Origin of the sequence: Streptomyces sp. Y1, from assembly GCF_041053115.1 — a bacterium.
Lineage (GTDB): Bacteria > Actinomycetota > Actinomycetes > Streptomycetales > Streptomycetaceae > Kitasatospora > Kitasatospora rubellomurina.
The window spans coordinates 6,751,342-6,809,012 of the sequence record NZ_CP163445.1; the positions used below are offsets into that span (position 1 = coordinate 6,751,342).

The 57,671-nt window shown below is 76.4% G+C and carries 25 protein-coding genes, 1 tRNA gene and 2 pseudogenes (2 of these 28 only partly in view); 12 read left to right on the forward strand and 16 right to left on the reverse strand.

Annotated features, from left to right (window positions below; genetic code table 11):
* The 7 genes and pseudogenes from AB2U05_RS29600 to AB2U05_RS29630 form a co-directional block, all read right to left on the reverse strand.
* On the reverse strand, window positions 1-2,027 hold the 5' end (the start) of the coding sequence (locus tag AB2U05_RS29600) for a type I polyketide synthase (protein ID WP_369184750.1). The gene continues 4,978 nt to the left of window position 1, outside the view; only the first 2,027 of its 7,005 coding nucleotides appear in the window; its start codon is at window positions 2,025-2,027; its stop codon lies beyond the left edge, outside the window.
* Between the two features lie 52 nt (window positions 2,028-2,079).
* Window positions 2,080-7,635 (reverse strand): SDR family NAD(P)-dependent oxidoreductase, encoded by a 5,556-nt coding sequence (locus AB2U05_RS29605; RefSeq protein WP_369184751.1) that lies wholly within the window; start codon window positions 7,633-7,635, stop codon window positions 2,080-2,082.
* Window positions 7,636-7,652: 17 nt separating this feature from the next.
* Window positions 7,653-14,135: pseudogene (locus tag AB2U05_RS29610) on the reverse strand (type I polyketide synthase); the annotation flags it as partial.
* A gap of 76 nt (window positions 14,136-14,211) precedes the next feature.
* On the reverse strand, window positions 14,212-19,425 hold the full coding sequence (locus tag AB2U05_RS29615) for an SDR family NAD(P)-dependent oxidoreductase (RefSeq protein WP_369184752.1): 5,214 nt from the start codon (window positions 19,423-19,425) through the stop codon (window positions 14,212-14,214).
* 68 nt (window positions 19,426-19,493) lie between these two features.
* Window positions 19,494-29,597, reverse strand: coding sequence for a type I polyketide synthase (locus AB2U05_RS29620; RefSeq protein WP_369184753.1), 10,104 nt, complete (start codon window positions 29,595-29,597; stop codon window positions 19,494-19,496).
* Window positions 29,598-29,655: 58 nt separating this feature from the next.
* Window positions 29,656-37,419, reverse strand: coding sequence for an SDR family NAD(P)-dependent oxidoreductase (locus tag AB2U05_RS29625; protein ID WP_369184754.1), 7,764 nt, complete (start codon window positions 37,417-37,419; stop codon window positions 29,656-29,658).
* 408 nt (window positions 37,420-37,827) lie between these two features.
* A complete protein-coding gene (locus AB2U05_RS29630) occupies window positions 37,828-38,619 on the reverse strand; it encodes an AfsR/SARP family transcriptional regulator (RefSeq protein ID WP_045710668.1) in 792 nt (263 codons plus the stop codon).
* Between the two features lie 689 nt (window positions 38,620-39,308).
* Between AB2U05_RS29630 and AB2U05_RS29635 the strand changes: the two genes are divergently transcribed.
* Together AB2U05_RS29635 and AB2U05_RS29640 are read left to right on the forward strand one after the other, a co-directional pair.
* Window positions 39,309-39,382 (forward strand) — tRNA-Met (locus AB2U05_RS29635).
* 103 nt (window positions 39,383-39,485) lie between these two features.
* Window positions 39,486-40,019 (forward strand): hypothetical protein, encoded by a 534-nt coding sequence (locus AB2U05_RS29640; RefSeq protein WP_045702836.1) that lies wholly within the window; start codon window positions 39,486-39,488, stop codon window positions 40,017-40,019.
* Between the two features lie 31 nt (window positions 40,020-40,050).
* Here AB2U05_RS29640 and AB2U05_RS29645 read toward each other — a convergent pair whose 3' ends face one another.
* Window positions 40,051-41,103, reverse strand: coding sequence for a winged helix-turn-helix domain-containing protein (locus AB2U05_RS29645; protein ID WP_052707667.1), 1,053 nt, complete (start codon window positions 41,101-41,103; stop codon window positions 40,051-40,053).
* Window positions 41,104-41,259: 156 nt separating this feature from the next.
* Here AB2U05_RS29645 and AB2U05_RS29650 point away from each other — a divergent pair, with 156 nt between their 5' ends.
* Both AB2U05_RS29650 and AB2U05_RS29655 read left to right on the forward strand, forming a co-directional pair.
* Entirely contained in the window at window positions 41,260-41,796 is a 537-nt protein-coding gene (locus tag AB2U05_RS29650; protein WP_052706679.1) for a hypothetical protein, read from the forward strand.
* Between the two features lie 72 nt (window positions 41,797-41,868).
* Window positions 41,869-42,666 carry a hypothetical protein gene (locus tag AB2U05_RS29655; protein WP_369184755.1) on the forward strand — a complete coding sequence of 266 codons (798 nt, stop codon included), beginning with the start codon at window positions 41,869-41,871 and terminating at the stop codon, window positions 42,664-42,666.
* Window positions 42,667-42,691: 25 nt separating this feature from the next.
* On the opposite strand, the gene AB2U05_RS29660 is transcribed toward AB2U05_RS29655, so the two are convergent.
* A complete protein-coding gene (locus tag AB2U05_RS29660) occupies window positions 42,692-44,077 on the reverse strand; it encodes an aspartate aminotransferase family protein (RefSeq protein ID WP_369184756.1) in 1,386 nt (461 codons plus the stop codon).
* A 76-nt stretch (window positions 44,078-44,153) separates the two neighbouring features.
* Here AB2U05_RS29660 and AB2U05_RS29665 point away from each other — a divergent pair.
* A pseudogene (locus AB2U05_RS29665) lies at window positions 44,154-44,261 on the forward strand (hypothetical protein); the annotation flags it as partial.
* A gap of 131 nt (window positions 44,262-44,392) precedes the next feature.
* Here AB2U05_RS29665 and fxlM read toward each other — a convergent pair.
* A complete protein-coding gene (gene fxlM, locus AB2U05_RS29670; RefSeq protein WP_369184757.1) occupies window positions 44,393-45,631 on the reverse strand; it encodes a methyltransferase, FxLD system in 1,239 nt (412 codons plus the stop codon).
* Between the two features lie 142 nt (window positions 45,632-45,773).
* On the opposite strand from fxlM, the gene AB2U05_RS29675 reads away from it, so the two are divergent.
* A complete protein-coding gene (locus tag AB2U05_RS29675) occupies window positions 45,774-46,265 on the forward strand; it encodes a DUF2975 domain-containing protein (RefSeq protein WP_369184758.1) in 492 nt (163 codons plus the stop codon).
* On the forward strand, window positions 46,265-46,486 hold the full coding sequence (locus tag AB2U05_RS29680) for a helix-turn-helix domain-containing protein (protein ID WP_369184759.1): 222 nt from the start codon (window positions 46,265-46,267) through the stop codon (window positions 46,484-46,486). Before AB2U05_RS29675 ends, AB2U05_RS29680 begins: the two co-directional genes overlap by 1 nt.
* A gap of 68 nt (window positions 46,487-46,554) precedes the next feature.
* Here the strand turns inward: AB2U05_RS29680 and AB2U05_RS29685 are convergent, their stop codons facing one another.
* Window positions 46,555-46,893 (reverse strand): transcriptional regulator, encoded by a 339-nt coding sequence (locus AB2U05_RS29685; RefSeq protein ID WP_045710675.1) that lies wholly within the window; start codon window positions 46,891-46,893, stop codon window positions 46,555-46,557.
* The gene (locus AB2U05_RS29690; protein ID WP_369184760.1) at window positions 46,890-47,558 is read right to left on the reverse strand and encodes a hypothetical protein; all 669 of its coding nucleotides are present in this window, start codon (window positions 47,556-47,558) and stop codon (window positions 46,890-46,892) included. Before AB2U05_RS29690 ends, AB2U05_RS29685 begins: the two co-directional genes overlap by 4 nt.
* Before the next feature lie 150 nt (window positions 47,559-47,708).
* Here AB2U05_RS29690 and AB2U05_RS29695 point away from each other — a divergent pair, with 150 nt between their 5' ends.
* Complete coding sequence (locus tag AB2U05_RS29695) at window positions 47,709-48,746, forward strand: LD-carboxypeptidase (protein WP_369184761.1); 1,038 nt, start codon at window positions 47,709-47,711, stop codon at window positions 48,744-48,746.
* Here the strand turns inward: AB2U05_RS29695 and AB2U05_RS29700 are convergent.
* The 3 genes from AB2U05_RS29700 to AB2U05_RS29710 form a co-directional block, all read right to left on the reverse strand.
* Window positions 48,722-51,181 (reverse strand): phosphocholine-specific phospholipase C, encoded by a 2,460-nt coding sequence (locus tag AB2U05_RS29700; RefSeq protein WP_369184762.1) that lies wholly within the window; start codon window positions 51,179-51,181, stop codon window positions 48,722-48,724. The genes AB2U05_RS29695 and AB2U05_RS29700 overlap by 25 nt on opposite strands.
* A gap of 235 nt (window positions 51,182-51,416) precedes the next feature.
* Window positions 51,417-52,103: a phosphonatase-like hydrolase gene (locus AB2U05_RS29705; RefSeq protein WP_045702821.1), complete on the reverse strand. Its 687-nt coding sequence runs from the start codon at window positions 52,101-52,103 to the stop codon at window positions 51,417-51,419.
* Between the two features lie 4 nt (window positions 52,104-52,107).
* On the reverse strand, window positions 52,108-52,893 hold the full coding sequence (locus AB2U05_RS29710) for a GntR family transcriptional regulator (RefSeq protein WP_369184763.1): 786 nt from the start codon (window positions 52,891-52,893) through the stop codon (window positions 52,108-52,110).
* A 163-nt stretch (window positions 52,894-53,056) separates the two neighbouring features.
* Here AB2U05_RS29710 and AB2U05_RS29715 point away from each other — a divergent pair, with 163 nt between their 5' ends.
* Complete coding sequence (locus AB2U05_RS29715; RefSeq protein ID WP_369184764.1) at window positions 53,057-54,247, forward strand: TIGR03364 family FAD-dependent oxidoreductase; 1,191 nt, start codon at window positions 53,057-53,059, stop codon at window positions 54,245-54,247.
* Window positions 54,248-54,341: 94 nt separating this feature from the next.
* Here the strand turns inward: AB2U05_RS29715 and AB2U05_RS29720 are convergent, their stop codons facing one another.
* Window positions 54,342-55,247, reverse strand: coding sequence for a hypothetical protein (locus tag AB2U05_RS29720; RefSeq protein WP_045702817.1), 906 nt, complete (start codon window positions 55,245-55,247; stop codon window positions 54,342-54,344).
* 140 nt (window positions 55,248-55,387) lie between these two features.
* On the opposite strand from AB2U05_RS29720, the gene AB2U05_RS29725 reads away from it, so the two are divergent.
* From AB2U05_RS29725 to AB2U05_RS29735, 3 genes are all read left to right on the forward strand, one after another.
* The gene (locus AB2U05_RS29725; protein ID WP_369184765.1) at window positions 55,388-55,987 is read left to right on the forward strand and encodes a Pvc16 family protein; all 600 of its coding nucleotides are present in this window, start codon (window positions 55,388-55,390) and stop codon (window positions 55,985-55,987) included.
* Window positions 55,984-56,847: a hypothetical protein gene (locus AB2U05_RS29730; RefSeq protein ID WP_369184766.1), complete on the forward strand. Its 864-nt coding sequence runs from the start codon at window positions 55,984-55,986 to the stop codon at window positions 56,845-56,847. Before AB2U05_RS29725 ends, AB2U05_RS29730 begins: the two co-directional genes overlap by 4 nt.
* Window positions 56,848-56,919: 72 nt before the next feature.
* Window positions 56,920-57,671: the 5' portion of a phage tail sheath family protein gene (locus AB2U05_RS29735; RefSeq protein WP_369184767.1), read on the forward strand. Its footprint extends 1,141 nt past the window's final position; only the first 752 of its 1,893 coding nucleotides appear in the window; its start codon is at window positions 56,920-56,922; the stop codon falls past the right edge of the window.

A 57,671-nucleotide genomic window follows, 5' to 3' on the forward strand; every position in this document is an offset into this window, starting at 1 on the left:
GCGACGCGGGCGCCGTCCTCCAGGGACAGGGCCCCGGCGACGGTGGCGGCGGCGATCTCGCCCTGCGAGTGGCCGATGACGGCGGCCGGTTCGATGCCGAGCGAGCGCCACAGGGCGGCCAGCGAGACCATCATGGCGAACAGGGCGGGCTGGACGACGTCGACCCGGGTCAGGTCGCCGCCGCCGCGCAGGACGTCGGTGAGGTTCCAGTCCACGTGCGGGGCCAGCGCGGCCTCGCAGGCGGCGATCGAGGCGGCGAACACCTCGGAGGTGTCCAGGAGTTCGGCGCCCATGCCGAGCCACTGCGAGCCCTGGCCCGGGAAGACGAACACCGGGCGCTCGAACACCCCGGCGCCGGTGACGAGTTCGGGCGCGCCGGCGCCCTCGGCGAGCGCGGCGAGGCCGGTCAGCAGCTCCTCGCGGGTCTGCCCCAGCACGACGGCGCGCTGCTCCAGTGCGGCCCGGCCGGTGAGCAGGGTGCGGCCGACCGCGCGCAGGTCGGCGTCGGGGTGCGCCCGCAGGTAGGCCGACAGCTGCCCGGCCCGCGCCCGCAGGGCGCGCTCGCTGTGCGCGGAGAGCACCCACGGCACCACGGCGGACGGCGAGTCGACGTCCTCCACGGCCGGTTCGGGAGCCGGGGCCTGCTCCAGCACGACGTGCGCGTTGGTGCCGCTCGCGCCGAAGGCCGACACCGCCGCCCGGCGCGGCCGCCCGTCCACCTCGGGCCACGCCCGCTGCTCGGTGAGCAGCTCGACCGCGCCCGCCGACCAGTCGACGTGCGGCGTCGGCTCGTCCACGTGCAGGGTGCGCGGCAGCACCCCGTGCCGCAGCGCCATCACCGTCTTGATCACCCCGGCGACGCCGGCGGCGGCCTGGGTGTGGCCGATGTTGGACTTCACCGAGCCGAGGTACAGCGGCCGTTCGGCCGGCCGGTCCTGGCCGTAGGTGGCCAGCAGGGCCTGCGCCTCGATCGGGTCGCCCAGCGTGGTGCCCGTGCCGTGCGCCTCGACGGCGTCGACGTCGCCCGCCGCCAGCCGGGCGTTGTCCAGCGCCTGCCAGATGACCCGCTGCTGGGCGGGGCCGTTGGGCGCGGTCAGCCCGTTGCTGGCGCCGTCCTGGTTGACGGCCGAGCCGCGCACCACCGCCAGCACCGGGTGGCCCAGGCGTTCCGCGTCCGAGAGCCGTTCCAGCAGCAGCACGCCGACGCCCTCGCCCCAGCCGGTGCCGTCCGCGGCGGCGGCGAAGGCCTTGCAGCGGCCGTCCGGGGACAGGCCGCGCTGGCGGCTGAACTCGACGAACATGCCGGGGGAGGCCATCACCGCCGCGCCGCCCGCCACCGCCGCGGCGCACTCGCCCCGGCGCAGCGACTGGACGGCCAGGTGCAGCGAGACCAGTGAGGAGGAGCAGGCCGTGTCGACGGTCAGCGCCGGGCCCTCCAGGCCGAAGGTGTAGGACAGCCGGCCGGAGATGACGCTGGCCGCGCCGCCCGCCAGCAGGTACCCCTCCAGGCTCTCGGTGGCGCGCTGGGCGAGCGCCGCGTAGTCCTGCTGGCCGGTGCCCATGAACACGCCGGTGCGCGAGCCGCGCAGGGTGGCCGGGTCGATGCCGGCCCGCTCGAAGGACTCCCAGGTGGCCTCCAGCAGCAGGCGCTGCTGCGGGTCCATGGCCAGGGCCTCGCGCGGGCCGATGCCGAAGAAGCCGGCGTCGAAGCGGTCGGCGGCGTCCAGGAAGCCGCCCTCGCGGGCGTAGGTGTGCCCGATCCGGTCCGGGTCCGGGTCGTACAGGCCCTCGACGTCCCAGCCGCGGTCGGCGGGGAAGCCGGTGACCGCGTCGGTGCCGTCCGCGACCAGCCGCCACAGGGCCTCGGGGGAGTCGACGCCGCCGGGGTACCGGCAGGCCATGCCGACGATCGCGATCGGCTCGCCCTCGACGGACTCCCGCTCCTGGAGACGCCGGCGCGTCTCCTGCAGATCGGCGGTCACCCGCTTGAGGAAGTAGCGGAGCTTTTCCTCGGTCTCGTTCGCCACGGTGGCGCAACCCCTTCAGGAGGACTGGACGGTGGGACAGGCGGACGGCTGGTCAGGAGATGCCGAGCTCCTTGGAGATGAAGTCGAACATCTCGTCGTCGTCGGCCGACTCCAACTCCAGTTCGGGCTCCGGTCGTTGGCCCTCCCCGGCGGGGCGCTGGTCGCTCCAGCGGGCGGCCAGGGCGCGCAGCCGGGCGCCGATCCGGGCCCGGTCGGGGTGGTCGGCGGCGAGCGCGGCGAGGGCCGCGTCCAGGCGGTCGAGGTCGTCCAGCACCGGGGCGGCGGCGGGTGCGCCCTCGCGGGGGAGCGCGCCGTCCAGGTAACGGGCCAGCTCGGCCGCCGTCGGGTAGTCGAAGACCAGCGTGGCGGGCAGCCGCAGGCCGCTGGCGGCGGTCAGCCGGTTGCGCAGCTCGACGGCGGTCAGAGAGTCGAAGCCGAGGTCGGTGAAGGTGCGGTCGGCGCCGACCGCGGCCGTGTCGGCGTGGCCGAGCACCACCGCGATCTGGGCCCGGACCAGGTCGAGCAGGGCGCGTTCGCGCTCCGGCCCGTCCAGCCCGGCGAGCCGGCGCCACAGGTCGTCGGCCGCGCCGGTCTCCCGGGTGCGGGCGGGGCCGGCCAGGCCGTGCAGCAGCGGCGGCAGGTCGGGGCCGGCGGCGCGCAGGGCCGCCGCGTCGAGCCGCACCGGCAGCAGGACGGGCTCGGCGCCGGTCAGCGCCGCGTCGAACAGCGCCAGGCCGTCCGCCTCGGTGAGCGGGCGGACGCCGGCGCGCCGCATCCGGCCCAGCGTCGCCTCGTCGAGCGCCCCGGCCATGCCGTCGCGCTGCTCCCACGGGCCCCAGGCCAGCGAGAGCGCGGGCCGGCCCTGGGCGGCGCGGTGCCGGGCCAGGGCGTCCAGGAAGGCGTTGGCCGCCGAGTAGGCGCCCTGGCCGGCGCCGCCGAGGGTGGCCGTCGCCGAGGAGAACAGCACGAAGGCGGCGTCGCTGCCCCCGGTCAGTTCGTGCAGGTGCCAGGCGGCGTCGGCCTTCGGGCGCAGCGCGGCGTCGAAGTGCGCGGCGTCGAGGGCGGCGAGGGCGCCGTCCGCCGTCACGCCGGCGGCGTGCACGACGGCGGTCAGCGGGTGCGCGGCGGGGACGGCGGCCAGCACCTCGGCCAGGGCGGCGCGGTCGCCCGCGTCGCAGGCCGTGACGGTCACCTCGGTGCCGAGCGCGGCGAGTTCGGCGCGCAGTTCCTCGGCGCCGGGGGCGGCCGGGCCCTGACGGCCGAGCAGCAGCAGGTGGCGCGCGCCGTGCTCGGTGACCAGGTGGCGGGCGAGCAGCACGCCGAGCGCGCCGGTGCCGCCGGTGACCAGGACGGTCCCCTCGGGGTCGAGGGCGAGGGGCGCGGCGGGCACGGCGGGACGGGCCCGGACCAGCCGGGGCGTCAGCACGGCCCCGGCCCGCTGGGCGAGCTGCGGCTCCTCGGTGACGGCCGCCGTCTGCAGGGCGGCCGCCGGGTCGGCGCCGGCCGGGTCGAGGTCGAGCAGCACGAACCGGCCCGGGTGCTCGGCCTGGGCGGCCCGCACCAGGCCCCACAGCGGCGCCTGGGCGAGGTTCGGCACGTCCTGGTCGGCGCCGGCGGCGACCGCGCCCCGGGTCAGCACGACCAGGCGGGAGGCGGCGAACCGCTCGTCCTCGGCCCAGGCCGCCAGGGCGGCGGCGGTGCGGTGCAGCGCGGCGCGCACGGCGCCGGGCAGGTCGCCGTCCGAGAGCCGAGAAGGCTCCTCGGGCAGCAGGAAGACGGTGTCGGGCGCCTCGGCGGCGGTGAGCGCGGCCAGGTCCGGGTAGCGCGCGGGGGCGATGTCCGCGCCCAACGCGCCGTCACCGAGGACGGCCCAGCGGCCGACGCCGCCGGTGGCCGGCTCGGCCGGCGTCCAGTCGACCCGGAACAGCGCGTCGCCGACGCCGGCCCGGGAGGCCGCCCGCAGCTGCTCGACCGAGACCGGCCGGGCCCGCAGCGAGGCCACCGCGACGACCGGCGCCCCGGTCTCGTCGGCCACCTGCAGCGACATCGCGTCCGGACCGGCGGGGGCCAGGCGCACCCGCAGCGCGGTCGCGCCGGCCCGGTGCAGGCGCACGCCGTTCCAGGCGAACGGCAGCAGCACCCGCTCGCCGGTGGTGCCGACCAGGCCGGTGTGCAGCGCCGCGTCCAGCACCGCCGGGTGCACGCCGTAGCCGGCGTCCCGGGCCTGTTCGGGTGCCGTGACCTCGCCGAACAGCTCCTCGCCGCGCCGCCACATCGCCCGCAGGCCCTGGAACGACGGGCCGTAGGCGAAGCCGGCGCGGGCGACGGCCTCGTAGAAGTCGTCGACGGACACCTGCTCGGCGCCCTCGGGCGGCCAGACGCCGTCCGCCCGCCACTCGGGCCCGGCGGCCTCGCCGGTGCCGAGGACGCCGCCGGCGTGCCGGGTCCACGGCTGCGGTTCGGCGTCGTCCAGGGTGTCGGGGGCGTCCGGCCGGGAGTAGACGGCGATCGGCCGGCGGCCGGTGCCGTCGTCGGGGCCGACCACCAGCTGCACCTGGCGGGCGTCGTCGCCGGTGAGGACCAGCGGCGCCTCCTGGTCCAGCTCCTCGACGGCCGCGCAGCCGGTCAGCCGGGCGGCGTGCAGCGCCAGGTCCAGGTAGGCGGTGCCGGGCACCACGACGGTGTCCAGCACGACGTGGTCGGCCAGCCAGCGGTGCGAGCGGACGGACAGCCGCCCGGTGAGGATCAGCCCCCCGCCCTCGGCCGGGGTGACGGCCGCGCCGAGCAGCGGGTGCCCGGCCGCCGCGACGCCCAGGCCGGCGGGCTCGGCCGCGGCGGCGTGGGCGGCGTCCAGCCAGTAGCGCTCGCCCTGGAACGGGTACGTCGGCAGGTCGACCCGGCGCCCGGCCGGGCCGCCGAGGACGGCCGACCAGTCCACCGGGACGCCGCGCGCGTGCGCCCCGGCGAGGGCGGCCAGCGCGGTCTCCGGCTCCGGGCGGCCCCTGCGCAGCAGCGGCAGGGCGGCGATCGCCGCGGCCCGCTCGCCGGCGCCGTTCTGCGTCAGCGCGGACAGCACGCCGTCCGGGCCCAGCTCCAGGAAGGTGGTGACGCCCTGGCCGAGCAGGTGGCGCACCCCGTCGTGGAAGCGCACCGCCTCCCGGACGTGGCGCACCCAGTACTCGGGCGTGCGGATCTCGGCGCCGTCCACCGGCCGGCCGGTCAGGTCGGAGACCAGCGGGATCAGCGGCTCGCGCAGGGTCAGGCCGGCCAGCACCTCGCGGAACCGGTCGAGCATGCCCGCCATCCGCGGGGAGTGGAAGGCGTGGCTGACGGTCAGCCGCTTGGTGCGCCGGCCCTCGGCGCGCAGCCGCTCGGCCAGCTCGGTGACCGCCGCCTCCTCGCCGGAGACCACCACGGCCCGCGGGCCGTTGACGGCGGCGATGCTCGCCAGCGCCTCCTTGCCGACGAGCAGCGCGGCGACCTCCGCCTCCTCCGCCTCGATCGCCACCATGGCGCCGCCGGCGGGCAGTTCCTGCATCAGCCGGCCGCGCGCGGCGACCGCCGTGACGGCGTCCTCCAGCGAGAACACCCCGGCGACGTGCGCGGCGGCCAGCTCGCCGATGGAGTGGCCGAGCAGGAAGTCGGGCGTCAGGCCCCAGGACTCGACCAGCCGGTACAGCGCCACCTCCAGCGCGAACAGCGCGGCCTGGGTGAACGCCGTCTCGTCCAGCTTTCCCTGCAGCGCGTCGTCCTCGGCGAGCAGCGCCTCGCGCACCGGCAGGCCGGTGCGCTCCGCGAGCAGGGCGCAGACCTTGTCCAGTTCGGCCGCGAACACCGGGAAGCGGGCGTGCAGTTCACGGCCGGCGCCGGCCCGCTGGGAGCCCTGGCCGGTGAACAGGAGGGCGAGCTTGCCGGGGCGGGTGGCGTCGGCGCGGACCAGCTGCGGGGTGGCCGCGCCGGTGCGCAGCGCGTCCAGGCCGGCCAGCAGGGCGGCGCGGTCGGCGCCGAGCAGCACGGCCCGGTGGTCGAGGTCCGCCCGGGCGGTGACGAGCGTGCGGGCGACGTCCGCCGGCTGCCAGTCGGGGTGGGCGGCGACGGCGGCGGCGAGCCGGTCGGCCTGGGCGGTCAGCGCCTGCGGGGTGCGGGCGGACAGCAGCCACGGGGTGACGGCGGGCGCCTCCAGCGCCTCCAGCGCCTCCAGCGGCTCCGGCGGCTCCTCGGCGGCGGGGGCCTGCTCCAGGATCACGTGGGCGTTGGTGCCGCTGATCCCGAACGAGGACACCGCGGCCCGCCGGGGCCGGTCGACGGCCGGCCAGGCCCGCCGCTCGGTGGTCAGCTCGACGGCGCCGCGCGACCAGTCGACCTGCGGGGTCGGCTCGTCCACGTGCAGCGTCGCGGGCAGCTCGCCGTGCCGCATCGCCAGCACCATCTTGATCACCCCGGCGACGCCGGCGGCGAGCTGGGTGTGGCCGATGTTGGACTTCACCGAGCCCAGCTGCAGCGGCCGTTCGGCCGGCCGCTCCTTCCCGTACGTGGCCAGCAGCGCCTGCGCCTCGATCGGGTCGCCGAGCCGGGTGCCGGTGCCGTGCGCCTCGACGGCGTCGACCTGGTCGGCCGTCAGCCGGGCGTCGGCCAGCGCCTGCCGGATCACCCGCTGCTGGGCCGGACCGCTGGGCGCGGTGAGGCCGTTGCTCGCGCCGTCCTGGTTGACCGCCGAGCCGCGCACCACCGCGAGCACCGGGTGCCCGTTGGCCCGCGCGTCCGACAGCTTCTCGACCAGCAGCACACCGACGCCCTCGCCCCACGCGGTGCCGTCCGCCGCCCCCGCGAAGGCCTTGATCCGGCCGTCCGGGGCGAGGCCGCGCTGGCGGCTGAACTCGATGAACATGTGCGGCGCCGCCATCACGGCCGCGCCGCCGACCAGCGCCATCGTGCACTCGCCGTCGCGCAGCGCCCGGCCCGCCAGGTGCAGGGCCACCAGCGAGGAGGAGCAGGCGGTGTCCACGGTGACCGCCGGGCCCTCCAGACCGAAGGCGTACGAGAGCCGCCCGGAGGCGACGCTGACGGTCGTCCCGGTCAGCAGGTAGCCCTCGGCGCCCTCGGCGGTGTGCGGCCCGGCGGCGTAGCCGAGCGGCGACGCCCCGACGAACACGCCCGTCCGGCTGCCGCGCACCGAGGACGGGTCGATGCCGGCCCGCTCGAACGCCTCCCAGGACGTCTCCAGCAGCAGCCGCTGCTGCGGGTCCATCGCCACCGCCTCGCGCGGGCTGATCCCGAAGAACGCGGCGTCGAAGCGCTCCGCGCCCCGCACGAAGCAGCCGTGCTTCACGTAGCTCCTGCCCGCGGCGTCCGGGTCCGGGTCGTACAACTCCTCGGTGTCCCAGCCGCGTTCGGCGGGGAAGCCGCCGACCGCGTCACGGCCCTCGGCCAGCAGCCGCCAGAAGTCCTCCGGGGAGCGGACGTCCCCGGGGAAGCGGCAGGCCATGCCGACGATCGCGATCGGCTCGTGCCGGGCCTCGGTCAGCCGGCGGTTCTGCTGCTCCAGCCGCTTGGTCTCCTTGACCGAGGCCCGCAGCGCCTCCAGCACCTTGTCCTGTGATGCAGCCATCGTTGGTCTCCGCGCTCTCAGAAGTCGGTGGTGCTGAGGTCGTCGTCGTGGTCGCCGGTGCCGAGCGCCAGGCCGATCAGGTCGTCGGCGTCCATGTCGTCGATCTCGGCCAGCTCGTCCGCCTCGGCCCGGGCCTCGGTACCCGGTGCCGCCGGGCCGTCCGGTCCCGGGCCGCCGGCCAGCGCCAGCAGCGCGTCCAGCAGTCCGGCCGCGCGCAGCCGGGCCGGCGGGATGGTGGCCAGCAGCCGGGCCACCTCGGCGTCCGCCGCCGGGTCGCCGTCCGCCGACTCGGCCCCGGCGGGCGCGAGTTCGTCGAGCAGGAACCGGCCCAGCGCCTCCGGCGTCGGGTGGTCGAAGACCAGCGTGGCGGGCAGCCGCAGCCCGGTGGCCGCGCCCAGCCGGTTGCGCAGCTCGACGGCCGTCAGCGAGTCGAAGCCGAGCTGCTTGAACGCCTGGGCGGGCTGGATCGCGTCGTCCGTGGCGTGGCCGAGCACGACGGCGGCGTGGCCGCGCACCAGGTCCAGCAGCACCCGCGCCCGGCCGGCCTCGGGCAGCCCGGCCAGCCGGCCGGCCAGCGCCGAGCGCCCGCCGTCGCCGCCGGCCGCCGCCGCCGTCCGCCGGGCGGTGCCGCCGACCAGCTGCTTCAGCAGCGGCGGCACCGGGCCGGCGGCGAACGCGGCGCGGGCCGCCGGGACGTCGAGCTTCATCGCCACCAGCTGCGCCTGGTCGGCGCGCAGCGCGGCGCTGAACAGGGCCAGGCCCTCGGTGTCGCCGAGCGGGCTGATCCCGGAGCGGCGCATCCGGGTCAGGTCGGCCGCGTCCAGGTGGCCGGTCATCGCGCTGGCCTGCTCCCACAGGCCCCAGGCGACGGCGAGGCCGCTCGCGCCCTCGGCCCGGCGGCGCTGGGCGAGCGCGTCGAGGAAGGCGTTGGCGGCCGCGTAGTTGCCCTGGCCGGGGCCGCCGAGCACGGCGGCGGAGGAGGAGAACAGGACGAAGGCGGCGAGGTCGGCGTCCCGGGTCAGCTCGTGCAGGTGCCAGGCGGCGTCCACCTTCGGGCGCAGCACGTTCTCCAGCTGGGCGGGGGTGAGCGAGGCGATCACCGCGTCGTCCAGCACGCCGGCCGCGTGCACCACGCCGGTCAGCGGGTGCGCGGCGGGGACGGCGGCCAGCACCTCGGCGAGCGCGGCGCGGTCGGCGGTGTCGCAGGCGGCGATGGTCACCTCGGCGCCGAGCGCGGCGAGTTCGGCGCGCAGCTCCTCGGCGCCGGCGGCGGCCGGGCCGCGCCGGCCGAGCAGCAGCAGGTGGCGCACGCCGTGCTCGGCGACGAGGTGGCGGGCGACCAGGCCGCCCAGCACGCCGGTGCCGCCGGTGATCAGCACGGTGCCGTCCGGGTCCAGCGCGGTCGGCATGGTGAGCACCACCTTGCCGGTGTGCCTGGCCTGGCTCATGAACCGGAACGCGTCCAGCGCGCGCCGCACGTCCCAGGTGGCGGCGGGCAGCGGCCGCAGCACGCCGCTCTCGAACAGCGGCATCAGTTCGCGGGTCATCCGGCCGATCCGCTCGTAGCCGGCCTCGATCAGGTCGAACCACAGGTAGCTGGTGCCGGGGTGGTCGGCGGCGACCTGCTCCGCGTCGCGGATGTCGGTCTTGCCCATCTCGACGAACCGGCCGCCCTCGGGCAGCAGCCGCAGCGAGGCGTCGACGAACTCGTTGGCGAGCGAGTTCAGCACCACGTCCACGCCCCGGCCGCCGGTGGCCTCGCGGACCCGCTGCTCGAAGTCGAGGCTGCGGGAGGAGGCGATCCGGTCCTCGGGGACACCGAGGGCGCGCAGGGTCTCCCACTTGGCGGGGCTGGCCGTGGTGTACACCTCGGCGCCCAGGTGGCGGGCGAGCTGGGTGGCGGCCATGCCGACGCCGCCGGTGGCCGAGTGGATCAGCACCGACTCGCCGGGGGACAGGTGGGCGAGGTCGACCAGGCCGTAGTAGGCGGTGAGGAAGGCGATCGGCACGGTGGCGCCGTCGGTGAAGCTCCAGCCGGCGGGCAGCGGGACGAGCAGCCGGTGGTCGACCACGGCGACCGGGCCGAACGAGCCGGGCACCATGCCCATCACCCGGTCGCCGGGGGCGAAGCCGGTGACGTCCGGGGCGACGTCCAGCACCAGGCCGGCGGCCTCGCCGCCCATCACGTCCTGGTTGACCATGCCGAGGCCGAGCAGCACGTCGCGGAAGTTCATGCCCGCGGCGCGGACGGCGATGCGCACCTGGCCGGGGGCGAGCGGCGCGCCGGCGTCGGGGTGGGGCAGCAGGGCGATGTTCTCCAGGGTGCCCTTGCCGGTGGTGTCCAGCCGCCAGTGCTCGGCGTCGGCCGGCGGCTGCAGCAGCCGCTCGGTGCCCGCCCGGACCAGCCGGGGGGCGAGCAACCGGCCGCCGCGCAGGGCCAGTTGGTCCTCCTCGGTGGCGAGCGCGGCGGCCACCGCGGCCCGCGAGGCGGGGTGGCCGTCCAGGTCGAGCAGGACGAACCGGCCCGGGTGCTCGGTCTGGGCGGAGCGCAGCAGCCCCCACAGCGGGGCCTGGACGAGGTCGCGCACGGCCTCGCCCTCGGCGGCGCCGACCGCGCCCCGGGTGAGCAGCACCAGGCGGGCGGCGGCGAACCGCTCGTCGGCCAGCCACTGCTGCAGGAGCGTCAGGAGGCGCTCGGTCGCGGCCCGGACGGCCGCCGGGGCGGGCTGCTCCGGGTCGGTGACGGCGGCCGGCACCAGGACGGCGTCCGGGACGGTCGCGCCGCGGTCGACGGCCTCGGCCAGCGCGGCCAGGTCCGGGTGGGCGGGGAGCGCGAGGGACGCGTCCTCGCCGAGCAGCACCAGGGTGGCGGCCGGGGCCGCCGCGGGGGCCGGCAGCTCGGCCCACTCCACCGCCAGCAGCGGGTCCGCGTCCTCGGCGCGGGCGGCCCGCAGCTGCTCCTCGGCGACCGGGCGGCTGAGCAGCGACGCCACCCGGGCCACCGGGGCGCCGGCGCCGTCGGCGACCCGCAGCGAGACGCCCTCCGCGCCCTCCGGGGCCAGGCGCACCCGCAGCGCGGTCGCGCCGGTGGCGTGCAGGGTCACCCGGTCCCAGGAGAACGGCAGCCGGACCTGGCCGGGCCCGGCGGCCGCGGCCGCGTGCAGGGCGGCGTCCAGCAGGGCCGGGTGCAGGCCGAACCGGGCGGCGTCCTCGTGGAGTTCGCGCGGCAGCCGGACCTCGGCGAACAGCTCCTCGCCGCGCTTCCAGAGCGCGGTCAGGCCCTGGAACGCGGGGCCGTAGCCGAGGCCGTCCTCGGCGAGGCGGGGGTACAGGCCCTCGACGTCCACCGGCTGCGCGCCGGCCGGCGGCCAGGCGGCGAGGTCCCAGTCGGGCCGCTCGGCGCCGGCGGCCAGCAGGCCGGTCGCGTGCCTGGTCCAGGGCCGCTCGGCGTCGGGCCGGGAGTGGACGGTGAGCGGGCGCCGCCCGGTGTCGTCCGGGGCGCCGACGCGCAGCTGCAGCTGGACGGAGCCGTCCTCGGGCAGCAGCAGCGGCGCCTGGAGGGTGAGTTCGTCGAGGACGTCGCAGCCGGCCTGGTCGCCGGCGTGGACGGCGAGTTCGACCAGCGCGGTGCCGGGCAGCAGGACGGTGCCCCAGACGGCGTGGTCGGCCAGCCACGGGTGGGTGGCCACCGACAGCAGGCCGGTGAGGACGAGCTCGTCGCCGTCCGGCAGCGGCAGCAGCGCGGTGAGCAGCGGGTGCCCGGTGGCGGTGAGGCCGGCGGCCCGGGGGTCGGCGCCGGTGGCGGGCGCGTCGAGCCAGTACCGCTCGCGCTGGAAGGCGTAGGTCGGCAGGTCGACGGTGCGGCCGGCGGGGCCGAGGCCCGGCCAGCGGACGGCGGCGCCCTGCACGTGGGCCTCGGCGAGCGAGGTGAGCAGGCGGCGCGGGCCGCCCTCGCCGCGGCGCAGGGTGCCGACGACGGCGGCGGTGCGGTCGGCGCTGTCGGCGGTGTCCTGGACGGCGGCGGTGAGCACCGGGTGCGGGCTGGCCTCGACGAAGGCCTGGTGGCCGGCGGCGAGCGCGGCCAGGGTGGCGTCGGTGAAGCGGACGGTCTGCCGCAGGTTGGTGTACCAGTAGGCGGCGCCCAGTTCGGTGGTGTCGATCAACTCGCCGGTGACGGTGGAGAAGAAGGGGACGTCGGCGGCCTTCGGGGTGATCCCGGCGAGGGCTTCGGCGAGGCGGGTCTCGATGGCTTCGACGTGCGGGGAGTGCGAGGCGTAGTCGACGTCGATGCGGCGGGCGCGGATCTCCGACTGCTCGCAGTGGGCGAGGAGTTCGTCGAGGGCGTCGCCGTCCCCGGCGACCACCGTGCTGGCGGGGCCGTTGACGGCGGCGACGGAGAGCCGGCCGTTCCAGCGGGCCAGCAGCTCCTCGGCGCGGTCGCGGGGCAGCGGGAGCGAGGCCATGCCGCCCTGTCCGGCGATGGCCAGGATCGCCTGGCTGCGCAGGGCGGCGACGCGGGCGCCGTCCTCCAGGGACAGGGCTCCGGCGACGGTGGCGGCGGCGATCTCGCCCTGGGAGTGGCCGATGACGGCGGCCGGTTCGACGCCGAGCGAGCGCCACAGTTCGGCGAGGGAGACCATCATGGCGAACAGGGCGGGCTGGACGACGTCGACCCGGGTCAGGTCGCCGCCGCCGCGCAGGACGTCGGTGAGCGACCAGTCGACGTGCGGCTTCAGCGCGGCCTCGCAGGCGGCGATGGAGGCGGCGAACTCCTCGGAGGTGTCCAGGAGTTCGGCGCCCATGCCGAGCCACTGCGAGCCCTGGCCGGGGAACACGAACACCGGCCGGTCGAAGCCGCCGGCGCCGGTGACCAGGCCCGGCGCGGCGTCGCCCTCGGCGAGCGCGGCCAGGCCGCCCAGCAGCTCCTCGCGGCTGCCGCCGACCACCACCGCGCGCTGCTCGAAACCGGTCCGCTGCCCGACCAGCGCGGCGGCCACCTCGGCCGGCCGCCACTCGGGGTGGGCGTCGACGGCGGCGTGCAGCAGCCCGGCCTGGGCGCGCAGCGCGTCGGCGGTACGGCCGGAGACCACCCAGGGCAGCACGTCGGCCGACTCCTGCGGCTCCGGCGCCTCCTCCTCGGCTGGCGCCTCCTCCAGGATCACGTGCGCGTTGGTGCCGCTGACCCCGAAGGAGGACACGGCGGACCGGCGCGGGCGGCCGGTCTCCGGCCAGGGCTGCTCCTCGGTGAGCAGCTCGACCGCGCCCGCCGACCAGTCGACGTGCGGCGTCGGCTCGTCCACGTGCAGGGTGCGCGGCAGCAGGCCGTGCCGCATCGCGAGCACCATCTTGATCACGCCGCCGACCCCGGCCGCGGCCTGGGTGTGCCCCAGGTTGGACTTCAACGAGCCCAGCCACAGCGGCCGTTCGGCCGGCCGCTGCTGCCCGTAGGTGGCCAGCAGGGCCTGCGCCTCGATCGGGTCGCCGAGCTTGGTGCCCGTCCCGTGCGCCTCGACGGCGTCGACCAGGTCGGGGGAGAGGCCGGCGTCGTCCAGCGCGGCCCGGATCACCCGCTGCTGGGACGGCCCGTTGGGCGCGGAGAGGCTGCTGCTCGCGCCGTCCTGGTTGACGGCGGAGCCGCGCAGCACGGCGAGGACGCGGTGCCCGAGGCGGCGGGCGTCGGACAGCCGCTCCACCAGCAGCATGCCCACCCCCTCGCCCCAGGCGGTGCCGTCCGCGGCGGCCGCGAAGGACTTGCAGCGCCCGTCCCGGGCCAGGCCGCCCTGGCGGCTGAACTCGACGAAGGTGTCGGGCGTGGCCATCACCGTGACGCCGCCGGCCAGCGCCATGGTGCAGTCGCCGCGCCGGACGGCCTGGGCGGCCAGGTGCAGCGCCACCAGGGAGGAGGAGCAGGCGGTGTCCACGGTGACCGCCGGGCCCTCCAGGCCGAGCACGTAGGCGATCCGGCCGGAGGCGACGCTGCCGGAGGTGCCGGCGCCGAGGAAGCCCGCGACGGACTCGTCCACCGAGGCCAGCCGGCTGCCGTAGTCGTGGTACATCAGGCCCGCGTACACGCCGACCTTGGCGCCGCGCATCGAGGACGGGTCGATGCCGGCCCGCTCGAAGGCCTCCCAGGAGGTCTCCAGCAGCAGCCGCTGCTGCGGGTCCATGGCCAGGGCCTCGCGCGGGCTGATGTCGAAGAAGGCCGGGTCGAAGGCGTCCGCGCCCTCCAGGAACGAGCCCTCGCACACGTACGAGGTGCCCGGGCGCGCGCCGTCCGGGTCGTAGAACTCCTCGACGCGCCAACCGCGTTCGGCCGGCGGGGTGCCGATCGGGTGCCGGCCCTCGACGGCCAGCTCCCACAGCTCCTCCGGCGTGCGGACGCCGCCCGGGAAGCGGCAGCTCATCCCGACGATGGCGATCGGGTCGCGCTCGGCCGCCTCCAGCTCGGCCACCCGGCGGCGTGCCTCGCCCAGTTCGGCGGCAGCCCACCGGAGGTGCTCGCGAAGCTTGTCTTCATTTGCCACTGTGAGCCTGCTCCTATAGCCGGTGCGGGGATGACCTGGGGAGTGCGCGCCGTCAGCCGGCGCGCAACTGGTCGAGCACGTCGAAGAGCTCGTCGTCGGTCGCGGTGTCGAGATCGGGTCGTTCGGTGCGGGTGTCGGCGTCGGCACCGTCGCGGGCGTCGCCGTCCCGGCGGGAGAGGAGGTCCCTCAGCCGGTGGGTGATCGCCTGCCGGGCCTGGAGGTTGGCGTCGAAGGAGGCCAGGAAGGCCTCCAGCCGGTCCAGTTCGGCCAGGACGGGGCCGACCTCGACGGCCTCCTCGGTGCCGAACTCGGCGCAGAGGTGGTCCGCCAGGGCCTGGGCGGTCGGGTAGTCGAAGATCAGGGTGCTCGGCAGGCTGAGCCCGGTGGCGTCGCTCAGCCGGTCCTGCAGTTCGAGGTTGGCGAGGGAGTCGAATCCCAGGTCGACGAAGCCCTGACCGGGGTCGATGTCCTCGGGCGTCGCCTCGACCAGGACCACGGCCGCGTGGGTGCGGACCAGGTCGAGCAGGGCCCGCCGGCGGTCGGCCTCCGGCATCGCCCGCAGGCGCTGCGCGAAGCCCGTCGCCGGGTCGGTGGCCGTGGCCTCCGGCGCCTCTGACACCGCGGACACCTCGGACGGCTTCGGTGCCGTGGCCGCCTTCGGAGCCTCGGACGGTGCCGCCGGAGCCGCCAACTCCCGCAGCAGCGCCGGGATCCGCTCCCGGTCGGCCCGCTCCCGCAGCTGCGCGAGGTCGAACCGGACGGGGACCAGCACCGGCGAGTCGATCTTACGGGCCCGGTCGAAAAGATCAAGGGCCTCGGCGGTGCCGAGTGCGCCGACGCCGTCCCGGGCCAACCTGGCCGCCGTGACGCCGTCCAGACGGCCCGTCAGCTCGCTGCGTTCGGCCCACAGGCCCCAGGCCAGCGCGAGGGCGGGCAGGCCCTCGGCGCGGCGCCGCAGCGCGAGCGCGTCCAGGAAGGCGTTGGCGGCCGCGTAGTTGGCCTGGCCGGCGGTGCCGAAGGCGCCCGAGGCGGAGGAGAACAGCACGAACGCGGCCAGGTCGAGGTCCCGGGTGAGCTCGTGCAGGTGCCAGGCGGCATCCACCTTCGGCCGCAGCACGGCGGCCAGCCGCTCGGGCGTCAGCGCGGCCAGCAGGCCGTCGTCGGTCACCCCGGCCGCGTGCACCACCGCCGTCAGCGGGTGGTTCAAGCCGGAGATCAACGCGGCCAGTTGGTCGCGGTCGGCGACGTCGCAGGCGGCCAGCGTCACCTCGGCGCCGAGCGCGGTCAGTTCGGCCGCCAGCTCGGCCGCGCCGGGCGTGCGGTCGCCGCGCCGGCCGGTGAGCACCAGGTGGCGGACGCCGTGCTCGGCGACCAGGTGGCGGGCGAGCAGGCCGCCGAGGGTGCCGGTGCCGCCGGTGATCAGGACGGTGCCGTCCGGGTCGAACCCGGCCCCGCCGGTCGCGGGGGCGGTGCCGGCGGTCAACCGGGGTGCCAGCAGCCGCTGGTGGCGGATCGCCAGCTGCGGCTCGTTGGCGACGGCCAGGGCGGCGGCCAGCGTCTCGGCGGACGGTGTGGCGTCGGTGTCCAGCAGGCCGAACCGGCCCGGGTGTTCGGACTGGGCGGTGCGCAGCAGCCCCCAGACGGCTGCACCCGCGAGGTCGGGGGCCGTTGCTCGCCCGCTCGCCTCCGGGCCCTCCTGACCCGGCGCGGCGGGCCCCTCGGCTCGGGGCTCGACGGCCTGGGCCGTGCGGGTCGCCACCACCAGGCGGGCGGCGGCGAACCGCGGCTCGGCCAGCCAGGCCTGCACCAGCCGCAGCACCTCCGCCGTGGCCGCGTGGACGGCGGCCGGCGTGTCAGCGGCCGGGGCGAGCGGCAGCAGGACGGTCTCCGGCACGGGGTCGCCGGAGGCCGCCAGCGCGGCGAGGTCCGGGTACCGGGCGTCGGCCGGCCACCCGGCCGCCTCGGCGCCGACGACGGCCGTACGGCGGGCGGTCGGGGCCGGGGCCGCGGCCACCGGCACCCAGTGCGTGCGCCACAGCGGCCGGCCGGGGTCGGCGTCCGCCGCCATCGGCCGGGCGCGCAGGCTCGCGACGGACAGCACCGGCACGCCCGCCTGGTCGGCGGCCTCCAGCGTCATCGCGTCCGGCCCGGCCGGGGCGAGCCGCACCCGCAGCGCCGAGGGCCCGGCGGCCCGGACCGACACGCCCTGCCAGGCGAACGGCACCAGGGCCGGCCCGGCCTCGCCGGCCGAGGGCCCGGCGGCGGCGAAGGCCTGCAGGGCCGCGTCGAACAGCGCCGGGTGGACGCCGTACCGGGCGGCCTCGGGGCGCAGGTCGGCGGGCAGCGCCACCTCGGCGAACACCTCCTCGCCGCGCCGCCAGGCCGCGCGCAGGCCCTGGAAGGCGGGGCCGTAGGCGATGCCCAGCGCCTCGGTGCGGGGGTAGAAGCCGTCGACCGGGAACGGCACGGCGCCGGGCGGTGGCCAGCTGACCAGGTCGGAGGAGTCGACGGGCGCCTCGGCGGTGAGCGTCCCGGTGGCGTGCCTGGTCCAGCCGCCCTCGCCGTCCTCGGTGGCGGCCCAGGAGGCCAGCTCGACCGGGCGGCGGCCGGCGGTGTCCGGCGCGCCGACCGCGAGCCGGATGCGGGTGCCCGCGTCGGGCAGGAACAGCGGGGCGAGCAGCGTCAGGTCGCCCAGGCCCGCGCAGCCGGCCTGCTCGCCGGCCCAGCGGGCCAGCTCCACCACGGCCGTGCCGGGGAGCAGCACCCGCCCGTGGACGGCGTGGTCGGCCAGCCAGGACTGCTCGCGGGGGGAGAGCCGGCCGGTGAACAGCAGGCCGCCGCCGTCCGGCAGTTCGACCTCGGCGTGCAGCAGCGGGTGGTCCGCGGGGGCCAGCCCGGCCGCCGCGACGTCCAGGCTCTGCGGCTCGTCCTCCAGCCAGTAGCGGCGGCGCTGGAAGGCGTAGGTGGGCAGCTCGACCCGGCGCAGGCCGGTGGCCGGGAAGGCCGCCGACCAGTCCACCGGGACGCCGAGCACGTGGAGTTCGGCCAGCGCGGCGAGGAAGCCGTCGGTGTCGCGGCCGCCGTCGACCACCCGCGGGCCGGGCCCGGCCTCGGTGGACGCGGGGCCGGTGCCGAGGGTGAGGAAGAGGGTGTGGCGGCGCTCGACGGCCTCCGCCAGTGCGCCGAACAGCGGGATGTGGCCGGTCGCCAGGTCGGCCGGGGTGCCCGCGGCGGCCGCGCGGGCGCCCTCGGCCAGGGACAGCGCCCCGGCCACGGTGGCCCCGGCGAGCGCGGCCGAGCCCGTGGCGACCACGGCGGCCGGGTGCACCCCGTGCTTCTGCCAGAGCCCGGCCAGGGCCACCAGGACGGCCCAGTGCAGCGGCCGGGCGACCTGCTCGGCCGTCGCGGCGGGCGCGCCGGCGGCGCCGCGCAGCACGTCCGTCGCCGTCCAGCCGACCGCCTCGGCCAGCGCCGCGTCGCACTCGGCCAGCCGGGCGGCGAAGGCCGGCGCGGTCTCCAGCAGGCGGGCGGCCCGATCGAGGTCGCCGCCGTCGGCCCCGGTCAGGACGAACGCGACCCGGCGCTCCTGCGTCGCGATCCCGCGCCGGGTGGCCGATCCGTCCGCCAGCGCCGCCAGTTGGAAGCGCAGCGCGGCCAGGTCGGCGCCCAGCAGGACGGCCCGGTGCTCGAACACCGAGCGGGTGCGGGCCAGCGCCGCGCCCACCTCGACGGCGGTGAGCCCGGGTTGCTCGTCGAGCCGGTCGAGCAGCCGGGCGGCCTGGGCGTGCAGCGCGGCCTCGGTCCGCCCGGAGAGCACCCACGGCACGGTCGCCGGGGCGACAGCGGCGGCCTCTTCGGCTCCGGTCCCCTCGGGGGCCTCCTCGGCGGCCGCCTCCTCCAGGATCAGGTGCGCGTTGGTGCCGCTCACCCCGAAGGAGGACACCCCGGCCCGGCGCGGGTGCCCGGTCGCGGGCCAGTCCCGCTGCTCGGCGAGCAGTTCGACGGCGCCCGAGTCCCAGTCCACCAGCGGGTTGGCGCCGTCCAGGTGCAGGGTGCGCGGCAGCACGCCGTGCCGGATCGCCATCACCGTCTTGATCACCCCGGCGACGCCGGCGGCGGCCTGCGCGTGCCCGATGTTCGACTTGACCGAGCCGAGCCAGAGCGGCTGGTCGGCGGGCCGGTCCTGGCCGTAGGTGGCCAGCAGGGCCTGCGCCTCGATCGGGTCGCCCAGCGTGGTGCCGGTGCCGTGCGCCTCGACCGCGTCGACCTCGTGGGCGGACAGCCCGGCCGCGGCCAGCGCCTGCCGGATCACCCGCTGCTGGGCCGGCCCGCTGGGCGCGGTCAGCCCGCTGCTGGCGCCGTCCTGGTTGACGGCGCTGCCGCGGATCACGGCGAGGACGTGGCGCCCGTTGCGCCGGGCGTCGGACAGCCGCTCCAGCAGCAGCATGCCGACGCCCTCGCCCAGCCCGGTGCCGTCGGCGCCGGCCGAGAAGGCCTTGCAGCGGGCGTCGGTGGCCAGGCCGCGCTGGCGGCTGAACTCGACCAGGGCCAGCGGCGAGGCCATCACCGTGACGCCGCCGGCCAGCGCCAGCGAGCAGTCCCCGGCGCGCAGCGACTGCGCGGCCTGGTGCAGGGCGACCAGCGAGGAGGAGCAGGCGGTGTCCAGGGTGACGGCCGGCCCCTCCAGGCCGAAGGTGTAGGCGATCCGGCCGGAGGCGACGCTGCCGGTGCTGCCGTTGCCGACGTAGCCCTCGAACTCGCCCGGCACCCGGCGCAGTCGGGACGCGTAGTCCTGGTAGATCACCCCGGCGAACACGCCGGTGCGGGAGCCGCGCAGGGCGGCCGGGTCGATGCCGGCCCGCTCGAAGGCCTCCCAGGAGGTCTCCAGCAGCAGCCGCTGCTGCGGGTCGGTGGCCAGCGCCTCGCGGGTGCTCATCCCGAAGAAGGCCGGGTCGAAGTCGGCGGGGGCGTCCAGGAATCCGCCGTCGCGCACGTACACGGTGCCGTGCCGGGCCGGGTCCGGGTGGTACAGGTCCTCGTCCCAGCCGCGGTCGGTCGGCAGCGGCGAGATGGCGTCCCGCCCCTCGGTGACGAGCTGCCACAGGTCCTCGGGGGAGGTGACCCCGCCGGGGTAGCGGCAGGCCATGCCGATGACGGCGATCGGCTCGCGGGCGCCGTCCTCGACCTCCTGGAGGCGGCGGCGGGTCCTGCGCAGGTCGAGGGTCAGCCGCTTGAGGGTGTCGAGGACCTTCGCGTCGCTGGTCATTGCGCTGGGTGCCTTCCTGTCCGACCCGTGGTCCGGGTTCGGGTGAGCGTGGTCCTGGTGCTGGCCGGTCACGAGTTGCGCAGTTCGTCGTCGACGATGTCGAGCAGCTCGTCGAGCGTGGCGTCGGCCAACTCGTCGTCCTCGACGGCCGGTTCGGCCCGCTCGGGCGCCGGCGCGGCGGTCGCGGTCGCGGCCGCCGGCTCCGGCCCGGCCTGCTTCCGCAGCAGCTCGCCCAGGTGGGCGGCGACGGCGGCCGGGGTCGGGTGGTCGAAGGCCAGCGTGGCGGGCAGCCGCAGCCCGGTGGCCGCGTTCAGCTTGTTGCGCAGCTCGACGGCGCGCAGCGAGTCGAAGCCGGACTCCAGGAAGCCTCGCGCGGTGCCGACCGCCTCCGGGTCGCCGTAGCCGAGCACCGTGGCGACCTGGGCCCGGACCAGCTCCAGCAGGGCGTGGGCCTGTTCGGCGGCCGGCAGGGCGGCCAGGTCGAGGCCCGGGGCGGCGGTGCCGGCCGCGTCGGCGCGGGCCGCCCGGCGGGGCGCGGTGCCGAGCAGGGCGCGCAGCAGCGGCGGCCGCTCGGCGGGCTCCCCGGCGCGCAGCGCGGGCAGGTCGAGGCGGACGGGCAGCACCAGCGGGCGGTCCTGGGCGAGTGCGGCGTCGAACAGCGCCAGGCCGTCCGCGGCGGAGACCGGCAGCACGCCGGAGCGCCGCATCCGGGAGCGGTCGGCCTCGCCGAGCCGCCCGGTCATCGCGCTGACGGTGGACCACAGGCCCCAGGCCATCGACACCCCGGGCAGGCCGAGGGTGCGGCGGTGGGCGGCCAGCGCGTCCAGGTAGGCGTTGGCGGCGGCGTAGTTGGCCTGCCCGGCGTTGCCCAGCACCCCGCCGGCGGCGGAGAACAGGACGAACATCGCGGGCTTGGCGTCCAGGGTCAGCTCGTGCAGGTTCCAGGCGGCGTCGACCTTCGGCCGCAGGACGGCGCGGGTGCGCTCCGGGGTGAGCGAGGCGAGCGTGCCGTCGTCGAGCACCCCGGCGGCGTGCACCACGCCGGTCAGCGGGTGCTCGGCCGGGACGGCGGCCAGCAGCGCGGCCAGCGCGCCCCGGTCGGCGGCGTCGCAGGCCTCCACGGTGACGGCGGCGCCGGCCTCGGCGAGCGCGGCGACCAGGTCCTCGGCGCCCTCGGCCTGCCGGCCCTGACGGCTGACCAGCAGCAGGTGCCGGGCGCCGTGCGCCTCGACCAGGTGCCGGGCGACCAGCGCGCCGAGGGTGCCGGTGCCGCCGGTGATCAGCACGGTGCCCTCGGGGTCGAGCAGGGGCCCGCCGTCGGCCGCGTCCGCCGGGTTCGGTCGGGCGAGCCGGGGCACCAGGACCCGGCCGGCCCGGACGGCGTACTGCGGCTCGGCGCCGCCGAGCAGGCCGGGCAGGGCGCGCAGCGAGGCGGCGTCGGCGCCGTCGCTGCCGGCCCCGTCGAGGTCGACCAGGACGAAGCGGCCCGGGTGCTCGGCCTGCGCCGAGCGCACCGCGCCCCAGACGGCGGCCGCGGCGAGGTCGGCCGGCTCGGCCGAGGTCGCGGCCGGGTCGGGGGTGTCCACCGCGCCCCGGGTGACCAGCACCAGCCGGGAGGCCGCGAACCGCTCGTCGGCGGCCCAGGCCTGGAGCAGGGCCAGGGCCCGCTCGACGGCGTCGCGGGCGGCGTCCGCGGAGAGCGTGTCGGCGCCCGGCTCGGGCACCCAGGGCAGCAGGACGGCCTCGGGCGCGGGCGCCCCGGCGGCGACGGCGGCGCCGAGCGCGGCCAGGTCCGGGTGGGCGCCCGCGGCGGCCCCGGCCCCGGCCAGCGCGGCGGCGAGGCCGAGCCGGTCCTCGCCCAGCACGGCGAGCCCGGCCGGGCCGGCGGCCGCGGCCGCGGCCTCGGTCCAGGACACCCAGAACAGCGCGTCCGCGGTGGAGCGGGCGGAGCCGAGCTGGGTGCGGGAGACCGGGCGGACGGCGAGCGAGTCGACCGAGGCGACCGGCTGGCCGGTCTGGTCGGCGACGTCCAGCGACAGCTCGTCCGGCCCGGTCGGCGTCAGCCGCACCCGCAGGGCGGTGGCCGCCGTGGCGTGCAGGGTGACGTCGGACCAGGCGAACGGCAGCCGGACCGTCGTCGCGCCGTCCAGCAGGGTGGTGTGCAGGGCCGCGTCGAGCAGCGCCGGGTGGACGCCGCAGCGCTCGGCGTCCGCGAGCTGCTCCTCGGCCAGCCGGACCTCGGCGAAGACCTCCTCGCCGCGCCGCCAGGCCGCGCGCAGGCCCTGGAAGGCCGGGCCGTAGACCAGCCCGTCCTCGGCGAGCCGCCCGTACAGGCCGTCCAGCGCGACCGGCACGGCGCCGGCCGGCGGCCACACCGGCTCGGGCGCCCACCGGGCGGCCGGGCCCTCGGGGGCCAGCACGCCGCTCGCGTGCTTCGTCCAGTTCTGCTCGGTGTCGGGGCTGGAGTGGACGGTGACCGGGCGGCGGCCGGTCCTGTCGGCGGCGCCGACCCGGACCTGGACCCGGACGGCCCCGTCCTCGGGCAGCAGCAGCGGCGCCTGGAGGGTGAGTTCGTCGAGGTGGTGGCAGTCCAGCTGCCGCCCGGCCTGCAGGGCGAGTTCGACCAGCCCGGTGCCGGGGACCAGCACGGTGCCCCAGACGGCGTGGTCGGCCAGCCACGGGTGGGTGGCGGTGGCGAGGCGGCCGGTGAGCAGCACGCCGTCGTCCTCGGGCAGCGGCAGCGCGGCGGACAGCAGCGGGTGGTCGGCGGCGTCCAGCCCGGCCGTGCGCGGGTCCCCGGTGGCGGCGGGCGCCAGCCAGAACCGCTCGCGCTGGAACGGGTAGGTGGGCAGCTCGGGGTGGGCGCCGGCGGGCAGCAGCGGCGCCCAGTCGACGGGCAGGCCGTGGGTGTGCAGGTGGGCCGCGGAGGTGAGCAGCCTGGTCCAGCCGCCCTCGGTGCGGCGCAGCGTGCCCGTCACCAGGGCCGGCGCGTCGTCGAAGGCCTGCTCGATGGCCGGGGTCAGCACCGGGTGCGGGCTGGACTCGACGAAGACGTCCAGGCCGTCGGCCCGGGCGGCCCGGACGGCGTCGGTGAAGCGGACGGTCTGCCGCAGGTTGGTGTACCAGTACCCGGCGTCCAGGGCGACGGTGTCCAGCAGCGCGCCGGTGACGGTCGAGTAGAACGGGACGTCCGCGGAGCGCGGGGTGATGCCCGCGAGGGCTTCCGCGAGGCGGGCCTCGATGGCCTCGACGTGCGGGGAGTGCGAGGCGTAGTCGACGTCGATCCGGCGGGCCCGGACCTCCTGGTCGTGGTAGAGGGCGAGCAGTTCCTCAAGCGCGTCGACGTCCCCGGCGACCACGGTCGCGGTCGGCCCGTTCAGGGCGGCGACCGAGATCCGGCCTTCCCAGCGGGTCAGCAACTCGGCGGCCTCCTCGTGGGCCAGCGGGAGCGAGACCATGCCGCCCTGCCCGGCGATGGCGGTGATGGCCTGGCTGCGCAGCGCGGCGATCCGGGCGCCGTCCGCGAGGCTGAGGGCCCCGGCGACGGTGGCGGCGGCGATCTCGCCCTGGGAGTGGCCGATGACGGCGGCGGGCTCGACGCCCAGCGACTTCCAGACCGCGGCCAGCGAGACCATCATCGCGAACAGCGCGGGCTGCACGACGTCGACCCGGTGGAGGTCTCCGCCGCCGCGCAGCACCTCGGTGAGCGACCAGTCGACGTACGGGGCCAGCGCCGCCTCGCAGTCGGCGATCGAGCGGGCGAACACCTCGGAGGTGTCCAGGAGTTCGGCGCCCATGCCGAGCCACTGCGAGCCCTGGCCGGGGAACACGAACACCGGCCGCCCGTAGCCGCCCTCGCCGGTGGTGACCGCCGGCTTGGCGGCTCCCTCGGCGAGCCCGGCGAGGCCGTTCAGCAGCTCCTCGCGGCCCTGCCCGAGCACGACCGCCCGGTGCTCCAGCGCCGCGCGCCCGGCGAGCAGGGTGTGCCCGACGGCGCGCAGGTCGGCCTCCGGGTGCTCGCGCAGGAACGCGGCCAGCTGCCCGCTCTGCGCCCGCAGCGCCCGCTCGTCCCGGGCGGAGAGCACCCACGGGACCACCGGCGACGGCGAGTCGACGGCCACGGCCTCCTCGGCGGCCGCCGCGGCGTCCGGCGCCTCCTCCAGGATCAGGTGGGCGTTGGTGCCGCTGATGCCGAACGCGGACACCCCGGCCCGGCGCGGACGCCCGGCCTCGCGCGGCCACTCCCGCGGCTCGGTGAGCAGCGCCACCCCGCCGCCCGACCAGTCCACGTGGGTGGTCGGCTCGGTCACGTGCAGGGTGCGCGGCAGCGCCTCGTTGCGCAGCGCCAGCACCATCTTGATGACGCCCGCGACACCCGAGGTCGCCTGGGTGTGGCCGATGTTGGACTTCAACGCGCCCAGCCAAAGCGGCCGTTCGGTGTCCCGCTGCTTGCCGTAGGTGGCCAGCAGGGCCTGCGCCTCGATCGGGTCGCCGAGCCGGGTGCCGGTGCCGTGCGCCTCGACGGCGTCGATCTGGTCGGCCGTCAGCCGGGCGTCGGCCAGCGCCGCCCGGATCACCCGCTGCTGCGAGGGCCCGTTGGGGGCGGCCAGGCCGTTGGAGGCGCCGTCCTGGTTGAGGGCGGAGCCGCGGATCACGGCCAGCACCGGGTGCCCGTGGCGCTGCGCGTCGGAGAGCCGTTCGAGCAGGACGACGCCGGTGCCCTCGGACAGCCCGAAGCCGTCCGCGTCGTCGGAGAAGGCCTTGCAGCGGCCGCTCTCGGACAGCGCGCCCATCCGGTCGAAGCCGATGAACGAGTCCGGGACGGGCATCACCACCGAGCCGCCGGCCAGCGCCATCGTGCACTCGCCGCCGCGCAGCGAGCGGACGGCCAGGTGGAGCGCGACCAGCGAGGAGGAGCACGCCGTGTCGACGGTGATCGCCGGGCCCTCCAGGCCGAACGCGTAGGCGACCCGGCCGGACAGGACGCTGGTGACCCGGCCGGTGATGACGTAGTCCCCGATCGCGGACGGCGCGTCGGCCGAGGTCACCCCGTAGCCCTGGTCCATGGCGCCGACGAAGGTGCCCGTCCGGCTGCCGCGCAGCGTGGTCAGGTCGATGCCGGCCCGCTCGAAGGCCTCCCAGGAGGTCTCCAGCAGCTGCCGCTGCTGCGGGTCCATGGCCAGCGCCTCGCGCGGGCTGATCCCGAAGAACGCGGCGTCGAAGCGGTCCACGTCGGCCACGAAGCCGCCCTCGCGGACCCGGCCGCCGGGGCCGTGGATCCCGCTCAGGTCCCAGCCGCGCTCCGGCGGGAAGCCGGAGACGGCGTCGCCGTCCGCGGCGAGCAGCCGCCACAGCTCCTCGGGGGTGGTGACCCCGCCGGGCAGGCGGCAGGCCATCCCGACGATCGCGATCGGCTCGTCCGCGCCGGCCCCGCCCGGGGCCTGCTCCACGGGCGCGGCCGCGGCCGCCAACTCCAGGACCTCGCGGCGCAGTTCGGCGGCGAGCGCGGCGGGCGTCGGGTAGTCGAAGACCAGCGTCGCCGGGAGCCGCAGCCCGGTGGCGGCGTTCAGCCGGTTGCGCAGCTCGACGGCCGTCAGGGACTCGAACCCGAGCTCCTTGAAGGCCCGTTCGGGCTTGATGGCCTCCGCGCCGGTGCGCCCGAGGACGGCCGCGGCGTGCGCGGACACCAGCTCGGTCAGCGTGCGGAGCTGGTCGGCCTCCGACAACTCGACGAGCGCGCGCCGCAGTTCGGAGTCGTTCCCGGCGCCCGGCGCGCCCGCGCCGGCCTCCGGGGCGGCCAGCACCGCGCGGGCCTCGGGCAGGTCGGTGAGCAGCGGGCTCGGGCGCAGCGCGGTGAACAGCGGCACGAAGCGCGCCCAGTCGATGTCGGCGATCGCGACGAAGGTGTCGTCGTGGTCCAGCGACTGCTGCAGGGCGGCGACCGCCAGCTCGGCGCGCATCAGCGGCAGGCCCTGCGCCTGCACCTTGCGGCGGGTGCGCTCGACGTCCTGGTCGCCGAGGTTCTTCCAGGTGTTGACGGCGTCCTCCCAGACGCCCCAGGCGACGGAGGTCATCGGCAGGCCGCGGGCCCGGCCGGCCTCGGCCAGGGCGTCGAGGGCGGCGTTGGCCGCCGCGTAGGCGGCGTGGTCCCCGCTGCCCCAGAACCCGGCGATGGAGGAGAACAGGACGAAGGCGTCCAGCGCCTCCGGGTCCAGCAGTTCGGCGAGGTGCCGGGTGCCGTCCACCTTCGCGGCCAGCACCTGGTCCAGGCTCTCCAGCGGGGTGCCGTCCACCGGCAGCAGTTCGATGAACGCGGCGGTGTGCACGACGGCCCGCACGGTGCGGCCCTCGGCCCGCAGCCCGTCCAGCAGGGCGGCCACCGCGTCCCGGTCGGCGACGTCGCACGCCGCCAGGGTGACCTCCACGCCGGTCGCGGTCAGCTCGGCCGCCAGGTCCGCCGCCCCGGGGGCGTCCGGGCCCGAACGGCTGGCCAGCACCAGGTGCTCGGCGCCGCGCTCGGCCAGCCAGCGGGCCAGCCGGGGGCCGAGGCTCCCGGTGCCGCCGGTGACGATCACCGTGCCGCCGGGCCGCCAGTCGCGGACCGGCCGCGCCCCGCCGAGCGGGGCGTGCACCATCCGGCGGGCGAACAGGCCGGCCGGGCGCACCGCCACCTGGTCCTCGTCGCCGGCGCCGGCCAGCACCCCGGCGAGCCGGCCGAGCGCCCGCGCGTCCGGCTCCGCGGGCAGGTCGACCAGGCCGCCCCACAGGTGCGGCTGCTCCAGGGCGACGACCCGGCCGAGGCCCCACAGCTGGGCCTGCACCTGGTCGGCGGGGGCGTCGGACGGGCCGGTGGCGACGGCGCGATGGGTGGCGCACCACAGCGGGGTGCGCAGGCCGAGGTCGCCCATGGCCTGGACGAGGACGAGGGTCAGCCCCACGCAGGCGGTGAGGCTGCGGTGCCCGTCCAGGCGCTTGTCGTCCAGCGCCAGGAAGGACAGCACGCCGGCGAGGTCGGTGCCGTCGACCAGCGGGCGCAGCCGCTCGGCGAGGACGGCGCGGTCCGCGTCGGCGCCGGTCGTCTCCAGCAGGACGGTGCGGGCGCCGTGCCCGTCGAGGGCCCGGACGGCCTCGGCGACCCAGCGGTCCTCGGTGCGGCCGGCCGGGACGACGACCAGCCAGGTGCCGGTCAGGGCCGCCGCCGGGCGGTCCGCGAGCGGCTTCCAGGCGATCCGGTACCGCCAGTCGTCCACGGTCGAGCGCTCGCGGCTCTCCCGGCGCCAGGAGGACAGCACGGGCAGCAGCGCGTCCAGCGACCGCCGCCGCTCCTCGTCCTCGACCCGCAGGGCGGCGGCCACGGCGGCGACGTCCTGCTCCTCGACGGCCTGCCAGAACCCGGCCTCCGGCGCGTCGGTCGCGGCCGTGCCCGGCGCGTCCGGGGCGGCCTCCCGGATCCACAGGTGCTGGTGGCGGAACGGGTAGGTCGGCAGGTCGGCGTGGTCGCCGGCGGGCAGGAACGCCGTCCAGTCGACGGGCACGCCGTGGGCGTGCAGGTGGGCCGCGGAGGTGAGCAGCCTGGTCCAGTGGCCCTCGGTGCGGCGCAGGGTGCCGGTGACCACCGGGGCCTCGGCGGCGTCGAGGGTCTCCTCGACGGCGGTGGTGAGGACGGGGTGCGGGCTGGACTCGACGAACACCTCGTGGCCGTCCGCCTGCGCGGCCCGGACGGCGTCGGTGAAGCGGACGGTCTGGCGCAGGTTGGTGTACCAGTAGCCGCTGTCCAGGGCGGTGGTGTCGAGCAGGCCGCCGGTGACGGTCGAGTAGAACGGGACGTCGGCGCGCTGCGGGGTGATCCCGGCCAGGGCCGTCGCCAGCCGCTCCTCGATGGCCTCGACGTGCGGCGTGTGCGAGGCGTAGTCCACGTCGATCCGGCGGGCCCGGATCTCCGACTGCTCGCAGTGGGCGAGGAGTTCGTCGAGCGCGTCGCGGTCCCCGGCGACGACGGTGGCGGACGGGCCGTTGACGGCGGCCACGAAGACCCGGCCGTCCCAGCCGCCCAGCAGCTCCTCGGCGCGCTCGCGCGGCAGCGGCACCGACACCATGCCGCCGTGCCCGGCGATGGCGGTGATGGCCTGGCTGCGCAGGGCGGCGATCCGGGCGCCGTCCGCGAGGCTGAGGGCCCCGGCGACGGTGGCGGCGGCGATCTCGCCCTGGGAGTGGCCGATGACGGCGGCGGGCTCGACGCCCAGCGACTTCCAGACCGCGGCCAGCGAGACCATCATCGCGAACAGCGCGGGCTGCACGACGTCCACCCGGGCCAGGTCGCCGTTCCCGCGCAGGACGTCGGTGAGCGACCAGTCGACGTGCGGGGCCAGCGCCGCCTCGCAGGCGGCGATCGAGGCGGCGAACACCTCGGAGGTGTCCAGGAGTTCGGCGCCCATGCCGAGCCACTGCGAGCCCTGGCCCGGGAAGACGAACACCGGGCGCTCGAACGTGCCGCCGCCGGTGACGAGCTCGGGCGCGGCGACCCCTTCGGTGAGCGCGGTGAGGCCGGTCAGCAGCTCGCCGCGGGTCTGCCCGAGCACGACGGCGCGCCGCTCCAGCGAGGCCCGGCCGGTGAGCAGGGTGTGGCCGATCGCCCGCAGGTCGGCGTCCGGGTCGGCGCGCAGGAACGCGGCCAGCTGCCCGGCCTGCGTGCGCAGCGCCTCGTCGTCCCGGGCGGACAGCACCCACGGCACCACCGGGGAGGGCGGGGCGACGACCTCGGCGGCCTCCTCGGCCGGCTCCTCGACGGGCGGCGCCTCCTCCAGGATGACGTGCGCGTTGGTGCCGCTGATCCCGAACGAGGACACGGCGGCCCGCCGGACGTGCTCGCCCGCCGGCCAGGCCCGTTCCTCGGTCAGCAGCCGCACCCCGCCGCCCGACCAGTCCACGTGCGGGGTCGGCTCGTCCACGTGCAGGGTGCGCGGCAGCACCCCGTGCCGCAGCGCCATCACCATCTTGATGACGCCGCCGACCCCGGCCGCCGCCTGCGCGTGCCCGATGTTGGACTTCAACGAGCCCAGCCACAGCGGCCGTTCGGCGTCCCGCTGCTTGCCGTAGGTGGCCAGCAGGGCCTGCGCCTCGATCGGGTCGCCGAGCTTGGTGCCCGTCCCGTGCGCCTCCACGGCGTCGACCTGCTCGGCCGTCAGCCGGGCGTTCTTCAGCGCCTCGCGGATCGCCCGCTGCTGGGCCGGCCCGTTGGGCGCGGAGAAGCCGCTGCTGCTGCCGTCCTGGTTGACGGCCGAGCCGCGCACCACCGCCAGCACCCGGTGCCCGTTGCGCCGCGCGTCCGACAGCTTCTCGACCAGCAGGACGCCGACGCCCTCCGCCCAGCCGGTGCCGTCCGCCGCCGCGGCGAAGGCCCGGCAGCGCCCGTCCGGGGACAGCGCGCGCTGGCGGCTGAACTCGACGAAGCCGCCCGGCCCGGTCATCACCGTCACGCCGCCGACCAGGGCCAGCGTGCACTCGCCGCTGCGCAGCGACTGCGCGGCCTGGTGCAGCGCCACCAGCGAGGAGGAGCAGGCGGTGTCCACCGTGACGGCCGGGCCCTCCAGGCCCAGCGTGTAGGCCACCCGGCCGGACACCACGCTGCCGAGGCTGCCCGTCATCAGGTAGCCCTCGAGGTCCTCGGGGGCCTCGCGCAGCCGGGCGGCGTAGTCCTGGTGCATCACGCCGGCGAACACGCCGGTGCGGGTGCCGCGCATCGAGGACGGGTCGATGCCGGCCCGCTCGAAGGCCTCCCAGGACGCCTCCAGCAGCAGCCGCTGCTGGGGGTGCATCGCGACCGCCTCGCGCGGGCTGATGCCGAAGAAGTCCGGGTCGAACAGCGGCGCGTCGTGCAGGAAGCCGCCCGACCGGGTGTACGTCCGGCCGGTGGCGTCCGGGTCCGGGTCGTACAGGCCCTCGACGTCCCAGCCGCGGTCCTCGGGGAAGGCGCTGATCGCGTCGGTGCCGGTCGCCACCAGCTGCCACAGGTCCTCGGGGGAGGCGACGCCGCCCGGGTAGCGGCAGGCCATGCCGACGATCGCGATCGGCTCGGAGGCCGCGGCGGTCAGCCGGCGGTTCTGCTGCCGCAGCTGCTCGGCCTCCTTGAGGGAGGCTCGCAGCGCCTTGACGACTTCTTCACTGGTGGTCATCGAGAACTCCGGAACTCCGAGCCGTGGGGACGGGTGATCGGGTGGGCGGTGGTCGTCATCAGCTGTCGCCGAGGGCGACCCGGACCAGGTCGGCCAGGTCCATGTCGTCGAGTGCGCTGCCGGACTCCTCGCCGCTCTCCTCGGGGAGCGCGGACTCGGCCGCCGTGTCGGCGAGCCGGAGCAGGGTGCCGACCAGCCCCGCCTCCTGGAAGCGGTCCAGCGGGATCGCGGCGAGCGCCCGGCGGAAGCCCGCCTCGTCGACCCCGTCGAGGCCGTCCGGCCCGTCCGGGACGGCGCCCCGGTCCTCGGCCGGGAAGGCCTCGGCCTCCAGGTGGCGGGCGACGGCGGCCGGGCTGGGGTGGTCGAAGATCAGCGTGGCGGGCAGCCGGCCGCCGGTCTCGGCGCCGAGCCGGTTGCGCAGCTCCAGCGCGGTGAGCGAGTCGACGCCGAGGTCCAGGAAGCCGCGGTCGGGGTCGACCCGGTTCGGCGTCGGGTAGCCCAGCACCGCCGCGACGTGCGCCCGGACCACGTCCAGCACCGCCCGGTGGCGCTTCTCCGGCGCCAGGTCCGCGAACCGCTGCCGCAGGGTCGCCGTGCCGGCGGCGCCGCTCGCGGCCCGGCGCGGGGCGCGGACCAGGCCGCGCAGCAGCGCCGGGATCTCGGCCAGCCCGCGCACGGTCGCGGTGTCCAGCCGGGCGGGCACCAGGACGGCGCGCCCGGCGCCCGGCCCGGCCTCGGCCAGCGCGGCGTCGAACAGCAGCAGGCCCTGCTCGGAGGGCATCGGCGCGAGGCCGGTGCGGCCCAGCCGGCGCAGGTCGGTCTCGTCCAGGTGGCTGGTCATCCCGCTGGACTCGGCCCACAGGCCCCAGGCCAGCGAGGTGGCGGCCAGGCCCTCGGCGCGGCGGCGCTGGGCCAGCGCGTCCAGGAAGGCGTTGGCCGCCGCGTAGCTGGACTGGCCGGACTGGCCGAGCACGCCCGCGGCCGAGGAGAACAGGACGAACGCCCGCAGCGGGAGCTCGCGGGTCAGCTCGTGCAGGTGCCAGGCCGCGTCGACCTTCGGGCGCAGCACGGCGGCCACCCGCTCGGGGGTGAGCGCGGTCAGCACGCCGTCGTCCAGCACGCCGGCCGTGTGCACCACGGCGGTCAGCGGGTGCTCGGCGGGCACCTCGGCCAGCACGGCGGCCAGCGCGGTGCGGTCCGTCACGTCGCAGGCCCGGACGGTGACCCGGGCGCCGAGCGCGGCCAGGTCCGCGCGCAGCTCCGCCGCGCCCTCGGCGGCGGGCCCGCGCCGGCTGACCAGCAGCAGGTGCCGCACGCCGTGTTCGGTGACCAGGTGGCGGGCCAGCAGGGCGCCGAGGCCGCCGGTGCCGCCGGTCAGCAGGACGGTGCCGTCACCGGCGGCGGCGAAGGCGTTCGCGCCCGCGTCGGCGGGCCGCGCGGCGGCGGCGAGCCGGGCGGCGCTCACCCGGCCGGCGCGGACGGCGAGTTGGGGCTCGCCGGAGGCCAGGGCGGCGACCAGCGCGGGGGCCGAGTCGGGGTGCTCGTCGACGTCGGCCAGCACCAGTCGGCCGGGGTTCTCCGACTGCGCCGAGCGCAGCAGGCCCCAGAGCGGGGCGTGCACGAGGTCGGTGACGTCGTCCGCCGGGTCGAGCGCGACGGCGCCCCGGGTGAGCAGCACCAGGCGGGAGGAGGCGAACCGCTCCTCGGCCAGCCAGGCCTGCACCAGGGCCAGCGCGCGGGCGGTGGCCGCGTGCACGGCGGCATGCACGGCGGCCGCCGGGGCGTCCGGGCCCGCTGCGGCCGGGAGGAAGGGGGCCAGCACCGTCGCGGGCGCCGGGGCGTCGGAGCCGAGCAGGGCGGTCAGGTCGGCGTCGGGGCCCAGCCGCACCGGCTGCTCGGCGCCGGGTTCGGCCCCGGCCTGCGCGGCGGGCGCCAGCGGCACCCAGTCCACCTGGTAGAGGCCGTCGCCGGAGCGGCCGGTGGCCGCGCTGAGCTGCCCGGGGGTGACGGCCCGCAGGGTCAGCGAGCCGACCGAGACGACCGGCTCGCCGGTCTCGTCGGTGGCGGTCAGCGCCACGGTGTCCGGCCCGGTCGGCGTCAGCCGCACCCGCAGCGCGGTGGCGGTGGCGGCGGCCGGGTGCAGGGTGACGTCCGACCAGGCGAACGGCAGCCGCACCTGCTCGGCGCCCTCCAGCAGGCAGGCGTGCAGGGCGGCGTCCAGCAGCGCCGGATGGACGGAGAAGCCGTCCCCGTGCCGGTCCTGCGGCAGCGTCACCTCGGCCAGGATCTCCTCGCCGTGCCGGCCCGGTGCGGTCCGGCCCAGTGAGGTCCGGCCCAGCGCGGTCAGGCCCTGGAAGGCCGGCCCGTAGTCGAAGCCGACCCCGGCGAGGCGCGGGTACAGCTCCCCGGCCGGGGCGAGCTCGCCGGCCCAGGGCCGCCGCGCCTCCTCCGGCGCCGCCGCGCCCTCCTCGGCGAGGACGCCGCTCGCGTGCTGCGTCCAGTCCTGCCCGGTGTCCGGGCTGTTCGGGCTGTCGGGGCCGGAGTGGACCGTGACGGGCCGGCGGCCGGTGTCGTCGGCGGCGCCGACCCGGACCTGGACCCGGACGGCCCCGTCCTCGGGCAGCAACAGCGGCGCCTGGAGGGTGAGTTCGTCGAGCTGGTGGCAGTCCAGCCGGCGCCCGGCGTGCAGGGCGAGTTCGACCAGCGCGGTGCCGGGCAGCAGGACGGTGCCCCAGACGGCGTGGTCGGCCAGCCACGGGTGGGCGGCGGTGGAGAGACGGCCGGTGAGGACGAGCTCGTCGCCCGGCAGGGCGAGCGCGGCGGCCAGCAGCGGGTGGTCGGCGGCGTCCAGCCCGGCCGTGCGCGGGTCCCCGGTGGCGGCGGGCGTGAGCCAGAACCGCTCGCGCTGGAACGGGTAGGTGGGCAGGTCGACGGGCCCGCCCCCCGGGCGCAGGCCCGGCCAGCGGACGGCGGCGCCGCGCACGTGGGCCTCGGCGAGCGAGGTGAGCAGGCGGCGCGGGCCGCCCTCGCCGCGGCGCAGCGTGCCGATCACGGCGATGTCCTCGTGCCCGGCGTCCTCGGCGGCGTCCTGGACGGCGGCGGTGAGCACCGGGTGCGGGCTGGCCTCGACGAAGGCCCGGTGCCCGGCGGCGAGCGCGGTGCGGACGGCGTCCGTGAAGCGGACGGTCCGGCGCAGGTTGGTGTACCAGTAGGCGGCGCCCAGTTCGGTGGTGTCGATCAACTCGCCGGTGACGGTCGAGTAGAACGGGACGTCGGCGGTCTTCGGGGTGATCCCGGCGAGGGCTTCGGCGAGGCGGGCCTCGATGGCCTCGACGTGCGGGGAGTGCGAGGCGTAGTCGACGTCGATCCGGCGGGCGCGGATCTCCGACTGCTCGCAGTGGGCGAGGAGTTCGTCGAGGGCGTCGCCGTCCCCGGCGACCACGGTCGCGGTCGGCCCGTTGAGCGCGGCGACCGAGATCCGGCCGTCCCAGCGGGCCAGCAGCTCCTCGGCCCGGTCGCGCGGCAGCGGGAGCGAGGCCATGCCGCCCTGTCCGCTGATCTGCACGATCGCCTGGCTGCGCAGGGCGGCGACGCGGGCGCCGTCCTCCAGGGTCAGGGCCCCGGCGACGGTGGCGGCGGCGATCTCGCCCTGGGAGTGGCCGATGACGGCGGCGGGTTCGACGCCGAGCGAGCGCCACAGGGCGGCCAGCGAGACCATCATGGCGAAGAGGGCGGGCTGGACGACGTCGACCCGGGTCAGGTCGCCGCCGCCGCGCAGGACGTCGGTGAGCGACCAGTCGACGTGCGGCTTCAGCGCGGCCTCGCAGGCGGCGATGGAGGCGGCGAACTCCTTGGAGGTGTCCAGGAGTTCGGCGCCCATGCCGAGCCACTGCGAGCCCTGGCCGGGGAACACGAACACCGGCCGGTCGAAGCCGCCGGAGCCCGTGGCGACCCCCGGCGCGGCGGTGCCCTCCGCGAGCGCGGTGAGCCCCGACAGCAGCTCCGCGCGGTCCTGCCCGAGGACGACCGCGCGCTGCTCCAGCGCGGCCCGGCCGGTGGCCAGCGTCCGGGCGGCGCCCGGCAGATCGGCGTCGGGGCGCTCCCGCAGGTAGCCCGCCAGCTGCCCGGCCTGCGCGCGCAGCGCCTGCTCGTCCCGGGCGGACAGCACCCACGGCACCACCGGCCGGTCGCCGGCCTCGGGGGCGTCGGCCTCCTCGGCGGGCTCGTCGACGGGCGGCGCCTCCTCCAGGATGACGTGCGCGTTGGTGCCGCTGATGCCGAACGAGGACACGGCGGCCCGCCGCACCCGCTCGCCCGCCGGCCAGGGCTGCTCCTCGGTGAGCAGCTCGACCGCGCCCGCCGACCAGTCGACGTGCGGCGTCGGCTCGTCCACGTGCAGGGTGCGCGGCAGCAGCTCGTGCCGCAGCGCCAGCACCGTCTTGATCACCCCGGCGACGCCGGCGGCGGCCTGGGTGTGGCCGATGTTGGACTTCAACGAGCCGAGCCGGAGCGGCTGTGCGGCGTCCCGATGGCGGCCGTAGGTGGCCAGCAGGGCCTGCGCCTCGATCGGGTCGCCGAGCCGGGTGCCCGTCCCGTGCGCCTCGACGGCGTCGACCTGGTCGGCCGTCAGCCGGGCGTCGGCGAGCGCCGCCCGGATCACCCGCTGCTGGGAGGGCCCGTTGGGCGCGGACAGCCCGTTGCTCGCGCCGTCCTGGTTGACGGCCGAGCCGCGCACCACCGCCAGCACCCGGTGCCCGTTGCGCCGCGCGTCGGAGAGCCGCTCGACCAGCAGCACGCCGACGCCCTCGCCCCAGGCGGTGCCGTCCGCCGCCCCGGCGAAGGCCTTGCAGCGGCCGTCCGCGGCGAGGCCGCGCTGGCGGCTGAACTCCACGAACAGGCCGGGCGAGGCCAGCACCGCCGCGCCGCCCGCGAGCGCCATCGCGCACTCGCCCCGGCGCAGCGACTGGACGGCCAGGTGCAGCGCCACCAGCGAGGAGGAGCAGGCCGTGTCGACGGTGATCGCCGGGCCCTCCAGCCCGAAGACGTACGACAGGCGGCCGGACAGCACGCTCACCGTGGTGCCGGTCAGCACGTGGCCCTCGACGCCGCCGCTCGGCTGGTGCATCCGGGCGCCGTAGTCCTGCTGCATCGCCCCGACGAACACGCCGGTGCGGGTGCCGCGCAGCGCCGCGGGGTCGAGGCCGGCCCGCTCGAAGGTCTCCCAGGCCGTCTCCAGCAGCAGCCGCTGCTGCGGGTCCATGGCCAGCGCCTCGCGCGGGCTGATCCCGAAGAACGCGGCGTCGAAGCGGTCCGCGTCGTGCAGGAAGCCGCCCTGCCGGGTGTAGGTGCGGCCGGGCAGGCCCGGCTCGGGGTCGTACAGGCCCTCGACGTCCCAGCCGCGGTTGTCGGGGAACGCGCCGATCGCGTCGGCGCCCTCGGCGACCAGCCGCCAGAGGGCTTCCGGGTCGTGGACCCCGCCGGGGAAGCGGCAGGCCATCGCGACGATGGCGATCGGCTCGTCGTCGCCCGCCGGGCCGGCCGGGTACGCCTCGTCGGCCACGTCCGCCTCGTCCGCCGCGCCGGTGAGCCGGGCCAGCAGGTGGCGCCCGAGCGAGCCGGGCGTCGGGTGGTCGAACAGCAGGGACAGCGGCAGCCGCAGCCCGGTCGCCGCCGCCAGCCGGTTGCGCAGCTCCACCGCGACGGCGGAGTCGACCCCGAGCTCCCGGAACGCCCGGTCCGGGCCGGCCTCGCGGGCGACCGCGGGGCCGCGCAGCGCGGCCAGCTGGTCGTGCACCAACTCCCGGATCCAGTCGCGCAGTTCGCTCTCGGTGCGGGCCGGCGCCGGAGCGCTCGCGGCCCCGAACGGGTACGTCGGTAGCGGCACCCGCCGCGCCCCGGTGCCGGCGAACACGGCCGGCCAGTCCACCGTCACCCCGTGGACGTGCAGCTCCGCGAGCGAGGTCAGCAGCCGCTGCGGCCCGCTCTGGTCGCGCCGCAGCGTGCCCACGACGGCGGTGGGGCCGATGGGCCCGGCGTCCTCCAGGGTCTCCTGCAGCCCGCCGACCAGCCCGGGGTGCGGGCCGACCTCCAGGAACGTCCGGTACCCGTCCGCCAGCAGCGCCCGGGTGGCCTGCTCGAAGCGGATCTCGGAGCTGAGGTTGCGGTACCAGTAGTCGCCGTCCAGCCCGGCGGTGTCCACCCGGCCGCCGGTCAGCGAGGAGTAGAACGGCACCGCGGACGGGCCCGCCGTCACCCCGGCCATGTCGGCCAGCATCCGGGCCCGGTCGAGCGGCAGCCAGGGGGAGTGCACGGCGAGGCCGTTGGACAGCTTGCGGGCCCGGACGCCGTCCGCCGCCAGCTCGGCCAGCAGCTCGTCCACCGCCGCCCGCTCGCCGGAGAACAGGACGGACCGCGAGCCGTTGGTGCCCGCCACGGTCAGCCGCCCCGCCCAGCGGGCCAGGCGGGGCTCCAGCTCCTCCCGGGGGAGCAGCGCCGACGCCAGGTCGCCCGGGGCGACCGCGGCCGCCCGGGCCTGCGCCTCGCTCCACCGCACCGCCAGCAGGGCGGCGTCCTCCAGGCTGAGCGCCCCGGCCACGTGGGCGGCCGCGAACTCCCCCAGGCTCGCGCCGACCACGGCGGCCGGCTCGACGCCGCAGGCGCGCCAGAGCTCGGCCAGCGACACCAGCACGGCGAACAGGGCGGGCTGGACGACGTCGACCGCGACCAGTTCGGGCGCGCCCGGCGCTCCGCGCAGCACGTCGTCCAGTCGCCAGGGCAGGTGCGGTTCGAGGGCGGCGGCGCAGGCCTCCATCCGCTCCCGGAACACGGCCGAGGACTCCATCAGCTCCAGCGCCATGCCCGGCCACTGGGCGCCCTGGCCGGGGAAGACGAACACCGGGCGGCCCGCGCCGGCGTCCGTCAGGACGGTGCCGTGGACCAGCAGCGGGCCGAAGCCGCCCTCGGCGACGGCCCGCAGGGCGCCCAGCGCGTCCTCGCGGCGGTCGGCGAGCAGCACGGCGCGCCGCTCGAAGGCGGTGCGGGTGGTCGCCAGCGAGCGGCCGAGGTCGGCGAGCCGCGCGGCCGGGTCGGCCTCGACCTGCGCGGCCAGGTCGCGGGCCCGGGCGCGCAGCGCCGCCTCGTCGCGGGCGGAGAACGGCAGGGGGGTGAACGGTGTGTCGAGCAGCGGGCGTCCGGCCGCCGGAGCGGTCTCGGCCGCTTTGGCCTCGTACGGCCGGGCGCCGAGGCGGGCGAGGGCGTCGGGCCCGCTAGGCCCGTCCGGCGCCCGGTCGGCGAGCACGCCGTGGATCCGGTCGCCGGCCCGCAGGGCGTCCGGCAGCGGGCGGAGCACGGCGAGGACGGCGTGCTCCGGGTCGGGGCCGAGGGCGCCCGCGAGGGCGAGCTCGCAGTCGCCGCGGCGCAGGCTCCCGGCCGCCGCGGCGGCGGCGGTGCGGGCGCCGTCCGGGGCGGGCTCGACGAGGGTGCGGGGGCCGGCCGGGCCCAGGACGGCCGCGAGGTGTTCGGCGGTGCCGTCCGGCGCGGCGAGGAAGACGCCGACCCGGGCGTCGCGCAGGGCGGCGGGGACGATCCCGGCGTCCTCCAGGGCCGTCCAGGCGAGTTCGAGGACGAGCGGGGCGGCGGCGTCGGCGGTCCCGGTGGCCCCGGTGGGTTCGGCCGGCGCGGTGGGGCCATTGAGGCCGGTGGGGCCGGTCGGGCCGAAGAAGGCGGCGTCAACTCCGTTGCCGGGGCCCTGGGCCACACCGACGACGGCGACCGACACGTCCTCGCAACTCGTCTGGGGCACGGCGTACTCGGCCTTCCTCATCGTCCGGATTCGGTGGAGCCCTGCGTCCGGGCCGCCGGTGACGGCGCGCCGCCGCAGGTGGCGGTGTCGGCCTCGTGTTGATCTCCCCGCTTGACGTGCAGCACCCTGCCAGGGCCTTCTTGGCGCCGACTTGGATGCGACTTGGAGGCCACTTGGACGCGACTTGGAGGATTCCCGGAACCCCGCGCTGACCAGCAGGGATGTGGATGCCCCCAAAGAGTGACAGGGGGATTGACTGGCATATTCATGTCAATGCCGAGGCCGTGCGGGGCCGTGTGGAACCCCTGTGAATCCGTGGTCGAACCGCATGCCCCGGTCGACGACCGTGCGACTGCCGGGGAGCGCGAGGCGCTCCCTACGGTCGACGGTCGGCCACGCCCCGGCCCCCGTACCGGGTGGGCCTGTGAGTCAGCACCGGCCGGCGACCGGTTCTCCTCGCAGGATCGTGCCGAACAACTGCTGCAACTCCGCGCCGGGATCGACGCCGTACTCCTCCGCCAGCGTCCGGCGGGTGCGGTGGTAGGCCTCGATCGCCTCGGCCCGCCGCCCGGACCGGTAGAGGGCCTTCATCAGGAGCCAGCTGAACCGCTCCCGGGTCGGGAACCGCATGGTCAGCGCCGGCAGTTCGGCCGCGATCACCGAGAAGTCGCGCTCCTCGGCCAGTTCGGCCTCCCACAGGCTCTCCAGCGCCAGCAGCCGCAACTCCTCGAACCGCGACGCCGCCTGCGCGCCGAGCGCGTAGTCGCTCACCTCGGGGAACGCCGGGCCGCGCCACAGGGCCAGCGCGCCGGCCAGCGTCAGGCTCGCCTGCCGGTGCGCCCCGGACTGCAGCTGCCGGCGCCCCTCGTACAGCTGCCGCTCGAAGCGGACCGCGTCGATGCTGTTCGCCTCCACCGCGAGCACGTAGCCGGCCGGTTCGCGGCGCAGCACGGTGTCCCGGCTACGCGGCCGCCGGTTCGGCTCCAGGATCCGCCGGAGGTTGGAGACGTAGCTGTGCAGGTTCGCCATCACGTCGTTGGGCGGATTCCGGGGCCAGACGGCCTCGCTGAGCTGTTCCGGCGTGACCGGCTGGCCGGGCGTCAGCAGAAGGGCCGTCAAAACCGCGCGCTGCCGGGCCGAGCCCGGATTCACGGGGATTCCGTCGGCCCGAACTCCCAGCGGACCGAGCACGTCGAATTGGTTTGCGTGAACCTCCGCCACAAGTCACCCCCAAGTACCGAAGAAACGTGGTCGACCGTGCACCGGAAACGCTCCCGGTGCCGACAACGCCCCGGGGAGTCGAACAGGTTCTCGCACGGTAGGTGACAGCGTACTTGCAAAACGTTGCGAGAGAAGGTCTGGATACCGGGGGCTTGCGTTGGTATGGCAGACGAACGTGCAGGTGCGGCGGGGTGGTTCAACGGCCGTGTTCCGAGGCTGGTGTGACGCGATCTCACCCCTCGGGGGCCGTCAAATGTTTGAACGCTGCACGACCTCCGGTTCCGGTGTCCGCGTCCGCCGGGCCAACGCCGGTTCGGGGAGCGGGAATCCGGCCAATTCCCGGCTCGGACGCGGGTCGGGGCGGGCGGCAGCGGGGGGCGTTTTTCGGTCGAGTCCCGATCCGGGCGGCGGGATTTGATACGGGATTTTTCCGTGATTCAGGGTTTCAACTCCGAGGTTTCGGTGAATGAGTGTGCTCGGGTCGCGGCCCGAAGATCGAGTACGTCGTGGTGTGCCCCGGCGTGTCGGCGGGTGCGCGCGGTGGCGCACGCGCTGGCGGGTGCGCTCCGGGGCGCCTCGTGGCGCTTCGGTTCGTATGCGGCGGCCGGGGGCGCGGCGGTCCGCCGGTCACGCACCGGTGGAACCGATTTCCCATCCCGGCGACTTCCCCGTACTGTGGTGTTCACCGACGCGGGGTGGAGCAGCTCGGTAGCTCGCTGGGCTCATAACCCAGAGGTCGCAGGTTCAAATCCTGTCCCCGCTACTGCTGAGAGCCGGGGTCGGCGCATCGTGCGCCGGCCCCGGCTCCGTTGTGTCCCCCTGTCGTCTGTCGCCGACGTCACCGAGAGAGCCGAGGCCGGTCGGGCATGTCCGTGTTCACGAAGCGCCGCAGCGTCCGACTGTCCCAGCACCGCGTGCTGGACAGCCCGTTCGGGCCGATCCGGATCGACTACGACCGCTGGCCCGCGGCCGTCGCGCGGATGACCGGGGCCGGGATCCCCACCGTCACGATGGCGCTCGACCGGCAGCACGGCGCGCTGAACGTCGGCGGACAGTCCGTCCCCACCCACGAGGGCAACACCGACTGGGACCCGCGGCGCAAGGCGAACACCCGCACCGCCCTGGTCGGCGGACGCCGCTACGAGCTGCGGCCGACCGCGCTGTGCCGGGCCGAACTGCGGTGCGACGAACGGGTCATCGGCCACGCGCGCGGCACCCTGCGCTCGTACGGGCCCGGCCGCGGCATCCCGGGCATCGACGCCCGGGTGACCTGGTCGCCCGGTGTCGACCCGACCGACGTGGCGGTCGGCCAGGCCATGGTGCTGACCTTCGGCGCCGGCGCCCCGGGCGCGCTGCAGCGGGTCCTGATGTTCTGGATCGACAACTCCGGTACCCGCTGAGGCGGTCGGCACCGCCCGAGGTCCGTCCGGCTCAGGCCCGCCCGCCGGTGCGGGCGGCGGCCGCCGCGTGCGGCGCCGGGGCCTGCGGCATCGGAGCCTGCGCCGCGACCAGCAGCCGGTGGCCCAGCGACGTGCAGCTGTGCCGCACCGCCCGTCCGGCGCGCGCCGTGCTGACCAGCCCGGCCCGGCGCAGGGCGCGGGCGTGCTCGGAGGCGCTGGCCACCGAGATGCCCAGCTCGTGGGCGAGCCGGCTGGTGGTCGGCTCGCGCAGCGTCGCCCGCAGGACGGCCGCGCGGGTGCGCCCGAGCAGGGCCGCCGCCGGGTCGTCCGGGTCCGCCCCCGGGGCCGGCGCCTCCTCGGCGAGCTGGGGCAGCGGGGTCAGCGCCGGGTAGAGCAGCAGCAGCGACCCGTCCGGCAGCATCCCGGACAGCGGCTCCCCGGTCCACTGCGCGGACGGCAGCAGGAGCACCCCGCCGCCCTCCAGCCGGATGTCCGCCTCCCGGGCGACCGGGATCTCCAGCGTGGCCCCGCGCCACCGGCTGCCCGGGTGGAGGCCCGCCAGCATGCCGCGCAGCCCCTGCTCGCGCTGCACCTGCCCGCGCCAGGCGAGGTCGGTGTCGAAGCCGGCGCGCAGCCGCGGCCAGACGGTGTCGACCAGCGCGGTGTGGCAGGCGCGCAGGCTGCCCTCCAGGTGCTGCCAGGCCTGCCGGTCCTCGTTCGCCAGCCCGTGCATCAGCGGGGTGACGGGCAGTCCGTTGCGGCAGATGCGGGCGAGCTCGCTGCGGACCAGCGTGTTGGCGGCGGAGCGCACCAGCTCCAGGCCGCCCTCCAGGTCGGGGCTGAGCGGGTCGAGGAAGAACGGGCCCGCGCCGGTCGGCGGGACGAGCTCGCTCAGCGGGGCGACGGACCGCGCCACGGCCCGGCCGGCCGGCCCGCCGAGCGCGCGGTGCCGGCGGGCGGACACCGCCTCCGCGTCCCGCCGTTGCAGCATGGCGACGGCCAGTTCGAGCTCCATCAGCGGCGCCGGCCCGTCCGCGAAGCGGGTGTCCAGCAGGTCCTCGGCCGTGAAGCGGATCCGCAGCACCGCGCCCCACCCCTCCCCGTGCGCCCGGGCTTTCGGCCCCGGCCGAAAGCATCGCGCCGGTGCCGCCGGCGTCCGACGATACCCAGTGCGCGGCCGACAGGGCAGGGGCTTGCACGCTCCCGTCCGGCCGCCCACCCGACCCCCAGGAGGACCGCGATGCGCACGCCCACGTTCCGCACCCGATCGGCCGCCCTCGCCGCCGCCCTGGCGTCGGCCGTCCTGCTGCTGGCCGCCCCGGCCGCGCAGGCCGACGACGACCACGGCTGGCAGCCGCAACCCGGCGCCCGGGAGTACGACGCGCCCGCCGGGACGGTCTGCCCGTTCCACCTGCACATCACCGCCCTGGTGGACGAGGAGGAGACCAAGACCGTCTCCCGCCACCCGGACGGCACGCCCGAGAAGATCCTCTGGCGCGGCCCGCTGATCAAGCGCTACACGAACGTGGACACCGGCGCCCAGGCCGACCGCGACCAGAGCGGCCGGGCCACCGAGTACCGCCGGTCGGACGGCAGCACCCTGTGGGTCGTCCCGCGGAACTCGCACATCTCCGCCAGGATCCACCCCGGCGACCCGTACCACCCGGCCGGCGCCTACGTGTTCAGCGGCGGCGCGGTGATGCTGGTGCACCCGGACCAGCAGGTCGAGGTGCTGGCCCAGAACCGGGTGGAGAACCTCTGCGAGACGCTGGCCTGACCGGCCGTCGGCGCCCGCCCGCCGTCCGCCCGCCGTCCGGGGCCCGGGCCGCCGCCCGTACGATCGGGTGCCATGGCCGGAACACGCACGTACCCCAGGGAACTCGACCGCCCGATCAGGGACGTCCAGGCGTACCTGTCCGGCCGGGGCGGCCTGCGCCCCTTCGCCGTCGCCTCGGCCGACTTCGAGCCCCTCCCGCCCGGTGGGGACCGGGAGCTGCCGTTCGCGTTCGTCAACGAGGTGCCCGCCGCCGACCTGCCCCCGGAGTTCGGCGCCGCCTTCGGCGAGGGCGTGCTCGCCCGGCTCCGCGGCTGGTCCCGGGGCGGCGCGCTGCCCTGGGCGCTGCGGGTGCGGCTGCGGCACGCCCACTGGCGGGCGGGGGAGTCGACGGCGGCGGGCTTCGCGGCGGCCGGGGAGCAGGCGGTGTACGAGTTCGACGAGTCCGTCGCCGAGGGCACCGGCCCGCGCCGCCTGGTCACCCTGCCGCTCACCGGGCGGCGCGCGGAGCCGGCCGGCCCCGGCCGGGACGTGCACGTCCGGCTGGTCAAGCCCTGTATGTGCGGCCACTACGCCGTCGCCACCGCGGAGTTCACCCCGCTGCCGGCCGACGCGGACGAGCTCTTCGAGTTCGTCCTCGACGTCCCGGACGAGCGCCTCCCGCGGCCCTACGCCGAGGCCTTCGAACGCGGCCTGCGCGAGGAGCTGTACGCGGCGGGCGACGGACGGCTGCCCGTGCGGCCCTTCCGGGTCCGGCTCCACGACGCCCAGTGGCACGAGGTGGACTCCAACGAGCTGATCTTCGGCGTCGCCGGCCGCCGGGCCGCCGCCGAAGCCCTCGGGCCGGCCCTCGCACCGGGGTACGGCGGATGAGCCGGGGCCCGTCCGGGGCTTTCCGTCAGAGCTTCCGGACGGCCGCGGCGAGCGCGTCCGCGGTGCGGCGCACGTCCGCCTCGGTGGTGCGCCAGTTGCTGAACGCCGCGCGCAGGGCGGGCAGTCCGGCGTAGCGGGTGGGGGTGAGGAAGGCGTCCCCGGAGAGCTCGGTGGCGAGGGCGGCGAGGCGTTCCGGCGTCGGGTCGGCGGCGAGGGTGAAGCAGACCACGTTCAGCCGGACCGGGGCGAGCAGGCGCAGCCCGTCGGTCGCCGCGACGGCCTCGCCGAGGGCCCGGGCGCCGGTGACGCAGCGCTCGACGATCTCCCGGTGGCCGTCCCGGCCGTAGGCGCGCAGGGTGAACCAGGCGGCCAGGGCGCGCAGCCGGTGCGAGTTCTCCGGGGTGAGGTGCACCAGGTCGGGGTGCTCGCCGAGGGGGCCGAGGTAGGCGGCGGAGTTCTGGAAGACCTTCGTCTGCAGGTCGCGGCGGCGGGTGAACTGGACGGCGCTGTCGTAGGGCACGTTGAGCCACTTGTGCAGGTCCACGCAGACCGAGTCGGCGCGGTCCAGGCCGGCCACCAGCTCGGCGTGCTCCGGCGACAGCGCGGCGAACGCGCCGAAGGCGGCGTCGACGTGCAGCCAGAACCCGTACCGGTCCCGCAGGTCCGCGATCGCCCGCAGGTCGTCGAAGTCGACGGTGTTCACCGTGCCCGCGTTCGCCACCACGATGCACGGGCCCCCGGCCTCGGCCAGGGCCCGCTCCAGCGCGGCCGGGTCCACCGCCTCCCGGTCGGGCAGGGTCCCCACGGCGGTCAGCGCGGAGCGGCCCAGGCCCAGGACGGACAGCCCCTTGGCCACACTGGAGTGTGCGCTGCCGGACAGCACCCGCACCCGGCCCAGCGCGCCGACCCCCGCCTCGGCGACATCCACCCCGAGCCGCTCGCCCAGCCACTCGCGGCCGACCGCCAGGCCGACCGTGTTGGACATGGTCGCGCCGCTCACGAAGGTGCCGGAGTGCGCGTCGGAGAGCCCGAACAGCTCGCGCAGCCAGCCGACCGTCTCCCGCTCCAGATCCTGACCGGCCGGATCCAGCGAGGAGTTGGAGTTCTGGTCGGCGGTGGCCGTCAGCCAGTCCCCGGCCAGCGCGGCCGGCGTGGCACCCCCGGTGACGAACCCGAAGTACCGCGGCCCGGCACTCGCCGACAGCCGGGGCTGCCACCGCTCCCCGAACTCCGCCAGCGCCGCCCGCAGCCCCCCGCCCGCCGCCCCCAGCCCCACCGGCACCGGCGGCTCCCCCAGCGGCGGCACCACCGGCCCCTCCGACAGCCCGGCGAGGAAGCCCACGGCCCGCTCCCGGGTCTGCTCCAGCAGGGCGGGCAACTGGTCGAGGTCGGCGGCGAGTTCGGGGTGCATGGCGGTTCTCCGTTGATCGATGGTGACCCGAGGCTAGCGGGCGGCGGCGCCCGAGTCCCAGGCCAATCCGACCCAATTGGCCTCGAACGCCGCCTCCTCCCGGCTCATCCGAGCGGGCGAACTGGCCCGCCGCCACTGGCTCACCCCCAGCGCCGTCTCCCACCACCTCTCCGCCCTCCACCGGGCCGGCTTCGTCCTGAAGTCCCGGGAGCAACACCGGGTCTCCTATCTCCTACCAACTGAGCGAACGCGGCCACGCCCTGGCGGCCCTCTACGACTGACCGGGCGTCTCGTTCCCGGTGGGGTGCACGCGGGTCACTCCCAGACGACGGTGATCGGGTGGTGCGGCCGCGCCAGGACGAAGCGGCCGGACTCCGGAGCCGGATCGGCGGGAGCATCAGGCAGTTCGAAGCGCAGGGTCCGGCCACGGAAGCCGGCGTCCCACGCGCGGATCTCCTCGGCGACGAGATCGGCGAGGGCGGCGCCCGCCGGGCCGTGGCCGATCACGCCGGTCTCGTACGTCCTGCGCCCCTGGTCGTCCGGCTCGCCGGGGCGCAGGGTGAGGTAGGCGAGGGAGCCGGCGTCGACGGTGGCCATCGCGCCCCAGCCGAACATCGGGTGCACCCCGCGCTCGCGGGCGGTGCCGGTGACGCTCATCCGCATCAGGGAGTTCGGGAGGGTGAGGGCCAGCCACAGGTCCTGGTACTCGTAGGTGGTGCCGGCCGGGATGGTCACCCCGGTCCAGGCCTCGTGCCGTCCGCCGTCGAGGACGCCGAGCAGTGCCTCACCGTCCACCGCCCCGTGCTGGTCCTTGTGGACCTGGAGCGTGACGTCGCCCTCCCGGGTGAGCGCGACGGTGCGGCGGGCGTCGTCCATGCTCCCGCGCAGCGGCATGAAGACGGCCAACTGGTCGTCCACCGACACCCAGCCGCCCGCACCGCGCTCGAAGGCGATCGTGCGCGAGGCAGCGCCACGAAGGCGCAGCGGCAGCACGATCCGCCCGCTCGGCTCGACCTGCCGGAGCCAGGCGGTGGGCATCTCGCTGGTGCCGACCGTGGCGATCACCCGGGAGTACGGCGCACCGGCGGCGTGGCCCACGGCACCGTCACCGAGGACGGCCTCGACGTTGCCGACCCCGGCGTCGGCGAGGTGCTTGCGGGCGCTGTCGACCAGGTCCTCGTCCACGTCCACGGTCACTACGTGCCCGCCCGCGCCGACGATGTGTCCCAGGTACGCGGCGTTCACGCCGGTGCCCGCCCCGGCCTCGAAGATCCTCTCGCCGGGCTGCGCCGCGAGCTGTTCGAGCATCAGGGCGACGATCGCGGGCTGCGAGGCGGCACTGATCTGCGTGCCGGACCCGTCCGCCTTGGTGTAGGTGGGGTTGTCCGCGTACGCGGCCTCCAGCGGGACGCCCGGCAGGAAGTGCTCGCGGGCCACGGCGCGGAACGCGGCCTCCACCGCGTCGGTGCGGATGGCTCCCTGGTCGAGCAGACGGTCGGCGAGGGAGTCACGCAGTTGCTCGGCAGAACCGGTTTCGTTGCTGAGAGTAGTCATGTGGGTGACCTTAGTGGTTGCGTGGAGGGTGGATGTGAAGGGCGCCGACGCGGGGCGGCCATCCGCTCGGGGTCACGGGTGCCCCTTGTGTCACCTATCGACATTCGATAGGTTTCCATCGTTGTTCGATGGGAGGATGGTCGTGGGAAAGCTGACCGTGCGCGTGCTGCGCGCCGTGCTCGTGGTGGTGTTCACCGGCAGTGTGCTCGTGCAGGGGTTGATGGTGTGGGCGCTGGTCGGTGGGAAGGGCCAGGAGGGCGGGTCGCTTCCGCTGACCGCGATGCGGGTGATCACGATCCTGGGCATCGGTACGGCCCAGGTCGTCATGGGCTGCGTCTGGCGGCTGGTGGCGATGGTGCGGCGCGGAACCGTGTTCTCCCATGCCGCCTTCCGCTACGTGGACGGCATCATCGGGGCCATCGTCGCGGCCGCGCTCGTGTGGTTCGCGGTTACCGCCGTGAACGCGCCCGGGCAGCGGGACGATCCGGGCGTCACCGGAATCATGGCCGGGATCGGCCTGGCCGTCCTGGGGGTCGCGCTCATCGTGCTCGTGCTGCGCACGCTGCTCGTGCAGGCCGTCGCCCGGGACGGCGAAGCGGCCCGGATGCAGGCCGAGTTGGACCAGGTGATCTGATGCCGATCGCCGTCGACATCGACGTGATGCTGGCCAGGCGGAAGATGTCCGTGGGCGAGCTCGCGGAGCGCGTGGGGATCACGCCCGCCAACCTGGCGGTGCTCAAGAACGGTCGGGCCAAGGCGGTGCGCTTCACGACGCTCGCCGCCCTGTGCGAGGTGCTCGAGTGCCAGCCGGGCGACCTGCTTCGCTGGGAGGCCGAGGGTGCCGAGGGTGAGTGAACCCGCGCCCGCCGACCCGTCCTGCCGCATGGTGAAGCGCCCCCGCCTGGTGGGGGGCGCTTCCGGTGTCACGGTGACGGGTCTGAACTGCCTTGTTCGATCTGGTGGATGAGTTGTTTGAGCTGGGCGACCTCGTCGGCCAGGGCCTGGTGGCCGGCGGGGGTGAGGGAGAGCCAGGTGCGGGCGCGTTTGCCCTCGTAGCCCTTCTCGATCTCGACCAGGCCGGCCTTCTCCAGGACGGTGAGGTGTTGGCTGAGGTTTCCGGCGGTGAGGCCCAGGGTCGTTCGTAGGAAGCCGAATTCGGCTCGGCGGGCCTGGTGGGCGACGGTGAGGATGCCGAGGCGGACGCGCTGGTGGACGACGTCGTCGAGGCCGATGGCGGGGTGCGGGTCGGGCTGGTCGGTCATGAGGTGGTGAGCCGCCGGGGGCGTTGGGCCAGGGCGAAGCCGAGGGCGCCGAGGAGCAGGAGCACGCCCGGGACGGCGAAGCGGGGGAGGGCGGACCACGGCGAGGTGGGGGCGATCCCGGCCCAGCCGGTGGTGAGGGGGACCAGCTCGATGGCCAGGTAGGTGGCGGTGAGCAGCGCCAGGGCCGGGCTGCGCTCGACCCAGGAGAGCACGAGCAGCGGCAGCCCGACCGCCACGGCGTTCCCGGTGAGGCGTTCGAGGAACCTGGTCGTCCCGGCGGCGGGGTCGAGGTGGAGGCCCCAGAAGTCGACCGGGGCGCCGGGCTGCGGCATCCCGTCGCGGAGCGTCCAGAGCGTGGTGGCGCTCACCAGGCCGACCAGGAGGACCCCGGTGACGATGTACGGCCGGACCGGCGTGCCGACCCCGCGGTTGCGGGAGCGGCGGATGTAGAAGAACGCCGTGGCGACGTAGGCCAGGGCGAGCCCGATCGGCCAGTAGACCGGCGAGCCCTGGGTGACGAGCGTGCACCCGTCGCCCGCCGGGCAGGGCGCGGTCTCGACCTTGAAGGTGAGCCGGCCGACCAGGATTCCGCCCAGGGTGAGGCTGCCCAGCAGCAGGAGCGGGAACCAGGTCGCGCGCTGGGCGGCGCGGACCGCCCGGGTCAAGTCGCCTAATCCGGCGAGGACTTCACGAGGTGAGCCCGGCGAGGGCAGTGATGCGTCTGTCATGCAGTCAGCTTTGCATCACAAACCGGTTGTGGCAAGAGAGTGGAAATTCGAGTGAAACTGTCCGGCACAACCGGCGACACTGGCGCCATGACCCGTCAACTGCTGCGCCCGCGTGCCCTGAAGGCCGGAGACCTCGTCGTCATCGCCTCCCTGTCCGGGCCGCTGCCGGACGCGTACGAGCCCAACGTCGAGCAGACGGTGGCGGTGCTGGAGCGGATGGGGTTCCGGGTGCGGCGGGCGCCGCTGCTCCGGGCCGGACGTCGTCACTGGTGGAGCGCGGCCACGCCGGAGGAGATCGCCGCGGAGTTCAACACTCTGCTGGGCGACCCCGAGGTGCGGGCGATCGTCGCCAGTGACGGCGGGCAGACGGCGCTCGGCTACCTCGACCTCATCGACGTCGAGGCGATCCGGGCCGACCCCAAGCCGGTCCTCGGGTACAGCGACATCTCGCTGCTGCACCTGGTGCTCCACGCGCGCACGGGCCTGGTCGGGTTCCACGCCGACATGGCCGTGCCCGGCTTCGGCGGGTCCTGGCAGTCCGCGCCCGCAGCGCGCCAGGCGGAACTCCGGGAGATCTACCGCAAGTTGATGACAAGCGAAGAGCCGATCGGCGCGCTGCCCGCCAGCCCCTCGTGGGAGTGCTGGCGCCCGGGCCACGCCGAAGGTCCGCTGATCGGCGGGGTGATCAATCGCATCGCGCTGGTGCAGGCGACCCGGTTCGCGCTGCCGCTCGAACGGTTCGACGGCGCGGTGCTGTTCTGGGAGGAGATGGGCGGCCTGGCCGCGCACGTGTGGAGCTACCTGCAGGTGCTGCGCCACGGCGGCATCCTCGACCGGATCGCCGGCATGGTCGTGGGCGTTCCGCGCGAAATCGGCGGGCTGGAACCCGGCGCGTCCCCCACCCTGCGCGAGATCGTCCTCGACGTGCTGGGCGACCGCGACATCCCGGTGCTGGGCAACGTCGACTTCGGGCACGCCGGCCCGAATCTGCCGATGCCGGTCGGTGTCCGGGCCGGCCTCGACGCGGAGCGGCGGACGCTGTCGCTGCTCGAACCGGCGGTGGGGCCGGGCCGCGTGGGGGCGGCCCGGCCCGGAGAACGTCAGGACAGGGTGACGTCGTCGTAGAGGGTGTACGTGGCGTCGCCGGAGTAGTCGTCGTCGTGGTTGGTCAGGGTGAGGGTGTAGCTGTGGCCGGCGGTGACGGCGGCCGTGACCTGGGCCCAACTGGTCATGTCGGTACAGGTCTTGGGGAGTACGGTCGTGCTCGTGCCGGTGGTGTTGTCGGTCAGGCTCGCGGTGGCCCAGTCGTAGGCGACGGTGTCGTTGGTCGTCATCCGGTACCAGAACGACAGCCGGGTGGTGCCGCTCGGCGCGGTGAAGGTCTGGGAGACGGACGAGTCGCCGTTGGTCGGCGTCGTCGCGCCGACCATGGCCGCGTAGGTGCCGCTGTGGGTGGCCGTGGTGGTGGCGCTCGCGCTGCCGGCGACGGTCCAGCCGGTGAGGCTGCCGGCCTCGAAGGTGCCGTTGACGAGGGTGGCAGCAGGGGCGCCGCCGGGGCCGGGGTCGGTGATGCCGTCGGTGCCGGTCTCGATGTGGCCGGCCAGGCGGCGCAGGAAGCCGTCGCCGGTGTCGGCGGTGACGGTGAGGTCGTACCAGCCGCTCTTGGTGGCGAACGAAGCGGAGACGGGCGTCCTGGTCCCGGCCGGGACGGTGTACGTCCAGGGCCCGCCGGTGCCGTAGGTGTGGTCGGTGACCGTCAGCACGGCAGCGGCGCCGCCGGTGTTGGTGAACGCGAGCTGCAGCTTGCTGCCCACGGTGTCGTAGCCGGAGGCGACCTCCACCAGCGCCGCCCCGCTCGCGCACGCCGTCGTGCGGTTGCCCGCGAAGCGGCGGTGGAAGCCGTTGGGGCCGTACAGCGACAGGTCGTACGCGCCGGTCGGTGTCCCCGCGACCCAGTTGTCCGACACCGTGGCCCCGGCGCCGACGGTGTAGAGCCAGGGCCCGTCCGTCCGGTACGCGTTCGGGTACACGTAGTACACGACGCCCGCCGTCCCGGTGTTGGTCATGTCGATCCAGAACTTGCCGCCCGCGCAGTCCGTCCGCCCGTTGGCGTTGGGCTGCCAGGGCAGGGCGCGGGCCGGGCGGGTGCCGGGCTCCTGGGCGGGCATCGCCTGGGTCGCGGGGACGACGGGCGCCGGCAGGGTGCCGCACTGGGTGTCGGCGCCGGAGACGTAGGTGCTGGTGTCGGGCAGCGTGGGCCAGGTGGCGTCCTGGCCGGAGAAGCCGAACACCGACGTGAGGTCGCCGCTGACCGCCCGGCGCCAGGCGCTGATGTTGGGCTCCTGGACGCCGAAGCGCTTCTCCAGGAACCTGATCACCGACGTGTGGTCGAACACCTGGGAGTTGACGTAGCCGCCCCGGGTCCAGGGCGAGACGACGATCAGCGGGACGCGCGGCCCCATGCCGATGGCCTGGCCGCCGGAGACCTCCCCGGCCGTGGACACCGAGCTGATGCCCTGGGTGGCCGTCGCGGGCGGGACGGGCGGCGGGACGTGGTCGAAGAAGCCGCCGTTCTCGTCGTAGTTGAGGATGAAGGCGGTCTGCGACCAGACGGCCTGGTTGGCGGCCAGCACCTTCAGGAGCCGCGCGCTCAGGTCCTCGCCGTACGCGGGCTTGTAGTTGGCGTGCTCGGAGAGCGCGGTGGGCGCGACGATCCAGGAGACCTGCGGCAGGGTGCCGGCGTCGACGTCCTTCTGGAAGGCGGCGACGAGGTCGGGGACGGTGGCCATGCCCTTGTCGTGCAGGGGTGAACCGGCCTTGGCGTTCTTGAAGTTGGCGAACCAGGCGAGGGCGTTGTCGTCGAAGTTGTCGCTCTGCTGGTAGACCTTCCAGCTGATCCCGGCGGCCTCCAGCCGCTCCGCGTACGTGGTCCAGCTGAAGCCGGCCGCCGGCTCGGTGTTGTCGAGGACGGCGCTCTGGCCGACCGAGAGGCCGTTGGAGCCGGTGAACAGGTGCAGCCGGTTGGGGTTGGTTTGAGTCAGGGTGGAGCAGAAGTAGTGGTCGCAGATGGTGAAGGCGTCGGCGAGCGCGTAGTAGAAGGGCAGGTCGGCGCGGTTGAAGTAGCCCATGCCGAGGCCGGGGGTGCGGGCGGTGTTCCAGGCGTCGTACTTGCCGCCGTGCCAGATGGCGGTGTCGACGGGGTAGCTCATGGCGGGGGCGTTGGCGCAGGTGGCGCTGGTGGTGCCGGTGTCCATGCGGAACGGGAGGATGTACCCGTCCGCGTTCGAGTACGGCTGGTGGAACACCGACTTGCCGCTCGGCAGGTTGACGGCGTTGCGGTCGCCGAAGCCACGGACGCCGTTCATGGTGCCGTAGTAGTGGTCGAAGGCGCGGTTCTCCTGCATGAAGATCACGACGTGCTGGACGTCGTTGATGGTGCCGGTGGCCGCGGGGGCGGCGACGGCCTTCTGCAGGGACTCGGGGAGGACGGAGAACGCGGCGGTGGCACCGGCGGCCGCGGCGGCGAATCCCATGAACGAGCGACGGGACACGGGGGTCACGTAGGGGCTCCTCTTGTCTGGACAAGTACTCCCTCTGACTTGTCTGGACAAGTGTGTGGAGCGGGCTCGGACGGGGCCACTCCCGGGCAGTGAACGGCTCCGGTCCGAGCGGTGGCGCGGACATGGCCTACCGGCGGGTCCGGTGGCGAGGAAGGCCGGTCCGGCCGGTGAAGGACGAAACGGGCCGCCGGGGGCGGCAAGCACCCCCGGCGGCCCGGGCCGGACCGGCGAAGCGTCAGGACGGCTGCGTCTCCGCGAGCCCGACCAGGTCGGCGACACCGGCCAGCACGTACGTGTGCGGCTGCCCGTCGAAGTCGGCGCGGTCGAGCTCCCCGGTGAGCACGCCGACCACGACACCGGCCCCGGCGTTGGCGCCGGCCTGGACGTCGACGACGGTGTCGCCGGCGGTCAGCACCCGGCGGGTGTCGATGACGCCGGTCTTCTCCATCGCCCGGTGGATCATGTACGGCGCGGGGCGCCCGCGCGGGACCTCGTCCGAGGTGACGACGGCGTCCAGGTTGCCGCCCTCGCCGGTCGACCAGCCGAGCGAGGCGAGCAGCGGCAGCGCGACGTCGTCGCTGAACCCGGTGGTCAGCGCGACCTTGATGCCGCGCCGGCGCAGCTCGGCCAGGGCGTCCTCGACGCCGGGGATGGCCTGCGGGGGAGTGGTCCGGTAGGCCTCGCGCAGGTACGCCCGGAAGGCCTGGTAGCTCTCCTCGACGAGCTCGGGGGTGGGGGTGCCGCCGCCGAGGCGGACCAGGGCGTCGATGGCCTCGCGCTTGTCGGTGCCCATCCAGGTCTGGAGGTCGGCCTCGGCGACGGCGACGCCGTTGCGCTCGACGGCGGTGCGCAGCGCCCGGTAGACGGCGCCGGACTCGTTGATGGTGGTACCGGCCATGTCGAGGGCGGCGAGCTGGATCACGGGGTCAGTCCTCTTCGGTGCGGTAGCGGCCGATGACGGTGCGGCCTTCGACGGTGTTCTCGATGGTGAAGGTGGCCATGCTGGGCAGGTAGCGGTCGTCGGCGTCCTCCAGCGGCACGCCGCGGCCGGAGGTGGTGAGCCGGCGGACGCGCAGCAGCGGGGCGCCCGCGGTGATCCGCAGGAGTTCGGCGTCGCGCGGTTCGGCGGCGACGGCGTCGATGGTGTGCCGGGCGTGGTGCAGGTCGACGTCGCGGCGCAGCAGTTCCTCGTAGACGGACCCGGTGTCCGGGTCGAAGTCGAAGAGGATCCGGCCGACCTCGTGGACGAAGGTGGAGCGTTCCAGCATGGCCGGGACGCCGTCCAGCAGGCGCAGCCGGACGAGTTCGACGACGGGCTCCCCTTCGGACAGGCCGAGCCGGGCGGCGGCCTCCGGGGTGGCGCGGCGGCGGGCCACCTCGATCGTGCGCTGGCCCGGTTCGCGGCCGATGCCGCGGGCCCACTGGGTGAAGGACAGGAAGGTGGCGAAGGGCTGCGAGGGCGCCGTGCGGCGGGCGACGGGCGGTTTGCCGCGCCCGCCGACCAGGCTGCCCTCGCCGCGCAGGACGGCCAGGGCCTGGCGGACCGGGCCGCGGGAGCTGCCGAACTCGGCGCAGAGCTGCGACTCGCTGGGCACCGGCTCGCCCTCGGGCCACTCGCCGGACTCGATGCGCCGCTGGAACTCGGCGGCGAGCCGTTGGTGGAGCGGGAGCGCCTCGCGGGTCGCATCACGTGTCGCCTCACTTGTCTTCACAAGTCGACTATGACACCAGGGGCCGGAACTTCTCAAGCGGAGCCCGGTGTGCAGGTCAGCTCATGGCCGCGACCGCTCGCGACGGTCGTCGGGCGGATGAACAGACGGTAACTTGTACAGACATCTCTTGACGTCGACGCCGCCGAGCCCGGAATCTGGAGCCATGAGCAGCAGCACCACACCCACCACCGCCCCCACCCGTCCGAGCGGGGCCGGCACGCCCGGCCGCAGCGACGTGGTGATCGTCGGCGCGGGCATCATCGGCCTGGCCCACGCCTTCGAGGCGCTGTCCAACGGCCTGTCCGTCACCGTCCTCGACCGCGACCGCCGACCGGTCGGCGCCTCGGTCCGCAACTTCGGCCACTGCTGCATCAGCGCCCAGGACGGCGAGCTGCTCGCCCTCGCCCAGCGCTCCCGCCCCGGCTGGCTGCGCGCCGCCGAAGCCGCCGGCTTCTGGGCCGCCGAGGCCGGCACCCTGGTCGTCGCCCGCTCCGCCACCGAGGCGGCCGTCCTGGACGAGCTGCGCGCCGAGCGCGGCGGCGACGCCGTCCGGCCGTACACGGCCGAGCAGACGGCCGCGGCCCTCGGCCGTGCGGAAGACGACCGGGACGACATCACGGCCGGCGCGCTGCTGCCCGCCGACCTGCGGGTCAACCCGCGCGAGGCGGCGCCCGCCCTGGCCCGCTGGGTCGCCGAGCACCCGCGCGGCCGGGTGCTGTGGGGCACCGCCGTCACCGGCGTCGAGTCCGGCACCGTGCACACCACCCGCGGCGCCGTCCACGGCGAGCGGATCCTGGTCTGCGTCGGCCACGACGTGGACTACCTGCTCCCCGACATCGCCGAGGACCACGGGGTCGAGCGCTGCCGCCTCAGCATGGCCCGGGTCGAGGCCCCGGCCGGCTTCCGCACCGACTCGGCCGTGCTGACCGCCACCTCGATGCTCCGCTACGACGCCTTCACCAGCCGGCCCGCGGCCGCCCGACTGCGCGAGGAGGTGCTGGGCCACAGCGCCGAACTGCTGGAGATCGGCGCGAACGTGATGTTCACCCGGCTCCCGGACGGCACCGTCCTGGTCGGCGACTCGCACCACTACGACGCCACCACCCCGCCGTTCGTCGACGAGCGCACCTACGAGCTGCTGCTCGACGCCGTCGCGAAGGTCCTGGGCGTGCCGCGCCTGCGGGTCCTGGAACGTTGGCAGGGCGTCTACGCGAGCAGCCCCCGCGGCCCGCTGCTGGTGCGCGACCTGGCACCGGGGGTGCGCGCGATCTCGGTCACCTCGGGCATCGGGATGACCCTCTCCTTCGGCCTCGCCGCCGTCACCTTCGACGGCACCCTCGCCACCACCGGCTGAGGAACCGCAGGACGAGCCACCCCGCCAACTGCCGGACGCCGCCCCCGACTCCACCCGGGAGCGGCCCCGGCGCGGCCGGGGCCGCCGGCGGCCTTCAGCGCGGCTTCAGCGCGTACGGCCCGGCGGACGCCGACGAGCCCGACGAGCCGGACGACCCCCCGCACGGCCCGCAGTCGCCGCCCAGGCACTTGGCGGCCTCCGCCATCACCTCGTCCACCGTGTGGTCCCGCAGCTGCTTGCACCGGTCCTGCCGCCCCTGGTCCTTGCACTGCCGCACCGCCCGCCACCCCTCCAGGCAGGCCACCGCCTCCCACCCCTTGAGCACGTACAGCAGCGTCCGGCACAGGCAGTCCACGTACTCCTGGACGCCCGGGAACCCGTTCCACACCCCCTTCACCTGCCGGTCCAGCACCAGCAGCCGCACGTACAGCTCCAGCGGGCTCCGGTTCGGGTCGGCGACGTCCGCGGCCAGCTGCGCCGCGTCCGCCCGGAGCTTGGCGGCGCGCGGCGGCAGCGCCGCCTGCTCGGCGATCAGCGCCTGGAAGAACTTCGAGGCCACGTCGACCTCACTGCGGTAGTGCGCGATCAGGCCCGCGAGCTGGGCGTCCGGGTCGTCCTCGTGCCCGTCCGTACCGAAGTCGCACGGGAACTCGCGGCAGCCGGGCTCCCCGTCGCACTCCTCGATCCGGGCGTGCACCCGGTGCTCGGCGCGCTCCGCGCAGTCGCGCTGCTCCTCGTCGACCCGGCAGCGCAACTGCTCGCGGATCGACTTGAGTTGGGCGTCCGCGGCCCGGACGTCGACCCCGGCGGCGGCGCGCGCGGCGCCGTAGTCCTTCTTCGCGGTGGAGAAGGCGGCCTTGAACGGCTCCAGGGTCTTCAGGCTCTCCTGGATGACGTCGGCGCGCTTCTGGATGCCCTTGGCCTTGCAGGCGAGTTCGTCGATGGCGTCGGTGTCGCAGCAGCCGGGGTGTCCGGCAGAGTACGGGGACTCGTAGCTCATGGGGCCTTCTCCGGAGTGATCGGGAAGCTCCCGGCTGGGTACGGGAGCGGACGCGCGTCGAGAGTGCGACGGACACCGTCACCACGCCGTCGCCCGGCCGCGGCAACGCCGCGGTGACGTCGGCGGCCGAGCATCGGACCATGGCTGGATACCGGGCACTCGCCGCAGTCGGACGCAGTGTGGTCGCGCTGCTGAACCGGCGCTTCGAGGAGGAGATCCCCGAGGGCGCCGGCCGGCGGCCGCTGGCGGTGCTCGCCGGCCCGCTGGACTTCGAGAAGGTGGACACCGCCGGCGCGGTGATCCGCTATCCGGCCGTCTCCGTGTACTGCTACCGGCTCAGCATCGACCGGGAGACCCGGGCCGGCTGGGGCGCCGTCTCCGCGCGGGACGGCCTGCCCCGGCTGCCGCTGCGGATGCACATGATGATGGCCGCCTGGGACCAGTTCGTCGAGGCCGAGCTGGAGTGGCTCGGCCTGACCGCCCGCACGCTGGAGAGCGAGGGCATCCTCACCGGCCCGCTGCTCGACCCGAGCGGCGACTGGGAACCGGGCGACATGGTCCAGGTCGTCTCGGACGAGCTGGCGATGGACTCGCTGAGCGAGGCCTTCCAGGCGATGAGCACCGACTACCGGCTCTGCCTGCCCTACCTGGCCCGGGTGGTACGGATCGACGGCCCCCGCGGGCCCGTCCCCGAGGAGGTCACCACGGTGGCCACCCGGCTCTCCGGGATCCCGCGATGACGGCCCCCGCCGGCTCGGGCGACCTCGGCGCCGGCCCCCCGATCACCGTCGACGCCGGCCCGGTCGACGTCACCCACCGCCTCGCGCTCGCCGTCCGCCCGCTCGACGCGCGCACCGCCGCGCCCGCCCCCGGCGTCCGGGTCGGCCGCGAGGCCCCGCCGCCCGGCGGCCCGGTCCGGCCGCTGGAGAGCCACGGCGCCACCGGCGCGGTGCTGCGGTACGGCCCCGGCGGCGTCCGGGCCCGCACCGTCGTGCTGCGGCTCGACGACCCGGCCCGCCGCCTCGTCCCGCGCCGCTTCCGCGTCCCGCTGTGGACGCCCGCCGAGCTCACCGGCGCCGACGACCGCCCGCCCACCGCCGGCTACGTACCGGCCGCCTCCCGGCTGCTGCGCCCCTGGCTGCTGCCCGGCGTGGCCTACCCGGTGACGAACGGTCTGACCGGCCTGCGGCTGCGCGTCACCCACCGGGGCCGGCCGGTGCGCTGGCCCCGGGTGACGGCCTTCGGCTCCGGCGGCGTCCCGGTCGGCTGGGCGCACGGCGACGAGCACGGCCAGGTGCTGCTGCTGGTGGACGGCATCGGGGGGCTGCCGCACCCGGCGCCCTCCGCCTTCGACGTCGCCCTGCGCACCGCCGCCCCCGACCAGGGGCAGGTGCCGCCGGTCGACCCGCTCGACCCGCTGGCCGACCTGGTGGTCGAGGACGTCCCGCGCAGCCAGGCCCCGCCCGTCCCCGCGGACCTGGACAACCCGCTGCTGCGGGGCACCGCCCTGCCCCCGGGCTACCGGACCGGCGCCGGGGACGTCGTCCGGCGCCTGACCGTCGGCCGGGTGCTCCCCGAGACCGAGTTGCCGCACACCTGACCCGCGCATCCGACCCGCGCACCTGACCCGCACCCCGCCACCCGCCAGCCCGCCGCCCGAGGAGGCCCGCGCATGCCCGAGTACCTGACCCCAGGCGTCTACGTCGAGGAGACCAGCTTCCGCTCGCGGTCCATCGAGGGGGTGCCCACCAGCACCTTCGGCATGGCCGGCCGGACGGCGTACGGCCCGGTGCCGTACCTCGCCAACGGGCGGATCCTGACGCCCGGCCCGTCCCTGGTCACCAGCTTCACCGAGTACGAGCGCGCGTACGGCGGGCTGACCCTGGGGGACGGCAGCCCCTGCTACCTGGCGCTGGCCGCCCGCGCCTTCTTCGCCAACGGCGGCCGCCGTCTGTACGTCTCCCGGGTGTTCTCCTTCGTCAAGACGGCCGGCCCGGCGGACACGATCGACGGGCCGGCCAACTTCGCCTCGCTCGCGGTGCCCGCGACCGGCACGCCGGTGCTGCGCTGGTGGGCCCGCTGGCCGGGGCAGGCCGGGGCGCGGATCGGCGTCTCGGTGGCGTTCCGGCGCAGCAAGAACGTGCTGATCGCGGCCACCGCCGCGGACGGCACCGGCACCGTCCGGCTGACCGGCGTGCAGCCGGGCGCGGCCGTCGAACTGGCCGATCTGGTGGGCGGGAAGCCGCCGGCGCCGAGCGACCGGACGAAGCCGAACGCCGCCGACGTCCGGATCGTGGCGCGGGCCGCGGACGGCAGCCTCGGCTACCGCAACGCCCAGGGCGGCGTGGACGCCCCGGCCGCCGGCAAGGCCGCCTTCCACCTCACCCTGGCCGTCACCGTCCGCTCCGGCGCGGACCGGCTGGA

Excerpts from the sequence above, each read along its gene's own strand:
- AB2U05_RS29640 (WP_045702836.1), top strand. The coding sequence starts at position 39,486 with ATGTCCGTGTTCACGAAGCGCCGCAGCGTCCGACTGTCCCAGCACCGC.
- AB2U05_RS29660 (WP_369184756.1), bottom strand. The coding sequence starts at position 44,077 with ATGCACCCCGAACTCGCCGCCGACCTCGACCAGTTGCCCGCCCTGCTG.
- AB2U05_RS29650 (WP_052706679.1), top strand. The coding sequence starts at position 41,260 with ATGCGCACGCCCACGTTCCGCACCCGATCGGCCGCCCTCGCCGCCGCC.
- AB2U05_RS29720 (WP_045702817.1), bottom strand. The coding sequence starts at position 55,247 with ATGAGCTACGAGTCCCCGTACTCTGCCGGACACCCCGGCTGCTGCGAC.
- AB2U05_RS29680 (WP_369184759.1), top strand. The coding sequence starts at position 46,265 with ATGCCGATCGCCGTCGACATCGACGTGATGCTGGCCAGGCGGAAGATG.
- fxlM (WP_369184757.1), bottom strand. The coding sequence starts at position 45,631 with ATGACTACTCTCAGCAACGAAACCGGTTCTGCCGAGCAACTGCGTGAC.
- AB2U05_RS29655 (WP_369184755.1), top strand. The coding sequence starts at position 41,869 with ATGGCCGGAACACGCACGTACCCCAGGGAACTCGACCGCCCGATCAGG.
- AB2U05_RS29730 (WP_369184766.1), top strand. The coding sequence starts at position 55,984 with ATGACGGCCCCCGCCGGCTCGGGCGACCTCGGCGCCGGCCCCCCGATC.
- AB2U05_RS29625 (WP_369184754.1), bottom strand. The coding sequence starts at position 37,419 with ATGAGGAAGGCCGAGTACGCCGTGCCCCAGACGAGTTGCGAGGACGTG.
- AB2U05_RS29620 (WP_369184753.1), bottom strand. The coding sequence starts at position 29,597 with ATGACCACCAGTGAAGAAGTCGTCAAGGCGCTGCGAGCCTCCCTCAAG.
- AB2U05_RS29725 (WP_369184765.1), top strand. The coding sequence starts at position 55,388 with ATGGCTGGATACCGGGCACTCGCCGCAGTCGGACGCAGTGTGGTCGCG.
- AB2U05_RS29695 (WP_369184761.1), top strand. The coding sequence starts at position 47,709 with ATGACCCGTCAACTGCTGCGCCCGCGTGCCCTGAAGGCCGGAGACCTC.
- AB2U05_RS29615 (WP_369184752.1), bottom strand. The coding sequence starts at position 19,425 with ATGACCAGCGACGCGAAGGTCCTCGACACCCTCAAGCGGCTGACCCTC.
- AB2U05_RS29715 (WP_369184764.1), top strand. The coding sequence starts at position 53,057 with ATGAGCAGCAGCACCACACCCACCACCGCCCCCACCCGTCCGAGCGGG.
- AB2U05_RS29605 (WP_369184751.1), bottom strand. The coding sequence starts at position 7,635 with ATGGCTGCATCACAGGACAAGGTGCTGGAGGCGCTGCGGGCCTCGGTC.
- AB2U05_RS29685 (WP_045710675.1), bottom strand. The coding sequence starts at position 46,893 with ATGACCGACCAGCCCGACCCGCACCCCGCCATCGGCCTCGACGACGTC.